Origin of the sequence: Saccharopolyspora antibiotica (genome assembly GCF_047200635.1) — a bacterium.
Classification (GTDB): Bacteria; Actinomycetota; Actinomycetes; order Mycobacteriales; family Pseudonocardiaceae; genus Saccharopolyspora_C.
In genome coordinates this window covers 57672-113802 of the sequence record NZ_JBJZOI010000020.1, presented here as the reverse complement: position 1 = coordinate 113802, position 56131 = coordinate 57672, and the positions used below count along the sequence as shown (strand labels likewise).

Annotated in this window: 56 protein-coding genes and 1 pseudogene (2 of these 57 only partly in view); 32 read left to right on the top strand and 25 right to left on the bottom strand. The window is 74.2% G+C overall.

The annotated features are described in order from the left end of the window. The 4 genes from ACL03H_RS17935 to ACL03H_RS17920 form a co-directional block, all read right to left on the bottom strand. On the bottom strand, positions 1 to 275 hold the 5' portion of the coding sequence (locus ACL03H_RS17935; protein ID WP_412812397.1) for a flavodoxin family protein. 178 nt of this gene lie to the left of the window's left edge; 275 of the gene's 453 nt are visible here — the first part of the coding sequence; the start codon lies at positions 273 to 275; its stop codon lies off the left edge, out of view. Between the two features lie 41 nt (positions 276 to 316). Continuing rightward, complete coding sequence (locus ACL03H_RS17930) at positions 317 to 1984, bottom strand: phospho-sugar mutase (RefSeq protein ID WP_412812396.1); 1668 nt, start codon at positions 1982 to 1984, stop codon at positions 317 to 319. Positions 1985 to 2029: 45 nt separating this feature from the next. After that, the gene (locus ACL03H_RS17925; RefSeq protein ID WP_412812395.1) at positions 2030 to 2833 is read right to left on the bottom strand and encodes a purine-nucleoside phosphorylase; all 804 of its coding nucleotides are present in this window, start codon (positions 2831 to 2833) and stop codon (positions 2030 to 2032) included. A gap of 143 nt (positions 2834 to 2976) precedes the next feature. Then, positions 2977 to 4683 carry a serine/threonine-protein kinase gene (locus ACL03H_RS17920; protein ID WP_412812394.1) on the bottom strand — a complete coding sequence of 569 codons (1707 nt, stop codon included), beginning with the start codon at positions 4681 to 4683 and terminating at the stop codon, positions 2977 to 2979. A 499-nt stretch (positions 4684 to 5182) separates the two neighbouring features. Between ACL03H_RS17920 and mbhE the strand changes: the two genes are divergently transcribed. The 13 genes from mbhE to ACL03H_RS17855 all read left to right on the top strand — a co-directional run bounded on the left by mbhE (position 5183) and on the right by ACL03H_RS17855 (position 17379). Further along, positions 5183 to 7564, top strand: coding sequence for a hydrogen gas-evolving membrane-bound hydrogenase subunit E (gene mbhE / locus ACL03H_RS17915; RefSeq protein ID WP_412812393.1), 2382 nt, complete (start codon positions 5183 to 5185; stop codon positions 7562 to 7564). Further along, on the top strand, positions 7561 to 8130 hold the full coding sequence (locus tag ACL03H_RS17910; protein ID WP_412812392.1) for an MnhB domain-containing protein: 570 nt from the start codon (positions 7561 to 7563) through the stop codon (positions 8128 to 8130). The genes mbhE and ACL03H_RS17910 overlap by 4 nt, the downstream gene beginning before the upstream one ends. Positions 8131 to 8138: 8 nt before the next feature. Further along, positions 8139 to 8558: a Na(+)/H(+) antiporter subunit C gene (locus tag ACL03H_RS17905; protein WP_412812426.1), complete on the top strand. Its 420-nt coding sequence runs from the start codon at positions 8139 to 8141 to the stop codon at positions 8556 to 8558. Then, complete coding sequence (locus ACL03H_RS17900; protein ID WP_412812391.1) at positions 8555 to 10087, top strand: Na+/H+ antiporter subunit D; 1533 nt, start codon at positions 8555 to 8557, stop codon at positions 10085 to 10087. Before ACL03H_RS17905 ends, ACL03H_RS17900 begins: the two co-directional genes overlap by 4 nt. Further along, a complete protein-coding gene (locus ACL03H_RS17895) occupies positions 10084 to 10650 on the top strand; it encodes a Na+/H+ antiporter subunit E (protein WP_412812390.1) in 567 nt (188 codons plus the stop codon). The genes ACL03H_RS17900 and ACL03H_RS17895 overlap by 4 nt, the downstream gene beginning before the upstream one ends. Then, on the top strand, positions 10650 to 10916 hold the full coding sequence (locus ACL03H_RS17890) for a monovalent cation/H+ antiporter complex subunit F (protein WP_412812389.1): 267 nt from the start codon (positions 10650 to 10652) through the stop codon (positions 10914 to 10916). The genes ACL03H_RS17895 and ACL03H_RS17890 overlap by 1 nt, the downstream gene beginning before the upstream one ends. Then, positions 10913 to 11260 (top strand): monovalent cation/H(+) antiporter subunit G, encoded by a 348-nt coding sequence (gene mnhG, locus ACL03H_RS17885; protein ID WP_412812388.1) that lies wholly within the window; start codon positions 10913 to 10915, stop codon positions 11258 to 11260. Before ACL03H_RS17890 ends, mnhG begins: the two co-directional genes overlap by 4 nt. 126 nt (positions 11261 to 11386) lie before the next feature. After that, positions 11387 to 11920, top strand: a complete 534-nt coding sequence (locus ACL03H_RS17880) for a hypothetical protein (protein ID WP_412812387.1) — start codon at positions 11387 to 11389, stop codon at positions 11918 to 11920. A gap of 125 nt (positions 11921 to 12045) precedes the next feature. Then, positions 12046 to 12348, top strand: coding sequence for a hypothetical protein (locus ACL03H_RS17875; RefSeq protein ID WP_412812386.1), 303 nt, complete (start codon positions 12046 to 12048; stop codon positions 12346 to 12348). A 501-nt stretch (positions 12349 to 12849) separates the two neighbouring features. Continuing rightward, a complete protein-coding gene (locus tag ACL03H_RS17870; protein WP_412812385.1) occupies positions 12850 to 14145 on the top strand; it encodes an amidohydrolase in 1296 nt (431 codons plus the stop codon). A gap of 143 nt (positions 14146 to 14288) precedes the next feature. Next, a complete protein-coding gene (locus ACL03H_RS17865; RefSeq protein WP_412812425.1) occupies positions 14289 to 15521 on the top strand; it encodes an amidohydrolase in 1233 nt (410 codons plus the stop codon). A gap of 109 nt (positions 15522 to 15630) precedes the next feature. Further along, positions 15631 to 16419: a hypothetical protein gene (locus tag ACL03H_RS17860; protein WP_412812384.1), complete on the top strand. Its 789-nt coding sequence runs from the start codon at positions 15631 to 15633 to the stop codon at positions 16417 to 16419. 147 nt (positions 16420 to 16566) lie between these two features. Beyond that, on the top strand, positions 16567 to 17379 hold the full coding sequence (locus ACL03H_RS17855) for an HAD family hydrolase (protein ID WP_412812383.1): 813 nt from the start codon (positions 16567 to 16569) through the stop codon (positions 17377 to 17379). Positions 17380 to 17483: 104 nt separating this feature from the next. On the opposite strand, the gene ACL03H_RS17850 is transcribed toward ACL03H_RS17855, so the two are convergent. Then, the gene (locus tag ACL03H_RS17850) at positions 17484 to 17936 is read right to left on the bottom strand and encodes a gamma-glutamylcyclotransferase (protein ID WP_412812382.1); all 453 of its coding nucleotides are present in this window, start codon (positions 17934 to 17936) and stop codon (positions 17484 to 17486) included. A gap of 174 nt (positions 17937 to 18110) precedes the next feature. On the opposite strand from ACL03H_RS17850, the gene ACL03H_RS17845 reads away from it, so the two are divergent. From ACL03H_RS17845 to ACL03H_RS17825, 5 genes are all read left to right on the top strand, one after another. After that, positions 18111 to 19514 (top strand): NAD(P)H-quinone dehydrogenase, encoded by a 1404-nt coding sequence (locus ACL03H_RS17845; protein WP_412812381.1) that lies wholly within the window; start codon positions 18111 to 18113, stop codon positions 19512 to 19514. A gap of 40 nt (positions 19515 to 19554) precedes the next feature. After that, a complete protein-coding gene (locus tag ACL03H_RS17840; protein WP_412812380.1) occupies positions 19555 to 19938 on the top strand; it encodes a thiol-disulfide oxidoreductase DCC family protein in 384 nt (127 codons plus the stop codon). A 218-nt stretch (positions 19939 to 20156) separates the two neighbouring features. Next, positions 20157 to 21164, top strand: coding sequence for a tetratricopeptide repeat protein (locus tag ACL03H_RS17835; RefSeq protein WP_412812379.1), 1008 nt, complete (start codon positions 20157 to 20159; stop codon positions 21162 to 21164). Positions 21165 to 21440: 276 nt separating this feature from the next. Continuing rightward, the gene (locus ACL03H_RS17830) at positions 21441 to 22592 is read left to right on the top strand and encodes a macrolide family glycosyltransferase (RefSeq protein WP_412812378.1); all 1152 of its coding nucleotides are present in this window, start codon (positions 21441 to 21443) and stop codon (positions 22590 to 22592) included. Positions 22593 to 22820: 228 nt separating this feature from the next. Then, positions 22821 to 23432, top strand: coding sequence for a GNAT family N-acetyltransferase (locus tag ACL03H_RS17825; RefSeq protein WP_412812377.1), 612 nt, complete (start codon positions 22821 to 22823; stop codon positions 23430 to 23432). On the opposite strand, the gene glpK is transcribed toward ACL03H_RS17825, so the two are convergent. Further along, positions 23407 to 24906: a glycerol kinase GlpK gene (gene glpK, locus ACL03H_RS17820; RefSeq protein ID WP_412812376.1), complete on the bottom strand. Its 1500-nt coding sequence runs from the start codon at positions 24904 to 24906 to the stop codon at positions 23407 to 23409. The two genes, ACL03H_RS17825 and glpK, sit on opposite strands and share 26 nt — an antisense overlap. Positions 24907 to 25016: 110 nt before the next feature. Next, positions 25017 to 25760 carry an MIP/aquaporin family protein gene (locus ACL03H_RS17815; protein WP_412812375.1) on the bottom strand — a complete coding sequence of 248 codons (744 nt, stop codon included), beginning with the start codon at positions 25758 to 25760 and terminating at the stop codon, positions 25017 to 25019. Between the two features lie 284 nt (positions 25761 to 26044). Between ACL03H_RS17815 and ACL03H_RS17810 the strand changes: the two genes are divergently transcribed. Together ACL03H_RS17810 and glpD are read left to right on the top strand one after the other, a co-directional pair. Then, a complete protein-coding gene (locus ACL03H_RS17810; RefSeq protein ID WP_412812374.1) occupies positions 26045 to 26926 on the top strand; it encodes a DeoR/GlpR family DNA-binding transcription regulator in 882 nt (293 codons plus the stop codon). A gap of 185 nt (positions 26927 to 27111) precedes the next feature. Then, complete coding sequence (gene glpD, locus ACL03H_RS17805; RefSeq protein ID WP_412812424.1) at positions 27112 to 28773, top strand: glycerol-3-phosphate dehydrogenase; 1662 nt, start codon at positions 27112 to 27114, stop codon at positions 28771 to 28773. 68 nt (positions 28774 to 28841) lie between these two features. Here the strand turns inward: glpD and ACL03H_RS17800 are convergent, their stop codons facing one another. The 8 genes from ACL03H_RS17800 to ACL03H_RS17765 all read right to left on the bottom strand — a co-directional run bounded on the left by ACL03H_RS17800 (position 28842) and on the right by ACL03H_RS17765 (position 34580). Next, positions 28842 to 29648, bottom strand: a complete 807-nt coding sequence (locus tag ACL03H_RS17800; RefSeq protein ID WP_412812373.1) for an ESX secretion-associated protein EspG — start codon at positions 29646 to 29648, stop codon at positions 28842 to 28844. Continuing rightward, positions 29645 to 30511, bottom strand: coding sequence for a PPE domain-containing protein (locus ACL03H_RS17795; RefSeq protein ID WP_412812372.1), 867 nt, complete (start codon positions 30509 to 30511; stop codon positions 29645 to 29647). Before ACL03H_RS17795 ends, ACL03H_RS17800 begins: the two co-directional genes overlap by 4 nt. Before the next feature lie 31 nt (positions 30512 to 30542). Next, positions 30543 to 30929: a hypothetical protein gene (locus tag ACL03H_RS17790; protein ID WP_412812371.1), complete on the bottom strand. Its 387-nt coding sequence runs from the start codon at positions 30927 to 30929 to the stop codon at positions 30543 to 30545. A 136-nt stretch (positions 30930 to 31065) separates the two neighbouring features. Then, positions 31066 to 31800, bottom strand: coding sequence for a DUF3558 domain-containing protein (locus tag ACL03H_RS17785; protein ID WP_412812370.1), 735 nt, complete (start codon positions 31798 to 31800; stop codon positions 31066 to 31068). Between the two features lie 62 nt (positions 31801 to 31862). Continuing rightward, entirely contained in the window at positions 31863 to 32207 is a 345-nt protein-coding gene (locus ACL03H_RS17780; protein ID WP_412812369.1) for a DUF1707 SHOCT-like domain-containing protein, read from the bottom strand. Positions 32208 to 32281: 74 nt separating this feature from the next. Continuing rightward, the gene (locus ACL03H_RS17775) at positions 32282 to 33559 is read right to left on the bottom strand and encodes a dicarboxylate/amino acid:cation symporter (RefSeq protein WP_412812423.1); all 1278 of its coding nucleotides are present in this window, start codon (positions 33557 to 33559) and stop codon (positions 32282 to 32284) included. Positions 33560 to 33783: 224 nt separating this feature from the next. Then, positions 33784 to 33861: a putative leader peptide gene (locus ACL03H_RS17770; protein ID WP_412812422.1), complete on the bottom strand. Its 78-nt coding sequence runs from the start codon at positions 33859 to 33861 to the stop codon at positions 33784 to 33786. 95 nt (positions 33862 to 33956) lie between these two features. After that, entirely contained in the window at positions 33957 to 34580 is a 624-nt protein-coding gene (locus tag ACL03H_RS17765) for a Maf family protein (RefSeq protein WP_412812368.1), read from the bottom strand. Between the two features lie 364 nt (positions 34581 to 34944). On the opposite strand from ACL03H_RS17765, the gene ACL03H_RS17760 reads away from it, so the two are divergent. Next, positions 34945 to 36081, top strand: a complete 1137-nt coding sequence (locus ACL03H_RS17760; protein ID WP_412812367.1) for a S1 family peptidase — start codon at positions 34945 to 34947, stop codon at positions 36079 to 36081. A 233-nt stretch (positions 36082 to 36314) separates the two neighbouring features. Here the strand turns inward: ACL03H_RS17760 and ACL03H_RS17755 are convergent, their stop codons facing one another. Beyond that, positions 36315 to 38216, bottom strand: coding sequence for a Xaa-Pro dipeptidyl-peptidase (locus tag ACL03H_RS17755; protein ID WP_459561776.1), 1902 nt, complete (start codon positions 38214 to 38216; stop codon positions 36315 to 36317). 234 nt (positions 38217 to 38450) lie between these two features. On the opposite strand from ACL03H_RS17755, the gene ACL03H_RS17750 reads away from it, so the two are divergent. The 3 genes from ACL03H_RS17750 to ACL03H_RS17740 all read left to right on the top strand — a co-directional run bounded on the left by ACL03H_RS17750 (position 38451) and on the right by ACL03H_RS17740 (position 40808). Next, on the top strand, positions 38451 to 39272 hold the full coding sequence (locus ACL03H_RS17750; RefSeq protein WP_412812365.1) for a biotin--[acetyl-CoA-carboxylase] ligase: 822 nt from the start codon (positions 38451 to 38453) through the stop codon (positions 39270 to 39272). A gap of 67 nt (positions 39273 to 39339) precedes the next feature. Next, entirely contained in the window at positions 39340 to 39858 is a 519-nt protein-coding gene (locus ACL03H_RS17745) for a PH domain-containing protein (RefSeq protein WP_412812364.1), read from the top strand. Beyond that, entirely contained in the window at positions 39855 to 40808 is a 954-nt protein-coding gene (locus ACL03H_RS17740; RefSeq protein WP_412812363.1) for a hydroxymethylglutaryl-CoA lyase, read from the top strand. The genes ACL03H_RS17745 and ACL03H_RS17740 overlap by 4 nt, the downstream gene beginning before the upstream one ends. A 50-nt stretch (positions 40809 to 40858) precedes the next feature. Here the strand turns inward: ACL03H_RS17740 and ACL03H_RS17735 are convergent, their stop codons facing one another. Beyond that, positions 40859 to 41302, bottom strand: coding sequence for a MaoC family dehydratase (locus ACL03H_RS17735; protein WP_412812362.1), 444 nt, complete (start codon positions 41300 to 41302; stop codon positions 40859 to 40861). Between the two features lie 158 nt (positions 41303 to 41460). On the opposite strand from ACL03H_RS17735, the gene ACL03H_RS17730 reads away from it, so the two are divergent. After that, the gene (locus ACL03H_RS17730) at positions 41461 to 42525 is read left to right on the top strand and encodes a TNT domain-containing protein (RefSeq protein WP_412812361.1); all 1065 of its coding nucleotides are present in this window, start codon (positions 41461 to 41463) and stop codon (positions 42523 to 42525) included. After that, positions 42522 to 42854, top strand: a complete 333-nt coding sequence (locus ACL03H_RS17725) for a hypothetical protein (RefSeq protein ID WP_412812360.1) — start codon at positions 42522 to 42524, stop codon at positions 42852 to 42854. Before ACL03H_RS17730 ends, ACL03H_RS17725 begins: the two co-directional genes overlap by 4 nt. A gap of 1 nt (position 42855) precedes the next feature. Here ACL03H_RS17725 and hisN read toward each other — a convergent pair whose 3' ends face one another. After that, the gene (gene hisN, locus ACL03H_RS17720) at positions 42856 to 43626 is read right to left on the bottom strand and encodes a histidinol-phosphatase (RefSeq protein WP_412812421.1); all 771 of its coding nucleotides are present in this window, start codon (positions 43624 to 43626) and stop codon (positions 42856 to 42858) included. A 165-nt stretch (positions 43627 to 43791) separates the two neighbouring features. Between hisN and ACL03H_RS17715 the strand changes: the two genes are divergently transcribed. Then, positions 43792 to 44466 carry a response regulator transcription factor gene (locus ACL03H_RS17715; RefSeq protein WP_412812359.1) on the top strand — a complete coding sequence of 225 codons (675 nt, stop codon included), beginning with the start codon at positions 43792 to 43794 and terminating at the stop codon, positions 44464 to 44466. A gap of 2 nt (positions 44467 to 44468) precedes the next feature. Further along, positions 44469 to 45743 (top strand): ATP-binding protein, encoded by a 1275-nt coding sequence (locus ACL03H_RS17710; protein ID WP_412812358.1) that lies wholly within the window; start codon positions 44469 to 44471, stop codon positions 45741 to 45743. A 2-nt stretch (positions 45744 to 45745) separates the two neighbouring features. Here the strand turns inward: ACL03H_RS17710 and ACL03H_RS17705 are convergent. Together ACL03H_RS17705 and ACL03H_RS17700 are read right to left on the bottom strand one after the other, a co-directional pair. Beyond that, positions 45746 to 46252 (bottom strand): annotated as a pseudogene (locus tag ACL03H_RS17705) (GtrA family protein); the annotation flags it as partial. Positions 46253 to 46465: 213 nt separating this feature from the next. Beyond that, complete coding sequence (locus tag ACL03H_RS17700) at positions 46466 to 48751, bottom strand: sigma-70 family RNA polymerase sigma factor (RefSeq protein WP_412812357.1); 2286 nt, start codon at positions 48749 to 48751, stop codon at positions 46466 to 46468. Between the two features lie 298 nt (positions 48752 to 49049). Between ACL03H_RS17700 and ACL03H_RS17695 the strand changes: the two genes are divergently transcribed. The 3 genes from ACL03H_RS17695 (at position 49050) to purE (ending at position 51737) form a co-directional block, all read left to right on the top strand. Then, positions 49050 to 49844 carry a hypothetical protein gene (locus ACL03H_RS17695; RefSeq protein ID WP_412812356.1) on the top strand — a complete coding sequence of 265 codons (795 nt, stop codon included), beginning with the start codon at positions 49050 to 49052 and terminating at the stop codon, positions 49842 to 49844. A 101-nt stretch (positions 49845 to 49945) separates the two neighbouring features. After that, complete coding sequence (locus tag ACL03H_RS17690) at positions 49946 to 51130, top strand: 5-(carboxyamino)imidazole ribonucleotide synthase (protein ID WP_412812355.1); 1185 nt, start codon at positions 49946 to 49948, stop codon at positions 51128 to 51130. Positions 51131 to 51221: 91 nt separating this feature from the next. Then, positions 51222 to 51737, top strand: coding sequence for a 5-(carboxyamino)imidazole ribonucleotide mutase (gene purE / locus ACL03H_RS17685; RefSeq protein WP_412812354.1), 516 nt, complete (start codon positions 51222 to 51224; stop codon positions 51735 to 51737). Between the two features lie 86 nt (positions 51738 to 51823). On the opposite strand, the gene ACL03H_RS17680 is transcribed toward purE, so the two are convergent. The 4 genes from ACL03H_RS17680 to ACL03H_RS17665 all read right to left on the bottom strand — a co-directional run bounded on the left by ACL03H_RS17680 (position 51824) and on the right by ACL03H_RS17665 (position 55045). Beyond that, positions 51824 to 52114, bottom strand: a complete 291-nt coding sequence (locus ACL03H_RS17680) for a lasso peptide biosynthesis PqqD family chaperone (protein ID WP_412812353.1) — start codon at positions 52112 to 52114, stop codon at positions 51824 to 51826. Then, positions 52092 to 53933 (bottom strand): asparagine synthase-related protein, encoded by a 1842-nt coding sequence (locus ACL03H_RS17675; protein WP_412812352.1) that lies wholly within the window; start codon positions 53931 to 53933, stop codon positions 52092 to 52094. Before ACL03H_RS17675 ends, ACL03H_RS17680 begins: the two co-directional genes overlap by 23 nt. A 2-nt stretch (positions 53934 to 53935) precedes the next feature. After that, positions 53936 to 54079: a hypothetical protein gene (locus tag ACL03H_RS17670; protein ID WP_412812351.1), complete on the bottom strand. Its 144-nt coding sequence runs from the start codon at positions 54077 to 54079 to the stop codon at positions 53936 to 53938. Positions 54080 to 54235: 156 nt separating this feature from the next. Then, complete coding sequence (locus tag ACL03H_RS17665) at positions 54236 to 55045, bottom strand: thioesterase family protein (protein WP_412812350.1); 810 nt, start codon at positions 55043 to 55045, stop codon at positions 54236 to 54238. 187 nt (positions 55046 to 55232) lie between these two features. On the opposite strand from ACL03H_RS17665, the gene ACL03H_RS17660 reads away from it, so the two are divergent. Beyond that, entirely contained in the window at positions 55233 to 55664 is a 432-nt protein-coding gene (locus tag ACL03H_RS17660; RefSeq protein ID WP_412812349.1) for a DoxX family protein, read from the top strand. Between the two features lie 105 nt (positions 55665 to 55769). Here the strand turns inward: ACL03H_RS17660 and ACL03H_RS17655 are convergent, their stop codons facing one another. Next, on the bottom strand, positions 55770 to 56131 hold the 3' portion of the coding sequence (locus ACL03H_RS17655) for a TIGR03089 family protein (protein ID WP_412812348.1). The gene runs 352 nt beyond the window's last position; the window shows 362 of its 714 coding nt (coding positions 353-714); the start codon falls outside the window, past its right edge — the gene reads right to left on this strand; the stop codon is at positions 55770 to 55772.

Sequence of the window (56131 nt, the reverse complement as noted above, 5' to 3'; positions counted from 1 at the left end):
CAGCCGAACGGGCGCCCGGCCGTCGAGTCCAGGCACGGGTAGTACACGGTGTCGAAGAAGTGCTTGAGCGCCCCGCTGATGTAACCCAGGTTGGCCGGGGTCCCCAGCAGGTAGCCGTCGGCGGCGAGCACGTCGGCGGCCGTGGCGGCCAGCGCGGCCTTGCGCACCACCTCGACGCCCTCGATCTCGTCGGTGGTCGCCCCCGCCACGACCTGCTCGAACATCGCCTGCATCCCGGGCGACGGCGTGTGGTGGACGATCAGCAATCTCGGCATCACCCGGAGTGTAGGTCCGCCCCGGAGCGCGCCCAACCCGGTCAGCCGGGGGTGACGAGCTCCGCCACCGCCGCCTCCAGCCCGGCGAGCCGCTCCCCGGCCCGCAGCTTCGCCGCCGCCAGGTCCCGCCCGGCGTCCTCGACCACCTCGAAGTAGCACTTGAGCTTCGGCTCGGTGCCGGACGGGCGGATCACCAGCCGCAGCCCGCCCGCACCGGTGATCAGCAGCCCGTCGGTCCTCGGCAGCAGGTCCCGCACCGACACCGCGGTGCCGGCCAGCTCGGTGGGCGGTTCGGCGCGCAGCCCGCGCATCGTCTCCGCGATCACGTCGAGGTCGGTGACGCGCACCGAGACCTGGCCGGTGCGGTGGACCCCGTGCTCGGTCGAGAGCTCGTCGAGCAGGTCGGGCAGGCCCCGGCCCGCCGCGCGCAGCGTCGCGGCCAGGTCGCAGGCCAGCACGGCGGCCGAGATGCCGTCCTTGTCCCGCACCCGCCGCGGGTCGACGCAGTGCCCCAGCGCCTCCTCGTAGGCGTACACCAGCCCGGTGCCTCGGCCGTCACCGGAGCGGACCAGCCACTTGAAGCCGGTCAGCGTCTCGTCGAAGCGGGCACCGTGGCGCGCGGCGATCGAGCGCAACATCGTCGAGGAGACGATCGTGGTCGCCACCAGCGGATCCGGCTCCGCCGCGCGGTCCAGCCCGGCGAGCACGTGCTCGCCGAGCAGCACCCCGGTCTCGTCCCCGCGCAGCATCCGCCAGCCGTCCCCGTCGCGGACGCCCAGCGCGCAGCGGTCCGCGTCGGGGTCCAGCGCGATCGCGAGATCCGCGCCGACCTCGGCGGCCAGCGCCAGCAGCAGGTCGGTGGCGCCCGGCTCCTCCGGGTTCGGGAAGCCCACGGTGGGGAAGTCGGGGTCCGGTTCGGACTGCTCGGCGACCTGGTGCACGTCCGTGAACCCGGCCGCCGCCAGCGCGCGCCGCAGCGGTTCCGCGCCCACTCCGTGCAGCGCGGTCGCGGCCACCCGCAGGGTGCGCGCGGAGCCGCGGGGGAGCGCCGCCATCGGGAGCAGGTAGTCCGCCAGCGCCCGCTCGTGCACCGTCCAGTCCGCCGCGCGCGGGACCTCGCGCGCGGGCGGGCTCGCCGCGATGCACCGCTCGATCTCCGCGTCCGCCGGACCGATCAGCTGGGTGCCGCCGGTGAGGTAGAGCTTGTAGCCGTTGTCCTGCGGCGGGTTGTGCGATGCCGTGATCTGCACCCCGGCCACGGCCTCCAGCGCGCGGGTCGCGTGCGCGAGCACCGGGGTGGGCAACGGACCCGGCAGCACCCGCACGTCGAAGCCCGCCGCGGCGAAGACCCCGGCGGCGTCCTCGGCGAACTCCCGCGAGCCGTGCCGGGCGTCCCGGCCGACCACGACGGTCCCGCCCCCGTGGCCCTGCCCGGTGAGCCAGTCGGCGACCCCGGCGCTGGTGCGCACCACCACGGCCCGGTTCATGCCGTTCGCCCCGGCCCGCACCGCGCCGCGCAACCCGGCGGTGCCGAAGGTGGGCAGGCCGGACATGCGCCGCGCCAGGTCGGCGGCGGCCGCCTGGTCGCCCGCCGTCGCGGCGGCCAGCACCTCCTCGAGCTCGGCCCGCGCGGCGGGATCCACGTCCGCGTCGATCCACTCCCGGGCGGCCTCGGCCACCGCCGGATCGAGTTCCCAGGTGCTGACCACGTCGTCACGCCCTCCGGTGTTGGAACCGCCTCTGGAATCGAGCGGTCAGGATCGTTCGACGAGGTCGTGCAGGAGCTTGCCCATCCGCCCGGCGGAGTCCCGGCCCGCGTCGAGCACCTCCTGGTGGTTCAGCGGCTGGCCGGAAAGACCGGCGGCCAGGTTCGTCACCAGCGACAGCCCGAACACCTCGGCCCCGGCGGCCCGCGCGGCGATCGCCTCGGCCACCGTCGACATGCCCACCAGGTCCACCCCGGCCGAGCGCAGCATCCGGATCTCCGCCGGGGTCTCGAAGTGCGGCCCGGGCAGCCCGGCGTACACGCCCTCCTCCAGGGTCCCGTCGATCTCGCGGGCGAGCCCGCGCAGCCGCGGCGAGTACAGGTCGGTGAGGTCCACGAAGTGCGGCCCGACCAGCGGGGATCGGGCGGTCAGGTTCACGTGGTCGCTGATCAGCACCGGCTGCCCGACCGACATGCCCTCGCGCAGTCCACCGGCGGCGTTGGTGAGCACGACGGTCCCGCACCCGGCGGCGACCGCGGTGCGCACCCCGTGCACCACCGAGTCCGTGCTCCCGCCCTCGTAGAGGTGGGTGCGCCCCAGGAACACCAGCACCTGCTTGCCCCCGACGGGGATCGACCAGATCAGCCCGCTGTGCCCGCTCGCGCTCGGCGGCGCGAAACCGGGCAGGTCGGACATGGTCACTTCGGCGGCCGGGCTGCCGATCTCCTCGGCGGCGGGCCGCCAGCCGGACCCGAGCACGACGGCGATGTCGTGGTGGGCCGCCCCGGTGCTCTCGGCGAGGGCGGCCGCGGCGGCGCTGGCGGTGGCGAACGGGTCAGTGGGAGTGGTCACGATCCACCAGCGTAGTCACCACCGGCCCCGCGGCCGACTCGCTGTCGCCGAACCCGAGTCCTGATCGTTGTCCCCGACCGCGCGGCCGAGGTCCCGTCACCGGAACCGCGACGGTCGCGCGGCCGGGGGAGGGGCCAGCGCGATCAGACGGTGATCCGGAAGCCCTCCAGCGCCGTGGTGAACAGCTCCTGGGCGCGCTCGCCCTGGTCCTCGGGGCTGGTGGCCCGCAGCACCCACAGATCACCGCCGCGCGGCATGAGCTGCGAGCTCGTTCGCCGCGGCACCTCGGTCACCGCCGGGCCCATCAGCCCGCCCAGCTCGCTGGTGTAGGTCAGCTGCCGGTCGGTCTCGCCGCTCTCGCTCTCCACGCCACCGATCGACTGGTCGCCGCGCAGCGCGAACACGCCGTGCTTCCCGGCCGAGCGCTCCGGCAGCGACTCGATGTAGTCCTGCGCGGTGAAGCCCTCGGCGTAGTAGTTCTGGAACCGCTCCACGGCGACCTCCTCCCGCCCGTCCGGCGAGACCAGGTAGACGACCATGCTCCGCCCCGGCTTGCTCCGGCTGCCCCGGAACACCTCCCAGCCCTCGGGCGCGACGACTTCGAACGCCCCGCCCGGGTCGCCGCCGCCGCGCTTGGCCTCGTCGACGTAGCGCGCCAGGCGCTCGACGTCGGGAGCGGGCGGGGCGGCCTCCGCGAACTCGGGCAGCACCGGTCGCCCGGCGAGCGCGCGAGTCCCGGCGAAGCCGCCGACCGCCGAGCCCGCGAACAGCACGATCGCGGCCAGCACCAGCCCGGCCGCGGCCCAGCGGAACCGCCGGCGGGGCCGGGGCGGCGGCTCGGAGAGCGCGAACGGCAGCGGCCCCGGATCGGCGGCGAGCTGGGCGGGTTCCTCGTCGGCGTCGGCGTCGGCCTCGGCGGTCCCCGGCGCGGTGGCGCTCGCGGGCTTGCGCACCTGCACCGTCGGCGCGTCCGGGTCGAGCAGCATCTCGAACGGCCGGGAACCCGAGGGCGGCAGCAGGTTCTGCACCTGCCTGCGCACCTCCTGGGGGGAGATCCGCCGCGACGGGTCCTTCACCATCAGCAACGAGATGATCTCGGCGATCGGTCCGAGGCGCTGCGGGGCGGGCACCGGGCCGCGCACCACCGAGGTGATCGTGGCCAGCGGGTCGTCGTTCGTGCCGTACGGCGCGGCGCCCTCGGAGGCGGCGAACAGCGTCGCGCCCAGACCCCACAGGTCGGCGGCCTCGGTCACCGCCTCGCCGGAAGCGATCTCCGGGGCGATGAACGCCGGGGTGCCCAGCATGATCCCGGTGCTCGTGATGGTGTGCTCGGAGACGTTGCGCGAGATGCCGAAGTCGCTGAGCTTGATCCGCCCGTCGTCGCCGATGAGCACGTTGCCCGGCTTGACGTCCCGGTGCACGATCCCGGCCCGGTGCGCGGCGTCGAGCGCGGCGGCCACGCCGTCGGCGACGAGGGCGAGCTGCTGGGTGCCGAGCGCGCCGTGCTCGCTGAGCACGGCGGCGAGGCTCTGCGAGGGGACCAGCTCCATGACGACGAACGGCTCGCCCTCGTGCCGGGCCACGTCGTAGAGCGTCACCACGTTCGGGTGGGTCACCAGCGCGATGGCGCGGGCCTCGCGGAGGGCGCGCTCGCGCAGCTCGGCGGCCTCGCCCTCGGGCATTCCCCGGGGCAGCAGCACCTCCTTCACCGCGACCGGCCTGCGCAGCAGCTCATCGGTCCCGGCCCAGACGATGCCCATCGCACCACCGCCGATGCGCTGGTCCAGCCGGTAGCGGTCCGCGATCAGCCGGCCCGCGCCGGGCGCGGCCTCTTCCTCAGTCGTCGGCACGCGCACATTCTCCCCCTCCCGTCCCACCGCCCCGGGGCGAGCCCGGTCGAGCACCGGCCAGCAGCGGGTACGACCCGGCGTGCGCTGCTGGAGTCCATTGGTCGGGACAGCGGTGTTACCAAAGGTGAAGTTTCCCACGCGTTCGGTTCCGCCGGGTGATCGCCCGGGGGCGCGAGATTTAGGCGGTCGCAACGGGAAACCCCGTTCGACCTGCGCCAGAGGCGCGGCCGGGGTCTGATCGACAAGGGTGACCGGAGGGGGCGATTCGGATAAGTTGGGCACGACCGGGACCACCGTCGGCGGGAGACAACCGCTCGACGACCCCGTCACGCACCAGTCGGCCACCGCCGCGCGCGGAGGGCGGTCGAGCGTGCTCCCAGGCAGGCCCCGTCGCACCGCGATGGGGCCGCGCGATGGTGGGCGCGGCGTGGGTGACGAACAATCCCACGGGGTCGCCCGGTCCACGGTCGTCGATCGCCGGCTCGCCGAGGAGGTGCCCTTGTCCGCGTTCGTCCTCGTCCACCTGCTGGTGGCCCTGGCGTTGCCGATGGTAGCCCGCCGCAACACCCGCGCGGCCTTCGCGATCGCCGCGGTACCGCCCGCCGCAGCACTGGTGTGGGTGCTGAGCAAGGCGGGCGCGGTGCTCAGCGGAGACGCGGTGGTCGAGGAGGTCCCGTGGTCACCGCTGCTGGGCCTGGAGTTCACCTTCCGCCTCGACGCGCTGGCGCTGCTGATGACGCTGCTGGTCGCGGGCATCGGGGTGCTGGTGCTGGTCTACTCGATCGGCTACTTCGCCCCGGGCAGCGGGGACGCGAAGCGCTCCGCCCCGCTGCTGCTGGCGTTCGCGGGCGCGATGTTCGGGCTGATCCTCGCCGACGACCTGCTCACCGCCTACGTGTTCTGGGAGCTGACCACCATCTGCTCCTTCCTGCTGGTGGGACAGGCCGGGGTGAGCCGGGAGTCGCGGCGCTCCGCGCTGCAAGCGCTCATGATCACCATGATGGGCGGCCTGGTGATGCTGCTGGGCTTCGTCGTCCTCGGTGAGGCGGCGGGCACCTACCGCATCTCCGAGATCATCGACGCCCCGCCGGGCGGTGCCCCGCTCGCCGTGGCCGCCTCGCTGATCCTCGTCGGCGCGCTCACCAAGTCCGCGCAGATGCCGTTCCACAACTGGCTTCCCACGGCGATGGTCGCGCCCACCCCGATCAGCGCCTACCTGCACGCCGCCTCGATGGTCAAGGCCGGGGTCTTCCTGGTCGCCCGGCTCGGCCCGGTCTTCCTGGGCGTCCCGCAGTGGTACGTGCCGATCACGGTGTTCGGCCTGATCACGATGGTCCTCGGCGGCTGGCGGGCGCTGCACGAGACGGACCTCAAGAAGCTGCTCGCCTACGGCACCGTCAGCCAGCTCGGCTTCCTCATGGTGCTGGTCGGGCAGGGAACCTACGCGGCAGCGCTGGCCGGGTCCGCGATGCTGCTGGCGCACGGGTTGTTCAAGGCGACGCTGTTCCTCGTCGTCGGCATCGTCGACCACCAGGCCGGGACCCGGGACGTGCGGGAGCTGTCCGGGCTCGGCCGCCGGATGCCCGCGCTGGCCGTGGTCGCCGTGCTCGCCGCCGCCTCGATGGCGGGTCTGCCGCCGATGCTCGGCTTCCTCGGCAAGGAGGCCGCGTTCGGGGCCTTCCTCGGCGGCGGTGGAACCGGGCTGCTCATCGATCTCGTGCTGGTCCTGGGCTCGGTGTTCACCGTCGCCTACAGCGCCCGGATGCTCTGGGGCGCGTTCGCGGACAAGCCCGGGGTCGCGGCGACCTCCGCGGCGCCGCCGAACGGAACGCTGCTGGTGCCCGCCGCGATCCCCGCGTTCGCCGGGGTGGTGCTCGGCGTCGGCTACCCGCTGACCGACGAGCTCGCCGGGGCCTACGCGGCCTCCTACGGCACCGGGACCGAGGTCCCGCACCTGGAGCTCTGGCACGGCTTCGAGCTGCCGCTGCTGTTCTCGATCATCGCGGTGGCCGGCGGGCTCTGGGCGCACGCGCGGCGCGCCCGGCTGACCGCGCTGCGCGACGCGCTGCCCAAGCCGCTCAACGCCCAGCGCGGCTACGAGCGGATCATGGCGCTGCTGGAGCGGACCGCGGTCGGCGTCACCGGTCGCACCCAGGTCGGTTCGCTGCCGACCTACCTCTCGATCCTGCTGCTCACGGTGCTCCTGGTCCCCGGCTCGGTGCTGCTGGCCCACCTGCACCTGCCGCCGGACATGGTGCTGTACCACAACGTGCTGCAGATCCCGCTGGCGCTGCTGGTGCTCATCGCGGCGATCGCGGTGGTGCGGGCCAAGCGCAGGCTCACCGCGGTGCTGCTGGTCGGCGTGATCGGTTACGGCATCGGCGGGCTGTTCATCGTCGACGGGGGACCGGACCTGGCGCTCGCGCAGTTCCTGGTGGAGACGCTGACTATGGTGGCCTTCGTGTTCGCGCTGCGGCGGTTGCCCGCGCGCTTCACCAAGGGCGACGCGGCCCGCTCGCTGCGCTGGCCGAAGCTGGCGCTGTCGGTCGCCGGTGGCGTGGTGATCGCGGTGGCCGCGGTGCTGTTCAGCGCCGCCCGCCAGGCCCCGCCGGACGCCAGCGCCGACTTCCTCGCGCAGTCCGAGAAGGGCGCGGGCGCCACCAACGTCGTGAACGCGATCCTGGTGGACTTCCGCGCCTTCGACACGGTCGGCGAGATCTCGGTGCTCGCCGTCGCCGCCACCGGCGTCGCCAGCCTCGTGCTGGCCTCCCGCTTCGATCGCAGGCGCCGCAGCTCGCGCAGCGCCTCCAACACCGCCCTCGCCGACCGCCCCGCCGCGGTCTCGGGGAGCGGCGGGCGCCACGAGGAGGTGCAGGAATGAGCGACCCCCGGAACACCGCCGCCCGCAACGGGCAGCGACCCGGCGCACCGTGGACCGCCTGGGACGCCCCGCGGGAGCGCTGGCTGCTGTCCGGCTTCCCCCGGGACGGCCGGGAGCGGGCCGTGCTCCTCGAACTCGCGGCGCGGATCGTGTTCCCCACCGTGCTGGTGCTGTCGATCTACCTGCTGTTCGCCGGGCACGACCGCCCGGGCGGCGGGTTCAGCGGCGGCCTCGTCGCCGGTCAGGCGTTCGCGCTGCGCTACCTCGCGGGCGGCCGGATGGACGACAGCGCGATCATCTCGCTCCGCCCGCCGGTGCTGATCGGGTTGGGGCTCACCATCGCCACCCTCACCGGTTTCGTCCCGCTGCTGGTCGGCGGCCAGCTGCTGGAGAGCGCGATCTACAAGATCAGCCTCCCGCTGCTGGGAGAGATCAAGTTCGTGACCAGCATCGTGCTCGACATCGGCGTCTACCTGCTGATCGTCGGGGTGGTGCTCGACCTGCTGCGGACCCTCGGGTCCGGCATCGAAGCCGACGCGCTCGCAGCGGAGAGGGGGCAGGCGTGACCACCGACATCACCGTCAACCTGACCATGGCGATCGTGCTCGCCGCGCTCTACTCGGCCGGGTTCTACCTGCTCATGCAGCGCTCGCTGATGCGGATCCTGATCGGCACGGTGATCGTCGGGCACGGCGCCAACCTGCTGCTGCAGCTGGCCGGCGGCCCGCCCGGGCGAGCGCCGATCCTCGGCTCCGCCGGACCGGAGCAGATGACCGATCCGCTGCCGCAGGCCATGGCGCTGACGGCGATCGTCATCACGTTCGCGCTCACCACCTTCCTGCTCGCCCTCGCCTACCGGTCCTGGGTCCTGCTCGGGCACGACGAGGTGCGCGACGACGTCGAGGACCGCCGGATCCGGCGGCTCGAACGCAGGCTCGCGGAGTCCGAGGACGAAACAGTGGAGGACGAGATGGAACGGGAGGCCACCAGGTGACCGTCCTCGTCGCCCTGCCGGTCCTGCTGCCGCTGGCCGCCGCCGGGATGTCGCTCGCGCTGGGCCGGTTCGCCGACTTCCAGCGCATCATCGGGCTCGTGGTGCTCGCGGCGATCATCGCCGACGCCGCGTTCCTGCTCTACGTCACCGACCGCACCGGCCCGGTGGTGCTGCAGGTCGGCGGCTGGGCGGCGCCCGCGGGCATCACGCTCATCGCCGACCGGCTCTCCGCGCTGCTGCTCGTCGTGTCCGCGGTGGTGACCCTCGCGGTGCTGATCTACTCGATCGGGCAGCGGCTCACCGACTACGGCCGGGAGCGCGCCAGCACGACGTTCCACCCGATGTACCTGGTGCTCTGCGCCGGGGTGTCGCTGGCCTACCTCGCGGGCGACCTGTTCAACCTGTTCGTCGCCTTCGAGATCATGCTGTCCTCCTCGTACGTGCTGATCACGCGGCGCACCACGGCCAGCCGGGTGCGCGCGGGCATGACCTACGTGATCGTCAGCCTCACGTCCTCGCTGCTGTTCATCACCATGATCGCGCTGGTGTACGCCGCGACGGCCACGGTGAACCTGGCCGATCTCGGCGGCAAGGTCGCGCAGCTGCCGGAGGGCCTGCAGGTGGCGCTCGGGTTGCTGATGGTGATCGTGTTCGGGGTGAAGGCGGCGATGGTGCCGCTGCACTTCTGGCTGCCCGACAGCTACCCGACCGCGCCCGCGCCGGTCACGGCCGTGTTCGCCGGGCTGCTCACCAAGGTCGGCATCTACGCGCTGATCCGCACCCAGACGCTGGTGTTCAGCCACGACCACACCTGGACGCTGATGCTGGTGATCGCCCTGATCACCATGCTGGTCGGCGCACTGGGCGCCCTCGCGCAGAACGACCTCAACCGGATGCTGTCGTTCCTGCTGGTCAGCCACATCGGGTACATGCTGTTCGGGCTCGGCGTCTACGACGTCACCGGCCTGACCGGGGTGATCCTCTACGTGGTGCACCACATCACCGTGCAGGCCACGCTGTTCCTGGTCAGCGGGTTGATCACGCGGCACACCGGTACCGTCGCGCTGAGCCGGATGGGCGGGCTGGCCAAGGCCGCGCCGATGATCGCGGTGCTGTTCGCGCTGCCCGCGCTGAGCCTCGCCGGGGTGCCGCCGTTCTCCGGCTTCGTCGCGAAGCTGGCGCTGCTGCAGGCGGGCATCGCCGCCGGAACCCCGACCGCCTACGTGGTCACGGCCGGAACGATCCTGACCAGCCTGCTCACCCTGTACGCGGTCGCCCGGGTGTGGACCCGCGCGTTCTGGGGCCAGGTGCGAGCGCCCGAACCGGATCCGGACCCCGACGACGAGCTCGTGGTCGGCACCGGGAACTCCACCCGCCCGATGGTGGCCGCCACCGGGGTGCTGGTCACCGCGAGCGTCGTCATCGCCCTGGTCGCCGGCCCGCTGGCCGCGGTGAGCGCGCGGGCGGCCGAGGACCTGATGCACGGCGACACCTACCGCGAAGCGGTGCTGGGAGGTGCCGCCCGATGACCTCTCCCGCCCGCCGGGCCCTGCGCCGGGTGCCGCTGGTGCTGTGGCTGACCGCCGTCTGGATCCTGCTGTGGGGCCGGCTGGATCCCGGCACCGTCCTGTTCGGACTGCTGGTCGCGCTGCTGATCAGCGTGCTGTTCCCGCTGCCCCCCGTGACCACCAACATGGTGGTGCGGCCGCTGGCGCTGCTGCGGCTGATCGCGTACCTGGCCGCGGACCTCGTGGTCTCCACCGCGCGGGTGTCGTGGCAGGCGCTGCGGCACGGTCCGCGGACCACCGCGGGCATCGTCTCCGTGACGCTGCTGACCGACTCCGACCACCTGACCGCGATGGTCGCCAACGCCGTGTCGCTGGCGCCCGGCAAGTTCGTGCTGCAGATCGACCGCGTGCGGCGCACCTGCTACGTCTACGCGCTCGGGATGCGCGCCGGCGGCGAGGACGCGGTGCGCCGCGACGTCCTCGGGCTGGAGCGGCGGATCGTGCGGGCCGTCGGCTCCGCGCGGGAGCTGGAGATCGTCAGCCGCGTCGCGCGGGACGCCGGGATCGCCGAGGAGGGACCCTGATGGACGTCGTGTTCGCCGTGACCTTCGCGCTGCTGTGCCTGGCGGTGCTGCTGTCCCTGATCAGGCTGATCCTGGGGTCCTCGACGCTGGACCGGATCGTGGCGCTGGACGTGATCCTCACCCTCATCGTCGCCGGGACCTGCGTGAGCATGGGGTGGCTGCGGGACAGCTCCAACATCGCGCTGCTGGCGGCGTTCGCGCTGCTGACCTTCATCGGCTCGATCAGCGTGGCCCGCCTCGTCGAGAAGAAGGAGCCGTACCGGTGAACTGGCTCGATGTGATCTCCGGGAGCTGCCTGGTGCTCGGGGCGCTGTCCTGCCTGCTCGGGTCGATCGGGCTGCTGACCTTCCCGGACGTCACCGCCCGCTTGCAGGCCGCGACGAAGCCCCAGACGCTCGGGCTGATCCTGATCCTCATCGGCACCGCCCTGCGGCTGGACCTCAACAACTCGGTGGCGCTCGGCCTGGTCGCGCTCTTCCAGATGCTCACGGCGCCGGTGCTGGCCCAGCTGGTCGGGCGCGCGGCGTACCGCACCGACAGCATCCGGCGGGAGACCCTGGTGATCGACGAGATGGGCGAGCGCATCGAGCGCGAACGCGACGGCGGCTGAGCCCGTCGCTGCCGGTACCGTTCGCCTCGGAGGGTGTGCGGTGTCTCACGACCGGCCAACCGCGATGCGCGAGGAGCGTCTTCCCGCACACCAGGGCAGCACGGGGAACGAGGAGCAGCAGTGGCCATGCGCATCGGACCGATCGCCGCGGCGACGATCGCGGGGCTCTGCCTCGCCGGGTGCGGCAGCGCACCGGTAGCCGCCCCAGCTCCGGAACCGCCCGCGGTGGTGACGGTTCCGCAGGCCCTCGAACCCGCGCCCCCGACGACCGCCGAGCCGACGTCCGCCGACGTTCGCCCGACCGGGGAGCAGGGGGGCGGGGCCACCAGCACCGGCACGGTGCCCTCCGAAACCGAGACCAGCGAGCAGGAGCCGGAGCAGCCGACCTCGCAGCCGGACACCTCCGACCAGCGGTGCGGGACCATCACCAACAAGGCGGGCACCAGCTACCGCGTCTACGCCACCAGGGACAGCGGTTCGTCCCTGGGCTGCGCCGAGTCCGAACGGGTGATGAGGAAGTACCTGTCGCTTCCCGCGGACCAGTACGAGGGCAGCGGGCGATTCGCCAGCTTCGAGGGCTACAGCTGCGCGATGACCCCGAAGGACCGTCAGCAGGCGACCTGCGGCAAGCAGGGGTTGGGCGCCTACATCACCGGGTGAGCGGTGTTGCGACGATCCGGGCAACCTCGCGCGCGGGGCAGCGTCGGCCCCGCGCGATGTGATCAAATGGCCTGGTGCGGCGGCCCGCCGCCGCGAAGCGCTGCGTGGAGAGGTGTGGAGAGCTGATGGCACGCATGGGGCGACTGCTCGGGGCTCTGGCGCTCGGGGGAGTCCTGCTGCTCTCGCCGTCGGCCGGGGACACCGCGCTGGCCGCGACCGCGCCGCCGGCGCCCGCCGCCGCGACCGCGACGGTCGCTCAGGACGAGCCCACCGCGCCGCCCGGGCCGGACCTCGACGGTGGTCGGAGCGCGGCGGAGGACAAGCAGCGGCTCGTGATCGGCATCGCGGGCATCGCGCTCATCGCGGCGGTCCTGCTCTCCAGGAAGGCGCGCAAGCGCCCGGTGTTCAGCTTCAAGTGGAAGAGGTAGGGCTTTCCCTCACCCACCGCTCTGGCGAAAAGGGCGACGCGGTCGGTTTTCGGCATTCTTTCCGAAGATTTCGGGCTATGGCCTGGACCTGGCGGGCTAACCTGTGGGATTTTCACAACTGCACGAGATGTGCGGGCATCCTCCGGGACGCCTCGCGCTCTCGGCGGGACGGTGCACCAGTTGGGGTTTCACCCCTCGCAGACGTGGGCCGGCACCGGGAAGCCCCCCGACCGGTGCCGGCCCACACCCTCCCGCTCCCGTCCGCCGCCTCGGATGCCCGACCGTCCGCTCGGGCCGATGCCGGGGAATTCGCCGCCCGAGCCGCGCAGTGGTGCGCGGCGCTCTCCTGGCCGGCTGAAATCCGCCGAAGAAGTTGAACGCGGAACTTCTACTCCCGGACTGAACACCGGTCACCGCTGAGCGCAATCCGCCGACCGGCTGGCGTTCGGCGACTCGGGTGCGGCGTTCGGCGCTCCGGGAATCGTGCAGGATGGTTCGCACATGAACCAGGAACCGACCGCCTCCGAGGAGCGCTCCGCCGACGCGCGGGCCCGACAGCTCTGCCGGGACGCCGTGCGGCGCCACGAGCCCGCCCTCGTCGAGCTCGCCCGCCGGCTGCACGCCGAGCCCGAGACCGCGTTCGCCGAGCACCGGAGCTCGGCCGCCGTCGCCGGGCTGCTCGCCGAGCACGGCTTCGAGGTCCGGACGCCGGTCGCGGGCCTGGACACCGCTTTCACCGCCGATCGCGGCGGCGGGGATCTCGTCATCGGCATCTGCGCGGAGTACGACGCGCTGCCCGAGATCGGGCACGCCTGCGGGCACAACATCATCGCCGCCGCAGCGGTCGGTGCCGCGCTCGCGCTGGCCGAGGTCGCCGACGAGCTCGGCATCACCGTCCGGGTGCTCGGCACCCCGGCCGAGGAGCTCGGCGGCGGCAAGGTGCTCATGATCGAGCGCGGTGCCTTCGACGGGCTCGCGATGGCGATGATGGTGCACCCCGGCCCGGAGGAGGTCTGCGCGCCCCGCTCGCTGGCCATCAACGACCTGGAGGTGCGGTACTCGGGCCGGGCCGCGCACGCCGCCGCCGCGCCCGAGCTCGGCGTCAACGCGGCCGACGCGCTCACCGTCGCCCAGGTGGCGGTCGGGCTGCTGCGCCAGCACCTCGAACCCGGCCAGATGGTGCACGGTATCGTCACGGCAGGCGGCGCCGCACCGAACGTCGTGCCCGCGAACACCGCGGCGATGTACAACCTGCGGGCCGCCGGGTCGCCTTCCTTGGAGCGCCTGGAGAACCGCATCCGGGCCTGCTTCGAGGCGGGTGCGACGGCGACCGGCTGCACCCACGAGGTCGTGCAGGTCTCGCCGGTGTACGCCGAGCTGAGCTGCGACGAAGGCCTTTCCGAGGCGTACCGCCGGGCCATCACCGAGCTCGGCAGGCAGCCGGTGCCGCGCTCCGGCCAGGCCGATCGGGTCATCGGGAGCACCGACATGGGCAACGTGACCCAGCTGCTGCCCGCGATCCACCCGATGATCGCGCTGGACTGCGGTGACGCCGTCACCCACCAGGCGGAGTTCGCCGCCGCCTGCGCGACGCCGTCCGCCGATCGCGCCGTGCTCGACGGAGCGCTGGCGATGGCGTGGACGGCCGTGGCGGCGGCGACCGAACCCGGGCTGCGGGCGCGGCTGGCGTCCTCGGCCCACGACCGCCCGGTTCGAACCGGGAAGCCCCCCGCGGCCGGGACGGAGCAGCTCTCCGGCCCGGTCCGCGAGCGATGCACGTCGGGAGGCGTGGCGTGACGGTAGTGGACTCTCGCGGCCCGGAGCCGCGCAGGACACCGAGCAACGGAGGACTCGACGCCGTGTCCGGAGTGGACGCGTGGCGGGAGGCGGAGCTCGGCGCGAGCCCGTCCGGCGGGCCGATCGGCGACGACGGCGACACCATGTCCGTCGTGGGATCCGATGGTCACGGCGCGCTGGAGGACCTGGGCGCCGGCCGCGGCCCGGCCTGGCTGGACGCCTGGATCGCGGCGAACGCGGGCAACGTGCTCGCCTGGCGCAGGCACATCCACCAGCATCCCGAGCTCTCCCGCGCGGAGCACGGCACCACCGCGTTCCTCGCGGAACGGCTCACCGAGGCGGGATTGACCCCGCGCGTGCTGCCCGGCGGCACCGGGCTGCTGTGCGATCTCGGGCCGGAGACCGCCCAGCCGCGGCGCACCGTAGCGCTGCGCGCGGACATCGACGCGCTGCCGCTGACCGAGGCGACCGGCCTGCCGTTCTCCTCGCGGACCGAGGGTGCCGCGCACGCCTGCGGGCACGACGCGCACACGACGATCCTGCTGGCCGCGGCCCTGGCGATGGCCACCGGGCCGGGACTGCCGGGCCGGATCCGGCTGATCTTCCAGCACGCCGAGGAGGTCATGCCGGGCGGCGCGCTGGACGTGCTGGCCGCGGGCGGGCTGGACGGGGTGGAGCAGATCTTCGGGCTGCACTGCGATCCGCGCCTGCCGGTCGGCCGGGTCGGGGTGAAGGAGGGCGCGATCACCTCCGCGAGCGACCTGCTGGAGCTGCGGTTGAACTCGCCCGGCGGACACACCTCGCGCCCGCACCTCACAGCCGACCTGGTGCACGCGCTGGGCACGGTGATCACCGGGTTGCCGACCTTGCTGTCCCGCCGGGTGGACCCGCGCACCGGCACGGTGCTGACCTGGGGCGCGGTGCACGCGGGGGAGGCGCCGAACGCGATCCCGCAGACCGGCTCGCTCACCGGCACCCTGCGCACCGGGGACCGGGACACCTGGGCCGAGCTGGAGCCGCTGACCCGGGAGCTGGTCGCGGGGCTGCTGGCGCCGCTGGGCGTGGGCTTCGACCTGCACCACCGCCGCGGGGTGCCGCCGGTGGTCAACGACGCGGCGAGCACGCAGCTCATGGCCGGTGCGATCCGCGGGGCGCTGGGCGACCACGCGGTCACGGACACCCCGCAGTCCTCCGGCGGTGAGGACTTCGGGTGGTACCTGGAGCACGTGCCCGGCTCGTTCGTGCGGCTCGGGGTGCGCTCCGGGCAGGCGCGGGCGCGGGACCTGCACCAGCCGACGTTCGATCTCGACGAGCGGGCGCTGCTGGTCGGCGTCCGGGTGATGGTCGGAACCGCGCTGGCGGCCCTGACCCGGTGAGGGGAGCGGGCCGCTCGACGGCCCGCCCCGCTGGGCGTGGTGGCGGCAGCGCTCCTCGCTTCACCCGATCGGGATGTATCTGTTCGGGGGTTCGCGGCCTCTTAGAGGTATGAGCGCGAACCTGCTGACCTCCACCCGTCCCGCCCCCGCCGATGCGGTCCGGGCACCGGCGCCGACCGCGCCGCGGGGCGCCCCGCCGCTCGACACCCGCGCGCTGGAGCCACCGCCCGCGACGGCTCGTCCGGGACCGGACGCGCCGCCGTCCTCGATGCACGGTGCCCTCACCCGCTGCGCGGCGGAGCGGGCGTTCGGCGCGGAGGAGCTGAGCGCCGCGCTCGACGGCGGGAGCTGGACCGAACCCTGGCCTGGCGTGGTGCTGCCCGCCTCGAAGGCGCGCGACCCGCTGGCCCGCGCCGAGGCCGCCCTGCTGCGCGCCGGACCGCACTCGGTGCTCAGCGGTCCCACGGCGGCCGCGATGCACGGCTGCACCGAGGCCGACGACCGGCTGGTGCACGTCGCCGTGCCCTACCACCGGCAGCCGCGAGCGGTTCCGCGGTTGGTGGTCCGGCAGAGCTGGATCCGGGAGGCCGACGTGGTCGAGCTGGACGGCTTGCGGGTGCACGCGCTGGACGTGGCGCTCACCGAGATGCTCTGCACCGGTGACGGCCGGACCGCTCTGGCCTGCCTCGAGCAAGCCCTGGCGGTGCTCGGTGACTCGGCGCCGCACTTCCGCGCCGTGGTGGCCGAGCGGCTCGCCCGCAGGCGGGATCGGCGCGGCACCCGGCGGGCCGGTGAGCTGGTGGAACTCGCCCGCCTCGGTCCCACCCGCGCGGCACCGGTCGTGGCGCGCGTCGAGGCCGCGCCGCCGGGGCGCGGCGGCCCCGGAGGTGTGTCGTGATCGGCTTCCGGGACGTCGCACGAACACTGGTGATGTCCGCACCCCGATGCGTTATGTTCGGCGACGAGCCCGGCCCGCCGCCCCGCCCCCGCGCCCGGCGCGGTGCCGCGCGGGAGCGGCGGGGCCGCGGGATGAGGAGGACGCGAGGTGTCACCACGGCGCGAGCGGTTCGCGGCGGAGCTCCCGGTGCCGGAGCGGGCGTCGCGGTCGGTGTCGGGCCTGCCCGAGGTGGTCCCCGGCGGTGGTTCGGCGGAGTCGCGCGCGGCGCGCGGCGAGCCGATCGAACTGGTGCTGCTGGACGTGGGCGGCCCGGTCTACGACGACGCCTGGTACCGGGAGGCGCTGCTGCGGGCGACCTGCGAACTGGTCGCGGAGCGCGGCGAGGTGTTGCTGGAGGCGGATTTCCAGCGCGTCTACGACGAGCGGCGGCAGTCGCAGCGCGGCTCCCTGCGCACCGCGATCGCCGAGCACTTCCTCGGTGCGGGGGAGCGGCAGCGGCTGTCCGATCGTGCCGAGAGCTACTGGTTCTACCCGCCCTCCGCGCTGCACCCGGACGCGCTGCCCGCCTTGCGGCAGCTCTCGCCGCACTACCAGGTCGCCGTGGTGGCCAATCAGCGCGCGCTGGTCGCCGACTCGCTGCGGCGCGACGGCGTGGCCCCGTTCATCGACCACTGGGCGATCTCGGAGGTCGTCGGAGCGGCCAAGCCGGACCCGGCGATCTTCCGGCACGCGCTGGAGAGCGCGGGGGTGGCGCCGCGGAACGCGGTGCACGTCGGGAACCGGCTGGACTCGGACGTGCGCGGGGCGCAGGGGCTGGGTCTGCGCACGATCTGGGTGGTGCGCGGCGAGGCGCCCCCGGAGCCGACCCCCGAACAGCTGGGCGAACCGGACATCGCGGTGTTCTCGATGGCCGACGTCCCCGCCGCGGTGGAACGCCTCCAGCGCCCTGCCCGGGTCTAGATCCGGCGCGCTCCACCGGGACGTCGCGGCCTCGCGGCTCGTCCCGCGCGGCGGGCGGCGCGGCGCCGTCCGCGATGATCAGGTCGGTCTCGGCGCCGAGCCGATCACGGCCCGACGTTGCCGCAGGGCCGGGTGCGCAGCTTCGCCACGTAGTCCTCGGGCGCACCGGCCGCCTCGGCGGCATCGGCCATCACGCCGAGGTACCGGGCCGAGGGCAACCCGCCCTCGTAGGCGTCGAGCACGTACAGCCAGGCGAGCACCGGGCCGTCCAGGGTCTGCACGCGCAGCCGCAGCTTCTTGTGCATCCCCAGCTCGGACCCCTCCCACCGGTCGAGCTTCCGTTCGTCCTCGGGGCTGACGTCATACAGCACGGTGAAGACCTGCTCGCCGGGGTGCTCGACGATCGTCGCCAGCGCCCCTTCCCAGCCGTAGTCCTCACCACCGAAGGTCAGCCGCCAGTCCATCAGCCAGCCCGTTCCCGCCAGCGGGGAGTGCGGGGCTCGCTCGGTCATCTGGGCCGGATCCATGTTGGACCCGTACGCGGCGTACAGCGGCACGCCCCACAGGGTAGCGATCGATCGCGCGTCTGTCGGAGTGGACCGCGTCACCGCGCCGGTGAGTCGCGCGGCGAACGCGGCGAACCGGCGGGTACCGCCCGAATCGCCGGGGCCCGCGCCGACATAGGGTGGGTCCGGCGCCCACAAGGCTCGTTACACGGGGAGGAACGCGAAGTGACCCGCATCGTGATCATGGGAGGTGGGCCTGCCGGTTACGAGGCGGCCCTGGTCGCAGCGCAGAACGGCGCGGACGTCACGCTCGTCGAACCGGACGGCCTCGGCGGGGCCTGCGTGCTCTACGACTGCGTGCCCTCCAAGACCTTCATCGCCTCCGCCGGAGCGCGGTCCTCGGCGCGCGACGTGAGCGAGCTGGGCGTCCGCACCGACCCGGAGGGCGTCGCCGTGGACACCGCCGTGGTGCACGGCCGGGTCAAGGGGCTGGCGCTCGCCCAGTCCGCGGACATCCGGGCCCGGGTCCGCCGGGAGGGCGTCAAGATCATCGCGGGCCGGGCGCGCTTCACCAACCCGGCGCACGGCCTGGCCCAGCACCGGATCGGTGTGCAGCGCAACGACGGCGGCGAGGAGGAGCTGACCGCCGACGTGGTGCTCATCGCCACCGGCGCCACTCCCCGGGTGCTGCCGGGCGCGGTGCCGGACGGGGAGCGGATCCTCAGCTGGCGCCAGCTCTACGACCTGCCCGAGCTGCCCGAGCACCTCGCCGTGATCGGCTCGGGGGTCACCGGCGTCGAGTTCGCCTCCGCCTACACCGAGATGGGCGTCAAGGTCACGATGGTCTCCAGCCGGGACCGCGTGCTGCCGCACGAGGACGCCGACGCGGCCGGGGTGCTGGAGGAGGTCTTCGCCGAACGCGGGACCGAGGTCGTCAAGCACGCCCGCGCCGAGAGCGTCGAGCGCACCGAGAAGGGCGTGGTCGTGCACCTCGCCGACGGTCGGCAGGTCGAGGCCAGCCACGCCCTGATGACCGTGGGCTCGGTGCCCAACACCGAGGACATCGGACTGGAGCGGATCGGTCTCGAGGTGGACCGCGGCGGTTACGTCAAGGTGGACCGGGTCTCCCGCGCGAAGGTGCCCGGCGTCTACGCGGCCGGCGACTGCACCGGTCTGCTGCTGCTCGCCTCGGTCGCGGCGATGCAGGGCCGCATCGCGATGTGGCACGCGCTCGGCGAGGGAGTCAGCCCGATCAAGCTCAAGACCGTCGCGGCCAACGTGTTCACCCACCCCGAGATCGCCACCGTCGGCATCAGCCAGCAGTCCATCGACTCCGGCGAGGTGCCCGCGCGGACCGTGACGCTGCCGCTGGCCACCAACCCGCGGGCGAAGATGGAGGGGCTGCGCCGCGGCTTCATCAAGGTGTTCTGCCGCCCGCAGACCGGCGTGGTCATCGGTGGCGTGGTGGTCTCGCCGAACGCCAGCGAGCTGGTGCTGCCGATCGCGCTGGCGGTGCAGAACCAGATCACGGTCGAGAACCTGGCGAACACCTTCTCCGTCTACCCCTCGCTGTCGGGCTCGCTGACCGAGGCCGGGCGCCAGCTGATGCGCCACGACGACCTCGACTGAGCAGTCCCGGCGGCGTCGTCCGCACCCGGGAGGCGTGCCGATGGGAACACCGGTCCTGATCTACGACGGCGACTGCGGGTTCTGCACCCGCAGCGTCCGAATCGCCGCGCGGCTGCCGCTCCGGGCGCGGATCGCGCCCTGGCAGGAGGCGGACCTCGCCGCGCTGCGCACCACCGAGCAGCGCGCCCGGCACGAGGTGCTGTGGGTGGACGAGCGCGGTGCGGTCTCCGGCGGCGCCGCCGCGGTCGCCGCGCTGCTGCGGCACTGCGGGTTCCCGTGGTCGGTGCCGGGATTCCTGCTGTCGCTGCCGGTGCTGCGCGCGGTCGCCGCGCTGGTGTACCGGGCGATCGCGGCCAACCGCCACCGGCTGCCCGGAGCGACGCCCGCCTGCGCGCTGCCGCCTGAGCGGAGACCCGGAGCCTGACCCGCCACCCGGCCGGTCGGCCGGGGTCGAGCCGAAAGTATGAGAACCTCCCGATTCCACGGCCTATCGATCTACTGGACCGCGCCACTTCGGCCGATCCGCGACCGCGCGGTCCGCTCGTAGATTCATCCGGGTCAGGGGTGGCGGAGGAGCGCGGGTGGCGCCGCCACGGGGCATCAGGCGGATGCCACCCGCGTCAGCACGTGAGGCAGGCAGGAATGAACGGCAACAAGGCTTTCGCACCCGAGTACCAGGGCGCGCTGCGGGACATGTCCGTCAACACCGCGTACGAGGACGTCCTGGACCAGGCCCTCCAGCAGGAGCGCGCGGCGTTCGGGGACGTCGCGCGGGCGAAGCTTGCCGTCGCCGAGGCCTGCCGCAGGCTCGGGCGCCTGGAGGACGCCGAGCTGGCGTGGCGGTCCAGCTACCGCGCCGCCCGCACCGCGGGCGACGACGGGGCGCGGGCCTGGGCGCTGTGGAGCGGTGGGACGCTGGCCCGCCAGCGCGGCAGGCTGAACCTGGCGCTGCGCTGGCTCGCCTGGGGACGCGACCTCGCGCTGGAGGCCGGGGACATCACCGCCTACGGCTACGCCTTCGCCGGGGTCGCCGAGACCGTGCGCATCCAGGGCGACTTCGAGCAGGCCCGCGGCCTGCACGAGCACGTGCTCACCGAGGCCCGCAAGCGCGACGAGTCCCGGCACGTCGTGTGGGCGCTGGAGGGCCTCGCCCAGATCGAGCGCAACACCGGGGACCTGACCTCCGCCGCGCAGCGGTTCGAGGAGGCCGCGGAGGTGGCCGAGTCCTCCGGGGACGACCGCGGGCACGCCTGGGCGCTGCGCGGCCAGGCCGACGTGCTCTCGCTGCGCGGCGACCACGAGCAGGCCCTAGTGCTGCTGTCCCGCGCCGAGCGGACCTGCCGCCGGATGGACCTCTCCAGCGCCCTCGCCTACAACCGCAAGATGCGCGGCAACGTGCACTTCCGCTCCGGGGCCTACTCGGAGGCGGCGCGCACCTACCGGGACGCGCACGAGAAGTTCCGGGCGATCCGCGAGCCGCGCGGCATGGCGCTGGCCCGCCTCGGCCTGCTCAAGAGCCTCGACCGCCTGGGTCGCCCGGCGGACGCGACCATGGCCGAACTCGTCGAGCTGCGCGACGGCCTCAACGCCAACGAGCTGTGGCAGACCCGCCGGATGGTCGAGGAGGCCATCGCCGAGCGCACCACCTGATCCGTCCCGACGCACCGCCCCGCCGACCGAGCACCAGGGTCCGCGGGGCGGTTCCGCGTTCCGCGCCGGAAAAGGAGACGACGGAACCGGGATCGCCGGGCTACCGTGCCGCCGTGGTCGAACACCAGCTCCCCCTCTGATCCGCGTGCTCCCGCGGACCCCCCGCCGTTCGAGGCGGTGAACCCGGCGCGCCCGGCTCCCGAGCGGTCCCGCGAGCTCAGCCGCCGTCCGCTCGCGCTCGCGAGCGCCCTCCACCGCACGAAATCGGAGAACCCGGTGCCCCACCCCGCGCACATCGCTTTCATGGCCGTGCCCGCGCACGGCCACATCAACCCGGGGCTCGGCCTCATCGCCGAGCTGACCGCCCGGGGCCACCGCGTCACCTGCGCCGTCACCGAGGACTTCGCACCGCAGGTCGCCGAGGCCGGAGGCGAGCCGGTCCGGTACGACTCGACGCTGCCCTCGGCGGCGACCCAGCAGGAATGGCCGGAGGACCAGGCCGCGGCGGTCCTGCTCTTCGTCGACGAGATGATCTCGGTGCACCCGCAGCTGGCCGAGGCCTACGCCGCGGACCGGCCGGACCTGGTCGTCCACGACATCGGGGCGCTGCAGGCCCCGGTGCTCGCGCACGAGTGGGGGGTGCCCGCGATCTGCCTGTCCCCGACGCACGTGCGGTTCGAGGGGATCGAGGAGGTCTTCGGCTTCGACGACGATCCCGGGTTGCGGGCGGTGCACGCCAAGGCCGACGCCTTCTTCGCCGAGCGCGGGGCGCCGCTGACCTTCGCGACCCTGGACCAGCAGCGCAGCGTGGTCGCCATCCCGCGCTCGTTCCAGTACTTCGCCGATTCGGTCGCGGCGAACCACGAGTTCGTGGGCCCGATGCTGACCGAGCGGAAGTTCCAGGGGACCTGGCGGCGTTCGGGTGATCGTCCGGTGCTGCTCATCTCGATGGGTTCGGCGTTCACCGACCAGCCGGAGCTGTACCGCGCCTGCCTGGAGGCGTTCGGCGGGCTGGACTGGCAGGTGGTGCTGAGCATCGGCAGGGTCGTCGACCCTGCGGTGCTGGGGGAGGTGCCGCCGAACGTGGAGGTGCACCGGTGGGTGCCGCAGCTCGACGTCCTCGCGCAGGCCGATGCCTTCCTCACCCACGCGGGCATGGGCGGCACGATGGAGGCCCTGCACTCGGGTGTGCCGATGATCGCCGTCCCGCAGGCCGCTGACCAGTTCGCGAACGCGGCGCGGGTCGCGGAGCTCGGCCTGGGCGTGCACCTGCCGAAGGAGGACGTCACCCCGGAGGCGCTGCGGGAGGCGTTGCACCGGGTGTCCACCGATCCCGAGGTGCTGGCCGGGGCGGCGGCGATGCGGCGGGAGATCCGCGCGGCCGGCGGAGCCCGGCGCGCCGCGGAGATCGTCGAAGCGCACCTGTGACGACGCGCCGGCGGGATTGATCGCGCGCCGCCGGGCGCCCACCCGGCGCCGCGCGGTCGCGTCGCGCCGCTCCCCGAGCGGGCGGCGTGGAAGAACCGAGAGCGCGACGGAGCGGTAGTCCGGCGGAGCGCGCCCCGCGGCGCCGCGAGCCGGGCGGGCCTCGGGACGGCGGGGACGCGCCGCGAAATTCGGTACCTCCGCGTCGCGGCGAGGAGCAGACTTCCGCTCATGGAGCCACGCGAGGAACTGCACCTGGACGGGGTCCACCTGCGCCGGTGGCGGCTGGAGGACGCCGGGCCGGTGCTGGGGGCGGTGACCGAGTCGCTGGAGCACCTGGCGCCGTGGATGCCCTGGGCGGTCCCGGGCTACGGCATGAAGGAGGCCACCGACTTCGTCGGGAAGAACGTCCGGGAGTGGGACGAGGGCACGACCTTCAACTACGCGATCCTCGCCCCGGACGGCCAGGTCGTCGGCTCGGCCGGCCTGATGGCGCGGATCGGGCCGGGCGGGCTGGAGATCGGTTACTGGCTGCACCGCGACTTCGTCGGGCGCGGCATCGCGCGCCTGGTGACCCGGGGACTGGTGGCGGAGGCCTTCCGGGCGGGCGTCGAACGGGTGGAGATCTGGCACGACGAGCTCAACGAGCGCAGCGGGGCGATCCCGCGCGAACTCGGCTTCCGTGAGGTGGACCGGGTGCCGGCGGCGCCGGAGCACCGGTCGGCGGCGGGCAGCGGCGTCCTCGTCGTGTGGCGGCTGACCTCGGCCGAGGCGGCGGGTCGGCGGGCTCCCCGCGGGGGGGAGCCCGCCCCGTCGATCAGGCCCAGTCGAAGGTCTTCGTGACCGCCTTCTGCCACTGCTGGTACTCGTGGGCGCGGCGTTCCTCCGGCATCACCGGGTCCCACTGCTTGTCCTTCGCCCAGTTCGCCCGGATGTCCTCTTCCCCGGACCAGAAGCCGACGGCGAGCCCGGCGGCGTAGGCGGCGCCCAGCGCGGTGGTCTCCCGCACGGTCGGGCGGATCACCGGGACGCCGAGGATGTCGGCCTGGAACTGCATGAGCAGCTCGTTGCCGACCATGCCGCCGTCGACCTTGAGCGACTTCAGCGGCACCCCGGAGTCGGCGTTCATCGCCTCGATGACCTCGCGGGTCTGGAACGCCGTGGCCTCCAGCACCGCGCGGGCCAGGTGACCTCGGTTGACGAACCGGGTGAGCCCGACGATCGCGCCGCGCGCGTCGGAGCGCCAGTGCGGTGCGAACAGCCCGGAGAAGGCGGGGACGAAGTACGCGCCGCCGTTGTCCTCCACGCTGCGGGCGATCTGCTCGATCTCGGGGGCGCTGCCGATCATCCCGAGGTTGTCCCGCAGCCACTGCACCAGCGAGCCGGTGACCGCGATGGAGCCCTCCAGGCAGTACACCGTCTCGTTCGAGCCGATCTTGTAGCCGACCGTGGTGAGCAGCCCGTTGCCGCTGAGCACCGGCTCGGTCCCGGTGTTGAGCAGCAGGAAGTTGCCGGTGCCGTAGGTGTTCTTGGCCTCGCCCGGCGAGAGGCAGGCCTGCCCGAAGGTCGCGGCCTGCTGGTCGCCGAGGATGCCCGCGATGGGCAGCCCGCCGAACACCCCGCGCTCGCGGAAGTGCCCGTAGACCTCGGAGGAGGAGCGGATCTCCGGCAGCATCGCGGTCGGCACGCCGATCTCGCGGCAGATGTCCTCGTCCCACTCCAGCTTCTCCAGGTCCATCAGCAGGGTCCGGGAGGCGTTGGTGGGGTCGGTGACGTGCAGGCCGCCGTCGGGGCCGCCGGTGCTGTTCCACAGCACCCAGGTGTCCATGTTGCCGAACAGCAGCTCGCCCTTGTCGGCGCGGGCCCGCACCCCGTCCACGTTGTCCAGGATCCAGCGGATCTTGGTGCCGGAGAAGTACGGCGAGAGCGTCAACCCGGTCTTGGCGTGGAAGCGGTTCTGCCCGCCCTCGCGCGCCAGCTCGTTGACGATCGAGTCGGTGCGGGTGTCCTGCCAGACGATCGCGTTGTAGACGGGCTTGCCGGTGTTCTTGTCCCAGACCACGGTCGTCTCGCGCTGGTTGGTGATGCCGACCGCGGCGATCTCGGAGTTCACCAGGTCGGCCTTGGCCAGCGCCCCGGCGCACACCTGGCGGGTGTTGCTCCAGATCTCCTCCGGGTCGTGCTCGACCCAGCCGGCCTTGGGGAAGATCTGCCGGTGCTCGACCTGGTCGACGGCCACCACCCGGCCCCCGTGGTCGAAGATCATGCAGCGGGTGGAGGTGGTGCCCTGGTCGATGGCGGCGACGTAGGAGGCCATGATGTCGTCCTTTTCGATGGAGTCCGAGGTGTGCGGGCAGTGAGGCGAGTGTCGCCCGCGTCGGGCGCCCGGGCAGTTCCCGAGGCCGCGCGGCCCTCGCCCCGGCCGGGTCAGGTGGCGGGCAGCGCCAGCGCCAGCGCACCCGCCAGCACGCCGCCGATGACCGGCCCGGCCACCGGGATCCACGCGTAGCCCCAGTCCGCCGGGCCCTTGCCGCGGATCGGCAGCAGCGCGTAGGCGATGCGCGGGCCGAGGTCGCGCGCGGGGTTGATCGCGTACCCCGTGGGCCCGCCGAGCGAGGCGCCGATGCCGATGACCAGGAACGCCACCGCCGCGTAGCCGAGCGCGTCGTTGCCGAAGGAGAACGCGCCGTCCTCCCCGCGCCCCGAGCCGGGGGTCTGGATGATCCAGAAGACCAGCACGAAGGTGCCGATGATCTCGGTGACGAGGTTCCAGGGCGCGTTGCGCACGGTGGGGCCGGTGCTGAAGATCCCGAGGGTGCCCGCCGGGTCGTCGTGGGTGTCGAACTGCAGCTTGTAGGCCGCCCAGCACAGCGCGGCGCCGAGCGTGCCGCCGACGAGCTGGGCGACGACGTAGACGGGCACCTGCCCCCAGGGCACCTGGCCGTTCACCGCCAGGCCGAGCGTCACCGCCGGGTTGATGTGCGCCTGGCTCGGCGCCGCGATGCTGGCGCCCGCGAACACCGCGAAGCCCCACCCGAAGTTGACCAGCAGCCAGCCGCCGCTGTTGCCGAGCGTGCGGCGCAGTGTCACGTTGGCGACCACGCCGCACCCCATCAGGGTCAGCACGGCGGTTCCCATCATCTCCCAGAGGAAGATCTCGCCCAGGCTCATGTTCCAGGTCCCCTCGTCGCGGCGCCGTCGGCGCGGTCGGGTGTGTGGTGCTGCTGCCCAGGGGGAGGGGCGCGTGGAGCCCCGCTGCGGACAACATCGTCACACTAGGCATGTGAAAACAAACATTGCAATAGCTTCCCGATGGTGTTTTTATCGCGATGTACGGTGACTGAGTGGTCATCGCCGAACACTCCGCGAGGCACGACCGGAGCCGCGGGTCCGGCCGGGAAGATGGGCACCCGATGGTTGAAGTCCCCGCAGGGGAAACGGTGAGGGGGACGAGGATGTCCGCTACGTCCGGTCGGCGCCCATCCGGCAAGCAGCAGGACCGCCGGCGCCGGATCACCGAGCTGGTGATGGCGGAGGGCTCGCTGCGGATCGACGACCTGGTCGCGACCGTGGAGGCGAGCGCCATGACGGTGTACCGGGACCTGGCCGACCTGGAGTCGCAGGGCCTCGTGCACCGCAACCGCGGATACGTCTCCGCGGCCTCCTCGTTGCTCTACGAGGCGGCCTCGGACTACCGGATGCAGCAGAACGAGGCGGAGAAGGACGAGCTCGCCGCGGCGGCCGCCGAGCTGGTGGAACCGGGGCAGGCGCTGGTGCTCGACGACTCGACCACCGGTGTGCACCTGGCCAGGCGGCTGCCGGAACGGGCCCCGCTCACGGTGGTGACCAACCACCGAGGGGTGTTCGGCGAGCTCGCCGGGCAGCAGGGCGTGCACCTGATCTCGATCGGCGGGGACTACCTGCCGTGGGCCGACGCCTTCGTCGGCGGCATGGCGCTGGACGCGCTGCGCGGGCTGCGGGTGGACCTCGCGGTGATGTCCGTATCGGCGGTGACCGGTGGCATCTGCTGCTATCCCCAGCAGGAGATGGTCCAGATCAAGAAGGCGATGCTGGCCGCGGCCAGCCGCCGGGTGCTCTACGTGGACCACACGAAGTTCCGCAGGCGCGCGCTGCACGCGGTGGCGCCCGCCGAGGACTTCGACATCGTGATCGTCGACGCCGCGACGCCGGACGCCGAGATCGAGGTCCTCGTCGAGCGGGGAGCGACCGTCCGACGGGCAGGGGAGATCCGCTCGGGCGCGTCGGGGGAGGACCTGGCGGCGGCAGGTCCCCGCAGCAGTGGCGCGGCAAGCGTGCAGGGAGCACGCCGGGCATGATGACCAGCGCGGAACGTCCCGGGAGGGCGCGGTCGGCGGTGGTCTCGATTCGGAGCGAGGAGGACCTTCAGGTGTCCCACGACGAGAAAGCAACCACACCGACCGGTGCCAGCGACGCCACCCGGGCCTCGGAGGAGGCCCAGGGCAGGCTCGGCCCCGAGGACCGCGAGCGCAACTGGCGGCGGCTGGAGTCGGAGGACTTCGACGTCGTCGTGATCGGCGGCGGGGTCACCGGCGCCGGGGCCGCGCTGGACGCCGCCACCCGCGGCCTGCGGGTCGCCCTCGTCGAGGCGCGCGACCTCGCCGCGGGCACCTCCAGCCGCTCCAGCAAGCTCTTCCACGGTGGCCTGCGCTACCTGGAGCAGCTGGAGTTCTCGCTGGTCCGCGAGGCCCTGCGGGAACGCGAGCTGATGCTCACCCGGCTCGCCCCGCACCTGGTCAAGCCGGTCCCGTTCCTGTACCCGCTGACCCACCGGGTGTGGGAGCGCCCGTACACCGCGGCCGGCTTGCTGATGTACGACACCATGGGCGGGGCCCGCTCGGTGCCGGGGCAGAAGCACCTGTCCCGGGCCGGGGCGCTGCGCATGGTGCCCGCGCTGAAGCGGGACGCGCTCATCGGCGGCATCCGGTACTACGACGCGCAGTCCGACGACGCGCGGCACACCATGACCGTGGCCCGCACCGCCGCCCGCTACGGCGCGGTCGTGGCGACCTCCACCCAGGTCACCGGCTTCGTCCGCGAGTCCGACCGGGTCGCGGGCGTGCGGCTGCGCGACGTCGAGACCGGGCGGGAGACCGACGTCCGCGCGCAGACCGTCATCAACGCCACCGGCGTGTGGACCGACGAGCTGCAGCGCCTCTCCGGCAGCCGCGGCCGGTTCCGGGTGCGGGCCAGCAAGGGCGTGCACATCGTGGTTCCCCGGGACCGCATCGTTTCGGAATCCGGGATGATCCTGCGCACCGAGAAGTCGGTGCTGTTCGTCGTCCCGTGGGGCGGGCACTGGATCGTCGGCACCACCGACACCGACTGGAACCTGGACCTGGCGCACCCGGCGGCGACCAAGAAGGACATCGACTACATCCTCGAGCACGTCAACTCCGTGCTGGCGACGCCGCTCACCCACGACGACATCGAGGGCGTCTACGCCGGGCTGCGCCCGCTGCTGGCGGGGGAGAGCGATGAGAGCTCGAAGCTGTCCCGCGAGCACGCGGTCGCGCGGGTGGCGCCGGGCCTGGTGGCCATCGCGGGTGGCAAGTACACGACCTACCGGGTGATGGCGGCCGACGCTGTGGACGCGGTGACCCCCGACCTGTCCGGCCGGGTCGCGTCCTCGATCACCGACCGGGTGCCGCTGCTGGGCGCCGACGGCTACCACGCGCTGGTGAACCAGACCGACCAGATCGCGGCAGCGCACGGGGTGCACCCGTACCGGATCCGGCACCTGCTGGACCGCTACGGCTCCCAGGTGCACGAGGTGCTGGCGGCGGCGGCCGACCGCCCGGAGCTGCTCAAGCCCGTCCCGGCGGCGTCGGCCTACCTGCAGGCGGAAGTGGTGTACGCCTGCACCCACGAGGGCGCGCTGCACCTGGAGGACGTGCTGACCCGGCGCACCCGGATCTCCATCGAGTACCCGCACCGCGGTGTGGAGTGCGCGGAGGCCGTGGCGCGGCTGATGGCCGGGGTCCTCGGCTGGGACGAGGAGCGGATCGAGCGGGAGGTCGCGGTCTACACCGCCCGGGTCGAAGCCGAGCGCGACTCGCAGACCCAGCCCGACGACCAGGCGGCCGACGCCCGCCGCTCGGCGGCCCCCGAGGCCCGGCCGGAGCTCGTCGAGCCCATCGCCTGACCGCCGCGCGGCACGCCCGCGCAGCGATGAGCGGCCCGTTCGCCCGGTGGGGCGGGCGGGCCGCTCGCTCAGGGAACGTCGCCGAGCAGCTCTTCGACGTGGGCGACCAGGCGACGGGAATCGGCGGGGGAGATCGTGCTCCAGGAGTCACCGGAGGGCGAGTTCCGCCGCACCTGCGCGTAGCGGCCGCGCGGGGTGTCGAAGAAGCCGACGACCCGGGGCGCCCGCACCCGGCGGCCCAGCCGGTCGCGCACGGCGGCGCCGAACTGCCCGCGCGCGCCCGCCTCCCGGACCATCGAGGTCAGCACCTCCGCGTCGTCGCCGCGCACCCCGCGACGCACCAGCTCCCCTTCCAGCGCCTCCGGGTCGCCACCGGTGGCGTCGGCGGCCGCGTCGAGGTCCGCGCTGGGCACCGTCACCGAACGGCCGGGGCCCGCCGACAGCGGGGGCAGCACCGAGGTCGCCTCCCGCACCAGGCCCGCCGCCGAGACCGGCCGCAGGGTCAGCTGGTCCTCGTCCTTGACCACGAGCACCGCGTCCGCACCGCTGCCGTCCGGAACGCCGGAGGCCGCCAGCACCCGCACGCTGCGCTCGAACCAGGTCCGCCCGTCCACTTCCGACAACGGTCGGGCGAGCAGCAGCAGCATCCGCTCCAGCGCCGGGTCGAGGTCGTGGCGGTCGCCGAGGCGCCGCCGGTCCAGCGCGGCCCAGGCGGAGTCCGCGAGTTCCGCGCGCTCCGACCAGGTCCGGCCCGGCGAGGGCACCCGCAGCACCAGCGGCAGCGTCTCCAGTCCCAGGTGCTCGGCGAGCACGTCGAACTCCAACGCGGACAACCGGACGGGGCCGGCCCCGGGGAGGGCGGCGCCGCCGATCATCGCCCGGGATCACCGCCGATGACCGGGCGGGAGAGGGTCTGCGGGGCGTCGAAGAACCCGTCGCCGCCGCCGATCCGCTCGGTCACCTCGCGGTCCACCACGTCGTCCTCCCGGCGCCGTGCCCGGCCACCGCTCGCGCTCGCCGGGTGCGTGCCGCGCCCGCGCTCCGAGCCGCGCCCCGCGCCGCCCCGCCCGGACTGCCTCCGGGCGGACTGCCCGGGGGTGGATCCGGCGGCGCCGCGCGGCGCCGGGACCGGGGTGCCGCCCCAGCTGATCGTGACCGACGGTTGCTGCCAGCTCCGCGCGCCGCCGGGCGCGCCCGCCGTGGCGTCGACGACCACCTGCGGCGGCGGGGCGAAGGAGGCCAGCGAGGTCGTGTTCGCCCGGGTGGACTGCTCGTAGGTGCGCATCACCTCGAAGGCGCGCTGCTCGGCCGCGTTCTGCCGCGACTCCTGCACCTCGTAGTCGGTCTGCCCGCCGAACAGGTGCACCAGTCCGGTGATCGCGGAGCCCGGGTCCTCGGTGGTCACCGGCTGCGGGCGCGGCATGTCGGCGCGGGCCTTGCCGATGAAGGCGGCCTGCTGCTCGGTGCGGTCCCGCATCAGCTCGGCGGCCTGCTGCGCCTGCTGCGCCCAGTCGCCCAGCGGTCGGAGGCCGCCCCGCGCGTTGTCGGCCGCGGCGCCCTGCCAGCCGGACATGGCGGAGTTCAGCGCGGCGGCCAGGTCGCCGTCGATCTCGCCGAGGGTGCGGGTGAGCTCGCTCCAGCGCCGCACCGAGTCCGTCGAGGCGTCCGCTCCCGGACCCTGGTGGATCTGCTCGTAGAGCTCTTCGTGGCGGTAGCCCTGCCAGCGGTGGTCGCTCATCGGGTCCCGCCTTCCGCGTGGGCGGTCATGGTCAGCACCCTCCGCCGAGCCGCACCACGTTCACGTCGTCGGTGTCCTGGTAGTGCTGGTTGGCCAGCTGCAACGACTCCGCCGCGGACTGGAGCTGGTCGCGGTAGCCGCACAGGGCGGTCAGCGCGTCCTGGTCGCCGCCGACCGAGCGCTGGTTGAACTGCTCGGCCGCGGTGCTGCTGATCGGGTCCCCGGCCCACGGCCGGATGCGCAGCTCGGTGATGGCGTGCTCGATCTCGACGCCCACCTGGTCCAGCGAGGACTGCAAGGCGCTCACGAGGCTCGGGATGGCGGTGGGGTCGACGCGCATGGATCCCCCCGCGCCGGGCAGTCCCGGTGGCGCGGTGGAATCCGGCGGGCCGTCCCCCGACGGCAGGTGCAACGGCACGGGGTTTCCCTCCCACGGGTAAGACGTCCGCGCTCACTCTAATCACTATTCGTCACCGTGGGGAGTGCTCCAAACGCGGTGAGTATCAACACTCCTCGGCCGTTCGGCCGCACCGGGACGCGGCGTTCGCCGGAGATCACTCCGTCGGGCGGGGGGAGACCAGTGGCTCCGAGGAGTCGGAGCTGGTGCTCGCGGTCGAGTCCTCGGCCGACCCGGTGGTGCTCCCGGAGGTCTGCGGGGCCGGGTTCGCCAGCGAGGCCACCGCGTCCTCCGCGACCCGCCGCGCTCCAGCGCACAGGGCGTCCAGCGGGGGCGCGGGCTGGCCGCCGTCGTCGCGGTAGAGCACGTCCAGGTGCTCGCCCTCGGCGACGTCCACCGCCACGTTGCAGGACAGGTCGAGGTCCGGGGTCTTGATGACCAGCGCCGGGAACCCGTGCACGATCACCGGGGTGGCCTGCACCTGGGCGGTGTCGTCGGTCCAGACGTCCATGGCCTCGGTCGTGATCAGCGACAGCCGGGCGCCGACCTTCGCGGTGGTGTTGCGGAACGAGCAGGTGGGGGCGTCGCCGAAGCCGCCCTCGGTGTCCGCCAGCGGATCCCGGTTGAAGCCGAGCTGCCCGCGCTGGTCCGCGGTGAGCAGTTCGCACGGGTCGACGTCGACCATGCTGAGCTCGAACGGCCGCGGCGGCGGGGGCGGCGGCGCGCTGGAGGTCGGGGCGGGCGGCGGCGGGAGCGGAGCGGGGGTCTCGGCAGCGGGCTCGGAGCGCAGCAAACCGCACCCGGAGAGGGCGAGCAGGCCTGCCGCGCACGCCCCGGTCATCCGCGCGGGCACCCACCGGCTCCGCGCTGGGGCGGTCCGCGAGCTGTGCATGGCGTTCACCGTAACGAAAGCACCGCCGGTCCCGGGTGAACTCGCTCGTGCTTCGCGAGTCGTCAACGGCGGCGCAGCACCCAGGCGACCCCGAAGACGGCGAGGAAGCCCAGCAGCCACAGGTCCCGGGTGAGCGCGACCAGCACCAGCAGCAGCGCCGCTCCCGCCAGCCCGAACAGGACCTCGCCGCGCGGCACCCGCTTCCGGCTCCGGTCGGGACGCGCGCCGGGGAGGTCGGCGAACAGCGCGTCGAGCTCGGCCCTGCTGCGGGCGCCCGCGGCGGTGGCGCAGCGCTCGTCGTACTCGACCACGTCCAGCCTGCCCGCCGTGAGGTGCTCGCCGAGCCGGTTGATCGCGGTCTCCCGCTCGGCGTCGCCGATCCGCAGGTCCCTGTCCCTCGCGCGCACGCCGTCATCCTAGGCCCCCGGACAACGCCCCGGACCGGCCGGAAGGAGTCCGGACCGGACCGGGGCGCGGGTGATCAGGCGGGAGCGCCGGACAGCAGCGGGGGGTCGCTCTTGGCGTTCAGCACCTCGTCGTCGAGGAGGCCCTCGCCGCGCGCGACGACGACGGGCACCACGATCTGCCCCGCCACGTTCGTCGCCGTCCGCATCATGTCCATGATCGGGTCGACCGCGTAGGCGATCGCGATGCCGGTGGCCACGACCTCCGGCGGGAACCCGAGCGCGCCCAGCGTGAGCGTGAGCATGGTGAACCAGCCGGTGACCCCGGCGGTGGCGATCGAGCCGAACACCGCGACCGCGACGATCGTCAGGTACTGCGCGATGCCGAGCTGGATGCCGAAGAGGTTCGCGATGAAGATCGCGCCCACCGCCGGGTAGATCGCCGCGCAGCCGTCCATCTTGGTCGTCGTCGCCAGCGGCACCGCGAAGTTCGCGTAGGACCTGCTCACCCCGAGGTTCTCGGCGGTCTGCCTGCTCAGCGGCAGGCTCGCTCCGGAGGAGCGGGAGACGAAGGCGAACTGCAGCACCGTCCAGGCCTTCGCGAAGAAGGTCGCGGGGCTGACCTTCGCGACGAAGCGCAGCAGCACCGGGTAGACCGCGAACAGCACGAGCGCGCAACCCAGGTAGGTGGCGCCGATCAGCTTCAGCAGCGGTGCGAAGAACTCGTTGCCGTAGGTGGCCACCGCGTTGCCGATCAGGCCCAGGGTGCCCAGCGGGGCGAGCCGGATGATCCAGCCCAGCACGCGCTGGATCACCTCGAACAGGGAGCGGTTGAACTCCACGAAGGGCTTCGCGGTGTCCCCGAGGCTGTAGGCGGCGGCGCCGATGATGAGCGCCACGAACACCACCTGCAGCGTCTCGCCCTCGGCGAAGGCGCTGACCAGGTTGCCCGGGACCAGCCCGGTGATCAGGTCCAGCCAGGAGCCCTGCGTCTTCTCCCCGATGGAGCGCAGCCGCTCCGGATCGGGTTCGAGCACCAGGCCCTGACCCGGCTGCACGAGCCGGCCCACGGCGAGGCCGATCACCACGGCGATCAGCGAGGTGATCGCGAACCACAGCGCGGTCCGGCCCCCGAGCCGGGCGGCGGTCCGGCCGCCGCCCACCGAGCGCAGGCTGGTGATCCCCACGACGATGGCGGTGAAGATCAGCGGCAGCACCGTGAAGGTGAGCAGATCGGTGAACGTGGAGCCGATCGTGTCCAGCGTCGTGATCAGCCACTGCGCCCCGGTCGCCTTCGCGACCCAGCCCAGCAGCGCGCCGAGCACCAGCGAGGCGACGACCGCCACGGCGAACAGCTTCGGGTTGAAGGCGAACCTGGGCGACCGCCGTTGCGGCTGTTCGTCGCTCGAAGCGGGTGAGGTGGACACGGGAAGTCTCCTGACTGCGAGATCCGGACGGCGCGCGGGCGCCGGGGGAGGGTGCGCGCGAGCGCGCGCGGGAGGGCCGGAACCGCCGAGCGGGCCCCGCGATCAGCGCGGGGGCGGGGTCCGGCGCGGGGCCGGACCGGGCTCGGGACCGGTCAGGGACAGGTGCAGCTGGCCTGCCGTCGCAGATCGACGTGCAGGCGCGAGGTCAGGTACCACCGCTGAGTTCCCATTGCGGCCAGTTGTAACCCGGAGTCAGGTCCGAACCATCCTGAACGAGTGAAAATGTGGCCGCGTTCACCGGTGATCGAGGGCGACGGGCGGTCCGTCAGCGCCAGAGATCGGTGACGCGCAGCCCGACCTCGGACAGCAGGTTCCGGGTCAGCGGGAGGCTGATGCCGATCACGCTCGACGGGTCGCCGTCCACGCCCTCCACGAACCAGCCGCCGAGGCCGTCCAGCGTGAACCCGCCCGCGACCCCCAGGGGCTCGCCGGAGCCGATGTAGGCCGCCAGCTCCTCCTCGCTCGGCTCCGCGAAGCGGACCGCGGTGCCCCGGTGGCCCTGGGCGCGGGCGACCACCTCGCCGTCGCGCAGCCGGACGACCGCGTGCCCGGTGAGCAGCTCGCCGGTGCTCCCGGCCATGCCGCGCCACCGCTTCGCGGCGATCTCAGGCTCGCCGGGCTTGCCGACGACCTCGCCGTGCAGGGACAGCATCGAGTCGCAGCCGACCACCACGGCCTCACCCGGCTCGTCCTCGGCGCGCAGCCCGGCGAGCACCGCCTCGGCCTTGGCCAGGGCGAGCGCGGTGACCAGTTCGGCGGGCGCGGGATCGGTGAGCGCGGCGGCGATCGCGTCCTCGTCCACACCGGACACCCGCACGTCGGGATCGATGCCCGCGGCGCGCAGCACGGCGAGGCGGGCGGGGGACGCGGAGGCGAGGACGAAGCGCACGCGCCGACTGTAGCCGGGGCCGGCCGGACGCCGACCGGCCGGCTCGCGGCGCTGTGCGGTGCGGAGACGTGCGTTCACAGGGAACGGCGTAGCCCCATTGGCGGTGCCTGGTCGTGGTGGAAGATTCCTAATGTCCTCTTCGCGGGCCCGTTCGGCGACGGCCGGGCGGGACCGCGGGCGAGGGACTCCCCTCGTCGGTTCCACCCGTTCGCACGTGGATCCGCTCCGCTCCCGGCCGCAGGCCGGAGCCGCTCTCCGCCGGCCCGGGCAGCTGTGCCCGGCGAGGCCCCGCGCGCCCGAAGTCGAGTCCCGGACGCGCCGCTCACCCCATTTCCGCACCACCGGATTTCGAGGGAGACACACGATGAGTCGGAAGCGAACCCTTCGGTTGACCAGCGCGGCGCTGCTCGTCGCGGGCACCGTGACCGCGGCGATGAGCCCGGTCGCGGCCGCGTCGCCGCTGGATCCGGACCTGGTCGCCGCGATGCAGCGCGACCTGGGCCTGTCCGAGCAGCAGGCACGCACCCGCCTGGCGCAGGAGGACACCGCCCGGCGGCTCGACGAGTCGCTGAGCCGCTCGCTGGGCGCGACCTTCGGCGGCGCGCACTTCGACGCGGCCAGCGGGGACCTCGTCGTCGGCGTCACCGACGCCGCGAAGATCCCCGAGGTCGAGCGCGCCGGGGCGCGGGCGCAGCTCGTGCGGCACAGCAGCGCGGAGCTCGACGCGGCCCTGGCCGAGCTGGACCGCACCGAGGCCAGCGCCCCGGCGTCGATCACCGGCTGGTACGTGGACGAGCGGGCGAACACCGTGGTCGTCGACGTGCACGCCGCGACCCGGGACGCGGCCGCCGACGACTACCTGGCCGAGGCGACCGCGGGCGCGCCGGTGCGGGTCCGCGAGGTCGACGAGGCGCCGCGCCCGCTCTACGACCTGGTCGGCGGGGACGCCTACTACATGGGCGGTGGCCGGTGCTCGGTCGGCTTCCCGGTGCGCACCTCCTCCGGTGGCTCGGGCATGGTCACCGCCGGGCACTGCGGCACCCGGGGCACCTCGGCCTCCGGCTACAACCAGGCGGCGCTCGGCTCGTTCCAGGGGTCCTCGTTCCCCGGCAACGACTACGCCTGGGTCTCGGCGAACAGCAACTGGACGGCCCGGCCGTGGGTGAACATGTACAACGGCAGCGCGCGGGTCGTCTCCGGGCACAGCGTCGCCCCCACCGGGTCCTCGGTCTGCCGCTCCGGTTCGACGACCGGCTGGCACTGCGGCACGGTGCGGGCGCTGAACCAGACCGTCCGCTACGCGGAGGGTTCGGTCAGCGGGCTGACCCAGACCAACGTGTGCGCCGAGCCCGGTGACTCGGGCGGCTCGTTCATCAGCGGGAACCAGGCCCAGGGCATGACCTCGGGCGGTTCCGGCAACTGCAGTTCCGGCGGGACCACGTACTTCCAGCCGGTCGGCGAGGCGCTCAGCGCCTTCGGCCTGAGCCTCGTCACGGGCTGACGGCTCCCCACCCGACGCGCCCCGCCCGGTCGGGGCGCGGACGGCGGAACCCTCGGCGGCTTCCTCGTCGCGGGAGCGATCTCCGGTGCGGCCGCCCGCACGGCGACATCGCTGTCCTCGCGGGGAAGGCGCCGAGGCTCGCCGTGCCGCCAGGTCGCCGAGCGGTGCTCCGCTCGGCGGCCTGACGCCGCTGGTCATGTCGGATCGGCGACCGCACGACCGGGGACGAGCTCTCAGCGGGCGAAGCCGTCGCCGTTGAGGCGCACCAGGGGGCGGGCCGGGAGCCGGTCCGGGCGGACCCCGGCGGTGCCCTCGGCGGGGGCGAACAGGCCTGCCTCCGCCGCGGCGGCGGGACCACCGACCACCGGCAGCGAGGCCGAGGTGCCCGCCAGCCCGAGCTCGACCCGGCCCGGTTCGTCCGGCGCCACGATGAACGCCGAGTCGGTGCCGCCGATGATCAGGCCCAGCCGGTGCCCGGCGGGGATGACGTGATCGGTCGTGGCAAGCCGGAAGGTCATCTCGTACGACGTGCCCGGCTCCAGCGGGGTTTCCGCGGACAGCGAGGCGTGGTTGGCGAGGTCGGCCCACCCGCGCGATAGCACCTGGTAGTCCACGTCGGTCGTGGTGGCCTCCGTGTCCCGGTAGCAGGCGTCGTCGCCCTCGCGGCTCTCGCCCCAGCAGGACTCGGAGTCCAGGGTGCGGATGCCCTCGCCGTCGCCGAGGTGGTCGCGGGTGGTGGCCGGACCGTAGTCCACCAGCAGCGCGGACAGGTGCGCGCTGGAGGTGGCCGGGCTCGCGGTCACCGAGATCGAACCGGTGCCGGCCAGCCGCAGGTCCTGGGCCAGCGGAGCGCTGGTGAACAGCGCTCGGGCCGGGGAGGCCGCGTCGGGGTGCCGCGCCCAGTCGTGCTCGTCCTGGCGCGGGTCGTCGGTGAACGCGGTGCGCGCGCCCGGCGGGGCGGGCGCGGCGGAGATCCCGCCGAGGCCCTCGGCGGGACCGGGCACCGGGTGCAGCGCGGTGGCCTCCGCGGACTCCCCGGCCCAGCCGGGTTCGTCGGACCACTCGTCGGGGGCGCGCTCCACGCTGGCGGCCGGTTCGGTGTCGATGCCGTTGTCCAGCCCGAGCAGCTCGTGGTCGAACCAGCGGTGCAGCACCTCCACCCACTCGGCGCGGCGGAAGTCGAACGGGTCGACGTGCCCGGTCTGGCTCAGCCAGACCTTGCGCCGGACGTCGTGCCGCGCCAGCGCGTCCCACCACTGGCCGAACTGGACGGTCTTCACGTTGAGGTCGTTGAGCCCGTGCACCGCGAACACGCTGGCGCGCACGTTCCCGGCGCCCGCCGCGTGATCGCGCTCGGTCCACAGGCCGGTGACGTCACCGCTGGCCGGAGCGCCCTCGTCGAGGCGCTGCTTGACGGGCTCGCACCCGGGCCTGCCGCCCTCCTCGACGGTGTCCGCGAGGCCGCTCGGGTTCGCGCCGAAGGACACCCCGTCGGAGCGGTAGTAGTCGTACCAGGAGCTGATCGCGCCGATCGGCACGATCGTGCGCAGCCCCTCGACGCCCGTCGCGGCCACGCCGTTGGCGATCGTGCCGTCGTAGGACTTGCCGATCATGCCGACGTCCCCGGTGGCCCAGCCCGCACCGACCTCGGCGCCTCCGGTGGCCGCGTCGTAGCCCGCCGCGCGGCCGTTCAGCCAGTCGATCACCGCCCTCGCCGAGGTCACGTCCGAGGGCCCGCCCACGTCCGCGCAGCCCTGGGAGCGGTTCGTGCCCGCGAGGTCCACCAGCACCGTCGCGTAGCCGCGCGGCACGAAGTAGTTGTCGTAGAACAGCGGGAAGCCCTCCGGGCGGCCCTGCTCGTCGTAGGTCTTGAGCTCGCTCTCGTTGCCGCGTCCGCAGCACGAGTAGTAGGGGCTCGCGTCCATGATCACCGGCGCGGGCGCGTCGGTGCGGGGGCGCGCGATGTCCACGGCGACCCGGTCGGTCGTGCCGTTCCCGTCGCCGTCCAGGCCGGTGTCCACCCAGACCGTCTCGCGCACCGGGTACCCGGCGAGGAGCGGTTCGCTGCGCGGTGGCGCGGGTTCCGGCGCGGCGACGGCCGGTGCGGGCAGCGCCACCAGCGTCGCGCACAGCAGGGCCCCGGACGCTCGGCGCGGGGAGAGGAATGTCGGCACGGCCCACCTCCGGTGATCTCGGCGGCGACTCTATGGCCGCGGATCACCGGTGGACCACGGCCGAAAGTGTTGGGACGCGGCGGTGCCGGTCGCTCCGGTGGTCGCTGCTTCGCCGTCGGCCGGGCGGGGCGACAGGACGAGGGCTGGGCGTCGGCGCGCGGTGGCCCGGGACGGGGCGCTGGTTAACCTGGCGGCATGGTTGCACTGCTCGACGCGGCGGAGCTGCGCGGACGTCTGGTCGACGAGGGGCCCTACGCCGCGCTCGACGTGGTCACCACGACCGGGTCGACGAACACCGACCTGGCCGCCGCGGCAGCCGGGGGCGCGGCGGACCGCACCGCGCTGTTCGCCGAGGAGCAGCGCGCCGGGCGCGGCAGGCTGAACCGCACCTGGACCTCGCCGCGCGGGCGCGGGCTGCACGTCAGCGTCGTGCTGCGCCCCGGCGTGCCGCCCGAGGCGGTGTCCTGGCTGCCGCTGCTCGCCGGGATCGCCCTGGCCGGGACCGTGCGGGAGATGTACGGCGTGCCCGCCGCGCTGAAGTGGCCCAACGACCTGCTGCTCGGCGACGGGCAGGAGTGGCGGAAGGCCGCGGGCATCCTCGCCGAGGCGGTCCCGACCCCCGACGGCCTGGCCGTCGTGCTCGGCATCGGGGTGAACGTGCACCACGGCCCCGAGGACCTGCCGCGCGGTGCGGGCGGGCTGCCCGCCACCTCGCTGGCGGACCAGGGGGTCGAGGTCGACCGCCAGGAGTTCGCGGTCCGGCTGCTCACCGAGCTGGCAGCCGTGGACGACCGGTGGCGGGCGCACGGCGGGGACGTGCTCACCAGTGGCCTGCTGGACCGCTACCAGCGGTTCTGCGGCACCCTCGGCCAGCGGGTCCGGGTGCAGCTCGGCGAGCGCGAGCTGCTCGGCACCGCCACCGGCGTGGACGCGGGCGGCCGCCTCGTGGTGCGCGGCGCCGACGGCGCCGACACGCCGGTCTCCGCCGGGGACGTGGTGCACCTGCGGCCGCGCTGATCGCTCGCCGCCCGGCGAGCCGACCCGGGTAGCGTGATCAGCGGCGAGAACGAGGGAGGGATCTCGGGTGGCCTATCCGGACAGCCTGCTGGGCGAAGACGAGCACGTGGTGGTGCACACCCACCCGCACTGGAAGATGCTCGTCCTGCCGGTGCTGCTGTTCCTGGTCGTGATCGGCGGCGGCGCCTACCTGGCGGCGCTGGCCGCCGGGTCGGCGTGGGAGCTGCCGATGTGGATCGCGCTCGGCGTCGTCGGCGGCGTCCTGGTGATCTGGTGGACGCTGGCACCGCTGGTCCGCTGGCGCACCACGCACTTCGTGGTCACCTCGCGGCGGCTCATGGTCCGCGAGGGCGTGTTCACCCGCAGCGGCGTGGACATCCCGATGTGGCGGATCAACAGCGTCCGGTTCAACCACGGGATCGTGGACCGGATGTTCGGTTGCGGAACGCTCGTCGTCGAGTCCGCCTCCGACGAGCCGCTGGAGTTCGACGACATCCCCCGGGTGGAGCAGGTGCACACGCTGCTCTACCGGGAGGTCAACGACGGATCCGAGCACGACGACCAGGACCGCTGGGAGCAGCGATGAGCGCACTGGACCTGGGACTGCCCGCGACGGTTCCCCCGCCGGAGCCCGGGGGGCTGCCCGCCGAGGTGACGATCTGGGAGGTCGGGCCGCGCGACGGCCTGCAGAACGAGCGGGAGGTGGTGCCGCTGGAGGTGAAGCTGGAGTTCCTGCACCGGCTCGCCGAGGCCGGGCTGCGGGTCGTGGAGACCACCAGCTTCGTGCACCCGGACTGGGTGCCGCAGCTCGCCGACGCGGCCGACGTGCTGGCCGGGCTGGACCGCCGCCCGGGCGTGCGCTACCCGGTGCTGGTGCCCAACGAGCGGGGGCTGGACCGCGCGCTGCGGGCCGGGGTCACCGACATCGCGATCTTCGCCGCCGGCACCGAGACCTTCAGCCGCCGGAACCTGAACCGGGGCTTCGACGCGCAGTTCGCCATGTTCGAGCCGGTCGTGGGCCGCGCGGTGGCCGAGGGACTCGCGGTGCGCGGGTACCTGTCGATGGTCTTCGGCGACCCCTGGGAGGGGCCGGTGCCGGTGGAGCAGGTGGTGACCGCGGGTCGGCGGCTGCTGGAGCTGGGGTGCGAGCAGCTCTCGCTCGGCGACACGATCGGCGTCGCCACCCCCGGGCAGGTGGAGGCGGTGCTGCGCGCGTTCGACGCGGCCGGGATCCCGCCCGCGCGACTGGCGGTGCACTTCCACGACACCTACGGGCAGGCGCTGGCGAACACCGCGGCCGCGCTCCGGGCCGGGGTGTCCGCGGTGGATTCCTCGGCGGGCGGGCTCGGCGGTTGCCCGTACGCGAAGTCGGCCACCGGGAACCTCGCCACCGAGGACCTGGTGTGGATGCTCGACGGCCTCGGCGTCCGCCACGGCGTCGATCTCGCGGCGCTGGCGGACACCAGCGCTTGGATGGCCCGGCAGCTCGGTCGTCCCAGCCCTTCCCGGGTGGTCAAGGCGCTGATCTCGGACTGACGCGCGCGACCCGCCCGCACCCCGGGCTCGGGGGTCGATCGCTCACCCGGTCATGCCCTGGTGCCGAACATGCCGACGAAGGTGAAGCGCAGCACCCGCTCCTCGTCGCGGTCGGCGGTGCCGCTGATCTCCACCAGTCCCAGGTTCGGCCTGCTCCGGGCGAGGCGCGCGTTGTTGACGACCATGCCGAAGCGGAGTTCGTCGTCCGGGAACACCGGGGCCGTCCAGGACAGCTCGTTGCCACCGGGCGAGCCCTGCGAGGTCGACCCGGCCAGCACGTGATCCACGTAGGCGCGCATCCACAGCGAGGCCGTGTACCAGCCGGAGGCGCACAACCCGCCGAGCACGGAGCGGCGGCCCGCCTCCTCGTCGAGGTGGAAGGGCTGCGGGTCGAAGCGCCGGGCGAACTCCACCATCTCGTCCCGGTCGACGCGGACCGAGCCCAGGTCGAAGACCCGGCCCGGAGTGAGGTCCTCGTACGCGATCGCCACCATGCGACGGATCCTCCCACCCCGTGCCCGGCGGCTCGGTCCGGCTCCCGGAGGACGGGGCGGGCATGGAACCATCGACGCACGGCGTGCGGTCCGCGCTCCGGTGCCCTCCGGGGCGGTGCCGGACCACGCCGCCGGGCGTCTGCGAAAGGGGAGGGGCCGTGACCACGGATGATCCCGGGATGACCGGTGCGGGCAGGAGCGCGCCCCAGGAGCGCCCTCGCGGCGGGTGGCGCGGCGACGCCGAGCACACCGGTCCGGTGTCCGTGAGCGGTCGGACCGGCTGGACACCGGACGGGGTCGACCCGGCCTCGGTGACCGCCCCGCACCCGGTGCGGCGGGCCTGGACTTCGGCGCCGCAGGCCCCCGCCCGGCAGCCGGAGCGCGGCCGGTGGGGCGCTCCGGCCGCCTCGCGACCGCAGCCGCCGGGCGGTCGATTCGGCCCCCGGCCCCCGGCCCCGCCGCCGGAGCGACCCCGGCGGGGAGACCGCGCGGAGGCGGTGGCGTTCCGGCTGCACCAGTTCCCGATCGGCTACCTGCCCGTCGCCGCCGCGCACGCCAGCCGCCAGCTGCCCGTCCCCGCGCCGGCGGACGGGAGCGGCTTCCCGCCGCGCGACCACCCGCGCACCGAGCTCGTCGACGACCGCGAGGCCCTGGCCCGCGCCCGCTCCGGGGAGTTCGTCGCGGCGCCGGAGGCGGAGGGGCTGCCGAAGCCGGAGGACTTCGCCGAGGGGCACGGGCCCGGCGGGCACCGCGAACCGGCGGAGGAGGCGGTCCCGGCACCGGCCGAGCCGATCGTGCTGGAACCGGAGGCGGTGCTGGACCTGCTCGGCTCCGGTGAGGAGCGGATCGCGGCGCCCGAGGGCACCGCGTTCACCTGCCGGGGTCTGCCGCCGGAGCACCTGGAGCTGCCCTACCGCCGGTACCGGGTGCTGCGGCCGCTGCCGGTGTGGCGCTCGACGGCGGCGCCCCGGTTCGGCGAGCGCGGCGGCGGGACCCGGTACCGGCTGACGCACCCGGCGGCGGAGCTGGTGGCGCTGGGGCACCTCGTCGAGCTCACCGCGGACCGGCTCGCGGCCGAGGCGGGCACGCTGCGGCTGGACCGCCAGGTCATCGAGGCCGCGGACCGGGCCGGGGGCCAGGTCGAACCCGAGCGGCCCACCCGGCCGATGTCCGAGCGCGCGCCCCGGAGGGGGCCCGAGGTCACCGAGGAGATCGTGCAGTGAACACCGAAAGCCTGCTCGGCTGGCTGGTCCAGCTGGGCGTGCCCGCCGAGCTCGTCTCGATCGGGGCCGAGGCCGACCACACCTGGTGCCTGCTGCGCGAGGAGGCCGAGGGCGGCCCCGCCTGGGAGGTGTTCTGGCGCGAGCAGGGCAACCGCTACGACTGGGCGCGGTTCAGCAGCGAGCAGGTCGCCTGCTTCTACCTGTTCGGCAGGCTCACCTGGACCCAGGCGCTGCGCGGCGCGATCGGCCCCGCCGACCCGGAGCGCCCCGCCGCCCCGGCGGTCTCCCACGAGCCCGCGACCCCGCCGCACGGCACCCCCGCGCCCTGACTCAGCGGCGCAGCAGCGCCAACGCGCCGTCGTGGAGGCGGGTGTTGCTGCTCAGGGCGGAACCGCCCTGGAAGGTGCGCTCGCCGCTGAGGTCGGTGAAGGTGCCGCCCGCCTCCTGCACGATCACCTGCACCGCCGCCACGTCCCAGGGGTTCACGATCGGCTCGGCGGCGAGGTCGATGGCGCCCTCGGCGACCAGGCAGTGCTGCCAGAAGTCCCCGAACGCGCGGTTCTCCCAGCAGGCGTCCACCAGCCGCAGGTAGGACTCCCGGGAGTGGTGCTCCACCCAGGTGCCCAGGTGCGTCGTCGAGACGTAGGCGTCGGCGAGCTCGCCCACCCCGGAGACCGAGATCGGCTCCGGGGACCCGGGCGGCCCGGCCTGCGCGCCCCGCCCCGAGGCGGCTTCCCAGCGGCGGCCCAGCGCGGGCGCGCTGATCATCCCGACCACGGGGGAGCCGTCCTCCACCAGCGCGAGCAGCGTGGCCCAGGCGGGCACCCCGCGCAGGAAGTTCTTCGTGCCGTCGATCGGATCCAGCACCCAGGTCCGGCCCGCGCCGACCTGCCCGCCGCGCTCCTCCCCGGCGATCTCGTCGCCCGGCCGGTGCTCGGCGAGCGCGGCGCGCACCGCGTCCTCCACCGCGAGGTCCGCGTCGGTGACGGGGGTGCGGTCCGGTTTGCGGTCCACCGCCAGGTCCCGGGAGCGGAACCGGGAGGCGGTGATGGCGTCCGCGAGGTCCGCGAGGTGCCGGGCCAGAGCGAGGTCGTCGACGATCGTCACGGTCCGAACCCTACTGGTTGCCCGCGGCCTCACCGCGCCCCGGACCTGCTGGTTCGCGCCCGGCATCGCCCCGGGCGCGGCGCCGCTACCAGAGCTGGCGCCGGGAGGTTCCCGCCTAGCGGCCCGACGTGATCATGACGGACCTCTAGGCTGGGGCGCGTGAGCGTAGTGCTGCTGGCCGAGGACGACCCAGCCATTGCTGTGCCGTTGTCGAGGGCGCTGCAGCGGGAGGGCTACTCGGTGCGCGTCATCGCGGACGGCCCCTCGGCGTTGCAGGAGGCGTCCTCGGGCGGGATCGACCTGATGGTGCTCGACCTGGGCCTGCCCGAGATGGACGGGCTGGAGGTGTGCCGGAGGCTGCGCGCGCAGGGCCGCGGCATCCCGGTGCTGATGCTCACCGCGCGCACCGACGAGGTCGACTTCGTGGTGGGCCTCGACGCGGGCGCCGACGACTACGTGGCCAAGCCGTTCCGGCTGGCCGAGCTGATGGCCCGGATCCGGGCGCTGCTGCGGCGCGGCTCCCCGGAGACGCTGGAGGCGTCCGGGGTGCGCCTGGAGCTGACGGCCCGCCGGGTGCTCGTCGACGAGCACGAGGTCGGCCTCGCCAACAAGGAGTTCGAGCTGCTCCGGGTGCTCATGCAGCACGCCGGGCAGGTCGTCACCCGCGAGGAGATCCTCGACGAGGTGTGGCCCGAGGCCAGCCGCAAGGGCAGCAAGACGCTGGACATGCACATCTCGTGGCTGCGCCGGAAGCTCGGCGACGGCAACGGCCGCGCCGACGAGCAGCGGATCGCCACCGTGCGCGGTGTCGGGTTCCGGTTCAACGCGGACTGACCGTGCACCGGCGGATCCTGTTCGCGACGCTGCTGGCGGTGGCGGTCACCGCGGTGGTCCTGGGGCTGCCGCTGGGCGTGACCGCGCTCAAGCTCGTCGAGGACTTCACCCGCACCGACCTGTCCACCCGCTCGCAGCAGATCGCGACCTCGCTGGACGAGCAGGTCGCCTCCCGCCGCCCGATCGACGTCGAGTCGGTGCTGCTCGCGGTGCCGAGGGACGCGCGGCTGACCGTGCGGACCCGGGACCACGAGTACGTCTACGGCTCCGATCCGGGGAAGGCCCCGCTGACCGAGAGCGTGCCGATGGTGCAGAGCGGCACCGTCACGCTGTCCACCCCGAGCGCGCCCGTGCGGACCCAGCAGTTGCAGGTCGCCGGGCTGGTGCTGCTGCTGGTGGTGCTCTCGGCGGGAACCGGGATGGTGGTCGCGGGCCTGACCGCGCGGCGGCTGGCTGATCCGCTGCGGCACGTCGCGGCCCGCGCGGCCCGGCTCGGCGCGGGTGACTTCCGGGCGGACCCGAAGCGGCACGAGGTGCCGGAGCTGGACCGGGTCGCCGACGCGCTGGACGCCTCCGGTGCGGCGCTGTCCCAGCTGGTGCAGCGGGAGCGGGAACTCGTCGGTGACGTCTCGCACCAGCTGCGCAGCAGGCTCACCGCGCTGCACCTGCGGCTGGAAGCGCTGGCCGAGGTGCCGGACCCCGAGGTGTCCGAGGAGGCCGCGGCCGCCCTGGAGCAGGCGGAGCGGCTCTCCAGCGTGCTCGACGACCTGCTGGCCGCGGCCACCGCCGCCCGCGCCAGGGACGCCGAGCCGCTGGACGTGTCCGAGGCGCTGAGCGCGGTCGCCGCCGAGTGGCGGGAGCCGCTGCGCGCCCAGGGCCGCTCGCTGCGCCAGCGGCTGCCGGAAGGGCTGCTGGCCAGGGCCACGCCCGGGAGGCTGCGGGAGGCCATCGGAGTGCTGCTGGACAACGCGGTGCGCCACGGCAAGGGGACCGTCACGCTCACCGCGCGCAACGGCGGCGGCACCGTCGTCGTGGAGGTCGGGGACGCGGGACCGGGCGTGCCGGACCAGCTGGTGCCCTACGTCTTCGAGCGCGGGTTCTCCGCCGGCGGGTCCACGGGGGTCGGCCTCGCCCTGGCGCGCGCCCTGGTGGAGGCCGACGGCGGCCGCCTGGAGCTGAGCAAGGCCCGCCCGGCGCTGTTCGAGGTGTACCTGCCGGTGGCCCGGGCCGACGACGTGCTCGGCGTCCCCTGGAAGATCGAGTCCCGGCCGCGCTGATCCTCGCCCTCGGGTTCGTCCTCGGCGTCGTCGGCGGGGAACACCCACTTCCGGAAGGCCCACCAGCGGAACACCATGCCCAGGACCAGTCCGACCACCTGCGCGGCCGTGAAGTCGGCGATCTCCTCGACGAGCCTGCTGGTGTAGGGCGTCTGGAGGTGCAGCGCGTACCGGGAGAACCACAGCGGCGCCGCGTACAGCGCCACCCCGATGCCGCTGAACAGGAAGTACAGCGTGGCCTCGTGGTGGCGTTCCCGGCCGCCCCTGGTGCGGAAGGACCACTCCCGGTTCAGCACGTAGGAGACGATCGTGGCGACCAGCACGGCGATCACCTTCGCGGTCACCGGCTTCGGGACCAGGATCGTCAGCTTCAGCGCGTAGAAGATCGCCGAGTCGATGAAGAACGTCGTCGCCCCGACGATCGCGAACTTGACCAGCTCGCGGTGCCGCACCGCCCGGTCCCGCAGCGCGCGCGGGAACCTGGCCAGGACGACTTCGACTGCGGACACCCCCGCCATGCTAACGACCGCTCCCTCCGGGCCCTCCCGCGGCGGGTGGCGGAACCTCGGCGGCCTCCTCGCCGCGGGCTCGTTCCCCCGCGCGGGCGACCGGCGTCGATCTCCTCGCGCGGGAGCGGCGGCGGCACCACCCGTTCCAACTGGTCGTCACCGCGCTCCGGCGCCGTCCGGGGTTGGCCGCGCCGCCCGGTCCGCGTCGGCCGATCAGCCGGAGAGCTTCCCGGCGGGCAGGGGCCACCACGACTCGTGCCACGGCGGCCGCGGCGAGAGCGGAGGCAGCGGCCGGTCCGGCTCGGGGCCGGGCGGCGGTTCGGGCGCGGGTTCCGGTTCGGGCGCCGGGGCCGGTTCGCCGCTGGGCGTCGGCTCCGGTGCGGGAGTCCCGGGCCGTTCCGGGGGCTCGGACGGCGCGGACGGCTCGGGGAGCTGCGGGAGACCCGGGAGCTCCGGCAGCGGCGGCAGCCAGCAGTGCCAGTCACCCGGCCGCGGCGGGTGCAGCGGCCAGCCCGGTGGCAGCGGGCAGTCGGACTCCGGCTGCCGAGGGAACCACAGCCGCGCCGTGACCGAGGCGGTGTCGCTGGCGGTGCCGAGCCGGGCCCGCGCCGGGATGGTGACCTCGCGATCCTCGCCATCGGCGTGCTCGCCGAGCGCGACCGGCAGGCCCACCAGCCACAGCGTCCCCCGGTAGGACTCGCCCGGGTCGAGCTCCGCCGCGCAGCGCAGCTCGGCGCCGTCCGGCAGCGGCGCGCACTCCGGCGGAACGCCCAGCGCCCGAGCGCCGTCCGGCAGCGTCGCCACGGCCTCCGCGCGGCCCCGGGTCACGCCCGTGTTCCGCACCTCCAGGTGCAGCCGCAGCGGCGGCCCGTCCGGGGCGTCCTCGCCGAGCACCAGGTCGTGCAGCGGTCGCGGGGTCGCCGACAGCGCCACGTCCACGCCGTCCCCGGAGCGCATCCGCACCTGGATCGCCGAGAGCCGCAGGTCGACGTTCCCGCCCGCGAGCACCCGGGCACCGATCTCCCCACCGGTGGCGTCGGCGGCGGCGTTGGCGCGCAGACCGAAGGTGAGCTGCTCGCCCGGCTCCAGACCGCGCTCCGAGCTGCACTGCAACCCGCCCGACCAGCTCTGGCAGCGGACCGGCGGGCCCGGAGGCGCCGCCGCCGCGCGGGCGGCGGCCGGTCCGGTCGAGGCGGGGCCGGCCTGGGCGCTGGTCACCCCGGGGATCTCCGAGCTCACTCCCGGCGGCAGGTCGAGGATCGCCGTCACGGGCTCGGACGGCCCGGTGCCCTCGTTGCGGACGGTGATCGGCAGGTCCGCCGGATCCCCGCCCGGCACCAGCGTCAACGGACGATCCGGCCCCTCCGCGTGCAGCACCGGGGTCGGCGGGGCCGGTTCCGGGGCCGGAACCGGAGCGGGCGCGGGCGCCGGGACGGAGGGGTCGGGCGCGGGGGCGGGCGGTGCGGGCCGGGGAGCGGGCCGCTCCGGTGCCACCGCGGGCGGCGGGGGAGGTGGCGGCGCCGAGGCCACCGGCTGCTGCGGGACGGTCGCCGAGGTCAGCGCCAGCGCCACCGCGAGGCCCAGCGCGGCCGAGGCGGCCACCCCCGACACCGCCTGCCGGGGGGCCGAGCTCGCCGAGCCCGCCGCCGAACTCCCGCTCGCCGCGGCGGTGGCCGTCGCCGGGGCGGCACCACCGGCGAGCAGGTAGGCCGTCGCGCCCGACCCGATCACCAGCGGGGCGATCACCCCGCGCAATCCGCCGTTGACGTCGGCGAGTTCCGCGGCCAACCCCCGGCAGCGGGGGCAGCCGTCCAGGTGGTTGTCGACCTGCGCGGTCTCCCGCTTCGACAGCCCGCCCCGGGTCCACGCGCCCAGCCGGTCCGCCGCCGCCCGGCAGGAAGCCGCTCCCGGATCGTCGCCCAGCGAACCCAGGTGCACCTGCAGGTACGCCTGCCGCAGCCCCTCGCGCGCCCGGTAGGCCAGCGCCGAGACGCCGTTCGGGGTGAGCCCCAGCAGCGGGCCGACCTGCGACGGGGTTTCCCCCTCGATCTCGATGTGCCAGAGCACCGTCTTCCAGCGCTCCGGCAACCGGGCGAAGGCCTGCGCGGCCAGCGAGCGATCCAGCCCGGCCACGGCGGTGTCGGTGAACGGTTCGCTCACGTCGGCGCCGGAGACCTCGGTCACGTCCTCGGCGAGCTGGAGCTTCCGGTCCCGCCGGGTGCGGTCGTAGGCGACGTGGCGCAGCGAGGTGAGCAGGTAGGCGCGGAACGCGGTCGTCGGGCCGCGCCCGTCGCGCAGCGAGGCGAGCACCTTCGCGAACGCCTCGGACACGAGGTCGTCCGCTTCCGCCTGCGATCTCGCCACCTGCCGGGCCATGGAGCGGGCGGCCGCGACGTGCCGCTCGTAGAGGGTGCCGTAGGCCTCGGTTGAACCGTGCCGAACGGCCTCGATCAGCTCGCCGTCGCTGGGACCCTGCGCTTCGGCGGGGGCTGTGGCCACGCCGCACCTTCCTTCGTGTGTGCCGCTGTCCGGGCTGTGCCGCTGTTCGTGCGCGAGGTGCGCGGTCCGGGAGGTGCCCCGGGCCCGTCGCGCGAACCCGCCGACCGGGCCCCTCCGGATACCGCTGATCGGAGCAGATCCGCCTCATCGAACCATTCGCGCGATCAGTCGTCGATCCGCCGACGTGATGTGATTCCGCGCCCGCCCATTGTGATCGACGCCTCCGAGCGCTTCGCACGCAGTGTTCCGTCATGTCCGAACCCGCAGGTCGTCTCCAGAGCGGAGAAAAGGGGGAGCGATGAGCGATTGGATTCAGGGGTGCAACGGGATCGACCGCTCGCTGCGGGCCCGGTGGCGGACGGCGAGCCTCGCGGCGGGCTGGCCCTTCCCCAGCGATTGGGGAGTGCGCGCCGTGGACCGGGTGTGCCGGGCGGTGGTGCTGGACGACGACCTCGACGAACCGCTGGGCAGGCTCGGTGCGGCGCGGGCGGAGGCCGGGGTCGGGCTGGCCGAGGCGCTGCTGGACGTGGCGGCGCTGCACGCGGTGCGCGGCGGGGCCGACGGGCTGGTGTCGCCGGACCCGGACGCGGTGCCCGCTCGGGTGCTGCGCCCGGTCGCCCTCGGCTGGGCGGAGGTGCAGGCGGAGTACGTGGCCGGCAGCGAGGTGCGGGATCCGCTCACCGGGCTGACCACCCCGCCCTACCTGCGCACCCGCTTGCACGAGGTGTACCGCGCCGCGCGGGCGGCGGGCCGGCCCGCCGAGGAGCGCTACGAGCTGGTCACGGTCTCGGTGGGGATTCCGCCGGACACCGGCGGCTACCCGCTGATGATGGCGATGGTGCTGGTCGCCGACGTGCTCCGCGACGTCTTCGACGCCGGGGAGACGGCGGCGCTGCTGCGGCCCGACACCGCCGCGGTGCTCGGCCGCAGCGACCCCGGGATGGCGGAGCGGTGCGAGCGGGTGCGGCGGCAGGCGCGGGAGCGGATCGCGGGCGATCCCGGCCTGGCGCCGGTCGGCCCGGTGCGGGTGCACCGCGACCGTCTCCCGGACGACCACGCCGCGGCCTGCTCCCTGCTGGGCTCGCTCGACTGATCTCCGGGGCGGCGGCTCGCTCGCCCGGCCGGAGCGGGCGGGCCGCCGACCTCGGGTGCGGCGCGGGACGGGCTCGGGGCGGGAAGTAAGCTCCCCTGCTCGTGGACCACCGCACTCGTACTCCCGTCGTTGGCATGATCGGTGGTGGGCAGCTCGCGCGGATGACCCACCAGGCCGCGATCGCACTGGGCCAGTCGCTGAAGGTGCTGGCCGTTTCCCCGCAGGACCCGGCCGCGCTGGTCGCGCCGGACGTGCAGCTCGGCGAGCACACCGACCTCGCGGCGCTGCGCACCTTCGCGGAGGGCTGCGACGCCGTCACCTTCGACCACGAGCACGTCCCCGGCGAGCACCTGCGCGAGCTCGTCGCCGCCGGGGTGGCCGTGCACCCCGGCCCGGACGCGCTGCTGCACGCGCAGGACAAGCTGGTGATGCGCCGCGAGCTCGCGAAGCTCGGCCTGCCGGTGCCGCCGTTCGCCGAGATCACCGACGTCGCTCAGGTGCTGGAGTTCGGCGCCGAGCACGGCTGGCCCTGCGTGCTCAAGACCGCGCGCGGCGGCTACGACGGGCGCGGCGTGTGGACGCTGGAGTCCCCGGAGAGCGCCGAGCGCGTCGTCGGCGAACTGCTCGCCGGCGGTGCCCCGCTGCTCGTGGAGCAGCGCGTCGCGCTGCGCCGGGAGCTCGCGGCGCTGGTCGCCCGCTCCCCGTTCGGCCAGGGCGCGGCCTGGCCGCTGGTCGAGACCGTGCAGTCGGAGGGCATCTGCGTGCAGGTCCTCGCGCCCGCCCCGGACGCCTCCGAGCGGCTGCGCGCCGAGGCGCAGGACCTGGCGCTGCACATCGCCGACTCGCTCGGCGTCGTCGGCGTCCTCGCGGTGGAGCTGTTCGAGACCGAGGACGGGCTCGTGATCAACGAGCTCGCGATGCGCCCGCACAACTCCGGGCACTTCAGCATTGAGGGTTCCCGCACCTCGCAGTTCGAGCAGCACGTGCGGGCCGTGCTGGACTACCCGCTGGGCAGCACCGAGCTCACCGCGCCCGCCGTGGTGATGGCGAACGTGCTGGGCGCCCCCGCCGAACCGGCGATGGGCCCCGACGAGCGGATGCACCACATGTTCGCCCGCTTCCCGCACGCCAAGGTCCACCTCTACGGCAAGGCCGAGCGCCCCGGCCGCAAGGTCGGGCACGTCACCGTGCTGGGCGAGCGGATGGACGCGGTGCGCCGCGAGGCCGAGCTGGCCGCGCACTTCCTCGCCCGCGGCGAGTGGGCCGACGGCCACCCGGTCCACTGACCGCCGCCGTCCTGCTGGTGGGATGGGGCGGGGCCCGGTGAACGGGCCCGCGAGCGAGGCGCCGGGACCGGCGCGGGGGAGGGGACTGGAGATGGCGCAGGACGCACCGCTGGTCGGCGTGATCATGGGCAGCGACTCGGACTGGCCGGTGATGCGGGCCGCCGGGGAGGCGCTCGCCGAGTTCGACGTGCCCTTCGAGGTCGGGGTGTACTCGGCGCACCGCACGCCGCAGCGGATGCTGGACTACGCCCGCGACGCCGCCGGCCGGGGCCTCCGAGTGATCATCGCGGGGGCCGGGGGCGCGGCGCACCTGCCGGGCATGGTGGCGTCCGCGACCGTGCTGCCGGTGATCGGCGTACCGGTCCCGCTCAAGCACCTGGACGGGATGGACTCGTTGCTGTCGATCGTGCAGATGCCCGCCGGGGTCCCGGTCGCCACCGTGTCGGTGGGCGGGGCGCGCAACGCCGGGCTGCTCGCGGTGCGCACCCTCGCCGCCGACTCCGGCGAGCTCGGGGCCCGCCTCCGCGCTGCCATGGCGACCTTCCAGGCGGAGCTGGAGAGCATGGTCCACGGCAAGCACGAGGCCCTTCGGTCTCAGGTCGAGTAGGGCTGGCCGGGGAACCGGCAGGGTTCCGGCTGCGTTCGCGTCGCGGGACCGGCTCCTCGGGCCTCCCCGCCCGGCGCCCGCACCGCTCAGCGCCGCGTGATCAGCGGCTCCGCTCCCCGCGCCGCCTCCAGCAGCGAGGCCGCGCGGAGCCGCTCGACGATCGTGGTGACGTCGTGCCGCGCCACGTGAGCGGGGATGCGGTGGCGGTCGGCGAGCTCGTCGGCGATCCGGTCGGAGTCCTGGCCGATCAGCAGCCCCCGCAGCACCTGGGTGCCGGTGCGGTTGAGCCGCCAGCGGCGGCCGGTGCGCTCGTCGAGCAGCACGGTTCCGTCCCGCACGTCGGTGGGGTCGACGTCAGGACGCAGTCGCAGGTGCATCGGTCCTCCCGGAGGATCGTCGGGTGGCGCCGCGCAACCAGGCCTCGCAGCCGAGCAGGTGCTCCACCGCGAGCAGGGTGCGCGGATCCAGGTGCGGCGCCAGCAGGTGCTTGCGCAGCACGCCGGTGTCGACGAGGCCGTGCGCGGCGAGCTCCGAGTCCGCGAACAGCGCCAGCACGGCACCGCGGTTGCGGCGCAGCCCGATGTGCACGTCCGCGCTGACGTCCGGAGCCCGGCCCGCGCGCATCGACGCGGCCAGCACGTCCTCCGGCGCGGTGCCGCGCACGACCTCGGCGAGCAGCGGCTTGCACCGCCAGGGTGAGGCCCGCTCCGCCGGGCGTACGGAGATCGCCGCTTCGACCACCCGGTCGTCGTAGTAGGGCAGCTCCAGCCGCACCCCCGCCGCCGCGCAGTGCCGGGCGAGCTGCCGGTGCGCCGGGGCAGCGGTGCGCAGCGCGGTGAGCAGCTGGTGCTGGCCCCGTTCGGGCGCCAGCGGCTCGGCATCGGCGGCGGCGCGGCGCAGCGCGGAGCGGGCGGCGGCCACCGCGTCGGCGCTCGCCCACGGCGCGGCGCGCAGCGGGACGGGACCCCAGTCCAGCGCGGGCCGCCGGGGGTCCGGGCGCGGCCCGGTGAGGTGGTCGGCCTGCTCCTGCCACCAGTGCCCGGGGTCGTGCGCCGCCAGCAGCGAGCCCAGCACCGGCAGCAGCGGCCAGCTCTCCCGGGAGCGGTATCCGCGCAACCGCCGCAGCGCTTTCACGGGCCGCCGCCGCAGCAGCGGATGCAGATGTCCGGGCGCGTCGGAGAACAGCTCATCACCGCCGAAACCCGCGAACCAGCGCCGCACTCCGCGTTCTCCGAGCAACTCCGCACAACGGCGGATTCGCGCGATTTCGCGCACCGCGGACGACGGTTGTTCCACGTCCGCGGGAATTCCCGGATCGTCGAACGGGGCGGGTACGTCCCGCGCGTCGAGCACGAGGTGGGAGGCCGTCGGCAATTGCTCGGCGGCCTCGATCGCGCACCGTTCCTGCGCGGCGTTCCGCTCGATTTCCCGCCGGTGCAGGGTGACCAGTTCGGGATTCCGCAGCGCCGCCAGGAAGCACAGCGCGGTGGAATCCATCCGGCCCGAGAGATCCGCTGCGGCGCCGTCCCCCGCGCCCCCGCCGACGGCCTCGTCCAGCGCTTCGCGGGTGATCCACGCCCCGCGCCGCAGCCCCACGTCCGGTTCGGGAGCGCGCCACCAGGTGACCAGGTCCGCCCGGTCGGGTGCCAGCCGCAGGTACGCCTCCGGCGGGACCGCGCGCACCCCGGCCCAGACCGTCCGCCGGTCCAGCGGCGGGCTCGCGCCGCCGACCGCCACCCGCAGCGCCAGCGCCTGCTCGTCGATGCCCGTCCCGGCCAGCTCGGCGAGCAGGTCGGCGCGGTCACCGGCGATCGGAACACCACCGATCCGGGTGTGGAAGACCTGGCGCAGGCCGGAGATGCCGCCCTGCACCCGCACCTCCCCGCCGATCGAGGCGGCCAGGTGCACGCCGCCGGGCAGCCGGTGCAGCACCGCGTCCAGATCGGCCACCGAGCGCAGCTCGCGCACGATCGCGGTGAGGCGGGTGGCGTCGATCGGGCAGTGCCCGAGCAGCGCCACCCGGACCGGTCCGAGCGCCACTGGCACCAGGTCCTCGTGCGGGAAGCGGCCGATCAGCCACGGGTTGCCCGAGGCGTGCGCGAGCACGATCCGGCCCCGCGCGGGAAAGGCGTCGACCACGTTCTTCGGCGTCGGCGCGTCGGGGAGGACGACCCATCCCGATTCCTGGTGCAGCATGTTCATTCCATTCTGGCGTCGGGACCAGTATCCGGTTGGTTCGAGAAGGTCTCGGCGGAATTCGTCTCAGGTAATTCGACGATTTCCACGAGCATCGGAGTTTCGTAGACCTCGACGACGGCGCGCTCGTCCATCAATGCCTCCACGACGGTTCCACGGCACGGATTCGTACCGGTGATCACCTTGCTAGGAAGCGGCTGCGGGACACAATGCCCCACCTGAATGATGACCTTTTCCGGTGAAGCGGGTACTAGTCACGTAACGAATGCGCGGAGCGAAAGGCGATCCGGTGGCGGGGTGGCTCAGCCGAGCCGGTGCACGAGCACGGCTTCCTGCGCGGTCCCGACCGGGCCGAGCTCGTCGAACAACCGGGCCCGAGCCACGCCGAGGCCGCTGCTCTCGACGTCGCGCGCCATCTCGAGGCCGAGCCACTCCCCGGCGGGGGCGCGGTGCAGGTACAGCGTCAGGTCGCTGTTGATGAAGGGGCCGAACAGGGTGCCCGCGGGGCTGCCCGCGTTGATGCAGTCCACCAGGATCGCGGTCCGGCTCAGCGCGCTGGTCCGCTCGTCCGGGAGCAGCTCCAGCGGCATCCGCATCCAGGCCTGCGTGGTGTCCTCGGTGCACAGCTGGTCGCGCACCCAGCGGACCCGCACCACGTCGTGCACGCCCCAGCGCAGCCCGAGCTCGGCGGGCAGCAACGAGCCCTCGGGCAGATCGCGGGGGCCGGGGAACGGCACGCCGCCGGTGCCCGGCTCGCCGTCGGCCTCGCCGCGCCGCAAGACGTGCGCGGTGGCGCGGGTGACCTCGGTGCCCTCCTGAGTGAGGGTGATCTCCACGATCCGCAGCCGCTTGCCGGCGCGCGCGGTGCGGGTGGCGACGGCCAGCGGGCGGCGCGGCACGGGGCGGTGCAGGTCGACGGTGAGCCGCGCGACGAACAGGTCCGGCTCGTCGAGCGAGAGCTCCGCGGCCCGGGCGACCAGCCCGGCGATCGGTCCGCCACCGGTGAGCTCGCCCCACGGGTTGCCGGCCGCCTCGGTGGGGAGGAACAGCTCCTCGTCGCGGTGGAAGCCCTCGCGGTGGAACAAGGTCGTCTCGTCGCGCACGGCGCACATGCTACTGGACGGTATCTTACTGCGGGTAAGTTGTGCCCCCGCTGCGACGATCGGAGGCCGGGTGCGCCGTCGGGCGGCCGAACTTCGCGCCCGGGAGCCGTGACCAGTTTCCCATTCGGACTTTTACTTGAAGTTTCATGTATATGCTGGGCGGTCGGTACATCGAGCCCCCTCGAAAGGTGAATCCATGCAGCACCACCTCCGCGACGCCGCGCTCCTGCTGGCCAGGCTGGTCATCGGCGTGACCTTCGTCCTGCACGCCTACCAGAAGTTCGTGCTCAACGGGATCGGCAACGTCGGCAGCGGTTTCGAGCAGATGGGCATCCCGCTGCCCGGGATCGCGGCCTGGTTCACGGCACTGGTGGAACTGCTCGGCGGGCTCGCGCTGATCCTCGGCGTGCTGCTGCCCGTCGCCGGGGTGCTGCTGGCGGCGATCATGCTCGGCGCCCTGGTGACCGCGCACCTCAGCAGCGGTTTCTTCGCCACCGACGGTGGTTTCGAGTACGTGCTGGTGCTCGCCGCGGCCAGCCTCGCGCTCGGCTTCAGCGGATCCGCCTACACCGTGCCGGGCCTGTTCCGGAACCGCGGTACCTCGGACCGGGCCGCCGTCAACGCCTGAGCCGCCGCCTCGCGGGAGCGCCGCGAACCGGGGGAGGGGTTCGCGGCGACGGCTCCGCGGCGGGGGTCGGCCGGTGACGCGCGTCCGGCCCGGCGCCAGCGGCGGTCAGCCGCCCAGCTCGACGGTCGTGCGCTCGTCCGCGCGGCGGCGCTCGGCCTTCGCCGGGTCCGGGTTGCTCACCTGCACCAGGGAACCCCGGGCGGACAGCACGGACAGGAGCCCGTCCAGCACGCCCCCGGGCAGCGTCCACTCCAATGCGGACAGCACCCGGGCGCCCGGTTCGACGCCCAGCGCCGCCGCCCGCTCCGCGGCCCTGCCCAGCACCTCGTCCACGCTGGACCCGCAGAGCGCGGGGGCGCTGCCGGGAACCGGGCCGCGCGGGGCGAAGTCGTCGCCGTGCACCCGGATGTCGGTGGCGTAGTCCACGACCTCGGCGGGAAGTCCGCGCACCGGCCCACCCATCGGGT

Bases quoted from the DNA above. Each gene is read 5' to 3' on its own strand.
- ACL03H_RS17910 (WP_412812392.1), top strand. From the start codon at position 7,561: ATGAGCGACCCCCGGAACACCGCCGCCCGCAACGGGCAGCGACCCGGC.
- ACL03H_RS17895 (WP_412812390.1), top strand. From the start codon at position 10,084: ATGACCTCTCCCGCCCGCCGGGCCCTGCGCCGGGTGCCGCTGGTGCTG.
- ACL03H_RS17890 (WP_412812389.1), top strand. From the start codon at position 10,650: ATGGACGTCGTGTTCGCCGTGACCTTCGCGCTGCTGTGCCTGGCGGTG.
- ACL03H_RS17880 (WP_412812387.1), top strand. From the start codon at position 11,387: ATGCGCATCGGACCGATCGCCGCGGCGACGATCGCGGGGCTCTGCCTC.
- ACL03H_RS17875 (WP_412812386.1), top strand. From the start codon at position 12,046: ATGGCACGCATGGGGCGACTGCTCGGGGCTCTGGCGCTCGGGGGAGTC.
- ACL03H_RS17870 (WP_412812385.1), top strand. From the start codon at position 12,850: ATGAACCAGGAACCGACCGCCTCCGAGGAGCGCTCCGCCGACGCGCGG.
- ACL03H_RS17865 (WP_412812425.1), top strand. From the start codon at position 14,289: ATGTCCGTCGTGGGATCCGATGGTCACGGCGCGCTGGAGGACCTGGGC.
- ACL03H_RS17860 (WP_412812384.1), top strand. From the start codon at position 15,631: ATGAGCGCGAACCTGCTGACCTCCACCCGTCCCGCCCCCGCCGATGCG.
- ACL03H_RS17840 (WP_412812380.1), top strand. From the start codon at position 19,555: ATGGGAACACCGGTCCTGATCTACGACGGCGACTGCGGGTTCTGCACC.
- ACL03H_RS17835 (WP_412812379.1), top strand. From the start codon at position 20,157: ATGAACGGCAACAAGGCTTTCGCACCCGAGTACCAGGGCGCGCTGCGG.
- ACL03H_RS17825 (WP_412812377.1), top strand. From the start codon at position 22,821: ATGGAGCCACGCGAGGAACTGCACCTGGACGGGGTCCACCTGCGCCGG.
- glpK (WP_412812376.1), bottom strand. From the start codon at position 24,906: ATGGCCTCCTACGTCGCCGCCATCGACCAGGGCACCACCTCCACCCGC.
- ACL03H_RS17815 (WP_412812375.1), bottom strand. From the start codon at position 25,760: ATGAGCCTGGGCGAGATCTTCCTCTGGGAGATGATGGGAACCGCCGTG.
- ACL03H_RS17810 (WP_412812374.1), top strand. From the start codon at position 26,045: ATGTCCGCTACGTCCGGTCGGCGCCCATCCGGCAAGCAGCAGGACCGC.
- ACL03H_RS17800 (WP_412812373.1), bottom strand. From the start codon at position 29,648: ATGATCGGCGGCGCCGCCCTCCCCGGGGCCGGCCCCGTCCGGTTGTCC.
- ACL03H_RS17795 (WP_412812372.1), bottom strand. From the start codon at position 30,511: ATGAGCGACCACCGCTGGCAGGGCTACCGCCACGAAGAGCTCTACGAG.
- ACL03H_RS17785 (WP_412812370.1), bottom strand. From the start codon at position 31,800: ATGCACAGCTCGCGGACCGCCCCAGCGCGGAGCCGGTGGGTGCCCGCG.
- ACL03H_RS17770 (WP_412812422.1), bottom strand. From the start codon at position 33,861: ATGGGAACTCAGCGGTGGTACCTGACCTCGCGCCTGCACGTCGATCTG.
- ACL03H_RS17760 (WP_412812367.1), top strand. From the start codon at position 34,945: ATGAGTCGGAAGCGAACCCTTCGGTTGACCAGCGCGGCGCTGCTCGTC.
- ACL03H_RS17750 (WP_412812365.1), top strand. From the start codon at position 38,451: ATGGTTGCACTGCTCGACGCGGCGGAGCTGCGCGGACGTCTGGTCGAC.
- ACL03H_RS17740 (WP_412812363.1), top strand. From the start codon at position 39,855: ATGAGCGCACTGGACCTGGGACTGCCCGCGACGGTTCCCCCGCCGGAG.
- ACL03H_RS17735 (WP_412812362.1), bottom strand. From the start codon at position 41,302: ATGGTGGCGATCGCGTACGAGGACCTCACTCCGGGCCGGGTCTTCGAC.
- ACL03H_RS17695 (WP_412812356.1), top strand. From the start codon at position 49,050: ATGAGCGATTGGATTCAGGGGTGCAACGGGATCGACCGCTCGCTGCGG.
- purE (WP_412812354.1), top strand. From the start codon at position 51,222: ATGGCGCAGGACGCACCGCTGGTCGGCGTGATCATGGGCAGCGACTCG.
- ACL03H_RS17680 (WP_412812353.1), bottom strand. From the start codon at position 52,114: ATGCACCTGCGACTGCGTCCTGACGTCGACCCCACCGACGTGCGGGAC.
- ACL03H_RS17675 (WP_412812352.1), bottom strand. From the start codon at position 53,933: ATGCTGCACCAGGAATCGGGATGGGTCGTCCTCCCCGACGCGCCGACG.
- ACL03H_RS17665 (WP_412812350.1), bottom strand. From the start codon at position 55,045: ATGTGCGCCGTGCGCGACGAGACGACCTTGTTCCACCGCGAGGGCTTC.
- ACL03H_RS17660 (WP_412812349.1), top strand. From the start codon at position 55,233: ATGCAGCACCACCTCCGCGACGCCGCGCTCCTGCTGGCCAGGCTGGTC.